The sequence below is a fragment of the Achromobacter sp. EB05 genome (assembly GCF_044232075.1).
Taxonomy (GTDB): domain Bacteria; phylum Pseudomonadota; class Gammaproteobacteria; order Burkholderiales; family Burkholderiaceae_B; genus Achromobacter; species Achromobacter dolens.
The window spans coordinates 5,255,786-5,311,760 of sequence record NZ_CP155917.1 but is presented as its reverse complement, the minus strand read 5'-3'; the positions used below and the strand labels follow the sequence as shown (position 1 = coordinate 5,311,760).

Below are 55,975 nucleotides of genomic sequence, written 5' to 3'. Positions count from 1 at the left end.
GCGAGTGCGCAGGGCCTGCTGCTCGGTGAAGGGAATGCCGCTGATCCAGCGCAGGAAGACGTACATCAGCGCGGGGCCCAGCCACGCCAGCCAGTTAAGGGGCGAGCCCCAGGCCAGCGCGACGTAGCCGAACCAATGGCACCATTCGAAGAAATAGTTGGGATGCCGTGAATAGCGCCACAGGCCGTCGCGGCAGGTCCGGCCGCGATGGGCCGGATCGTCGCGAAAGCGGTCGAGCTGGCGGTCGGCGATGACTTCACCGGCCAGCGCCGCCAGCCAGATCGCCAGGCCCAGCGCGACGGGCAGGCCGCGCGCGGGGCTCACGCCCACGGCCAGGAAGGGCAGGCTGAACAGCATCACCAGGCCGGCCTGGAACATGAACAGGCCGAAGAACTTGCCTTGATGGCCCGCCCAGTATTCGCGCAGCGCGCGGTAGCGTCCATCCTCGCCATGCCGGACCCTGCGCCACAGGTGCCAGGCCAGCCGCAGCGACCAGACGCCGGCCATCGCGGCCAGGCTGGCCCTGGGCGCCCAGTCGCCTTGGCCGGTGGCGGCGATCAGCAAGGCGCTGGCGCCCAGGCCCGCGGCCCAGACCACGTCGACGATGCCCGCGTTGGCGTGGCGGCGCTGCCAGCTCCAGGCCAACGTCATGGCGATGACCATGACGGCGGCGATGATCAGCCATTGCGACAGGGGATTCATGCGGCCTCCCGCGTCCAGCGTTGCGCGCAGCGTGTCAGCGCCGGCAGGATCAGCCCCCAGCCGAGTGCCAGCGCCGCGGTCGCGCGCCAGGCGGGCGCCTCGAACTGCACCGCCTGCCAGCCGCGCGCGGCGCCCCAGTAGGCGAGCGGCCCGCCGATGGCGCCGAAAGCAAAGGCCAGCCAGCGGCGCGGCCGCAAGTAGGCCAGTGAATGGTTCAGCGTCAGCGCGAAGGCCGCCCACAGCGCCAGGATCCAGCGTGGCGCGGGCCAGGCGTCGGCGGCGTAGACCGCCCAGCCCAGCGCGGACAGCGCGCCGTCGAGCAGGCAACCGCACAGCAACGCGGCGGCGGCCAGCTTCAGGTCGGCGCGCCACTCGGCCGAGCAGGCCAGTTGCGCGGCAATGAAGACCAGGGCCGAGACCACGCCCGGCCACGCCAGGCCGCGGCCCGCGCCGACGACGGCGCTGAACCAGACAAGCTGGTAGCCGAGCAGGTTGGCCCAGAAGCGCATCACACGCCCGCCTGGACCCAGCGCTCGCCGTCGCCGCGGGCGCCGGGAGGGGTCAGCAACAGGTGCGAGACGCCGATCGAGCGTTCGCGAAAGCCGCCTTCGCAGTAGGCCAGGTAAAACTCCCACAGGCGGCAGAAGCGGCTGTCGAAGCCCTGTTCCCGCACCTCGGGCAGGTGGGCCAGGAAGCGGTGGCGCCAGGCTTGCAGGGTGCGGGCGTACGACAGGCCGAAATCCTCCAGGTGTACGAGGGCGAGGTCGCAGGCGCGCGTCTTGGCCCGCAGCATCGCTTCGATCGAGGGGATGAAGCTGCCAGGAAAGATATGGCGCTTGATGAAATCCACCTCGCCCAGCGCCTGCTGGTAGCGATGGTCTTCGATGGTGATGGCCTGGATCAACGCGCGCCCGTGCGGCGCGAGCAGGTCGGCGACCTTGGCGAAATAGGTCTCGAGGTATTGCGCGCCGATCGCCTCGATCATCTCGATCGACACCAGCTTGTCGTAGCGGCCCTGCAGATCGCGGTAGTCCTGCAGCACCACGCTGACGCGATCGTCCAGGCCCACGGCGCGCACCCGCGCCAGCGCCAGCGCGTGCTGTTCGCGCGAGATGGTGGCGGTGGTGACGTGGCAGCCGTAGTGGCGCGCGGCGTGGATGGCGAATCCGCCCCAGCCGCTGCCGATTTCGACGACACGGTCGCCCGGGCCGAGTTCCAGCTTGCGGCAGATGGTGTCCAGCTTGCGCCGCGAGGCCTCTTCCAGCGTGTCGTCGGCGCCGGCCCACAGCGCCGACGAGTACATCAGGTCCGGCGACAGGAACAGCGAGAAGAAATCGTTGCCCAGGTCGTAGTGGGCGGCGATGTTGCGGCGGCTGCCTTCGTGGGTGTTGCGGTTGCCGGCATGCCAGCGCTTGAGCGCCCAGCCGGCCACGCGTGCCAGCCCCGACTCCATGCCGTCCAGCGTGTCGCGGTTGCGCACCAGCAGGCGCACCAGGGCGACCAGATCGTCGCAGGTCCACAGGCCGTCGCCGTACGCTTCGCCCGCGCCGACGCTGCCCTGGGTGGCCACCAGGCGGTAGAAGGCCATGTCGCGGATGGTCAGGCGCACCACCGGCTCGCCGTCGCCCAGCGTGACGCTGCCCAGGCTGTCCTCGATGGCCAGCCGGCCGCTGGTGAGCGTCGAGAGACGGGCGAACAGGCGTCTGCGCAGCAGGCGCTCCAGCGCTCCGGGCGGACGGGTCCCGGCGATGGCGGCATGTTCGGACGGCGTCATGGCTTTCATTGTGGTTCTCCGTTGGGCGTGCGGGGATGGTCGTGGATCGGGTTGCGTTTGAGCCAGAGGCGCAGGGCCTGCCAGTGGATGCCGCCGATGACCTGCAGGGTCATCAAGGGAAAGCGCCACAGCAGGCGCGCCAGCGCAGCGCCGTCGAGTTCGCGGCGTTGCAGGCGCAGGTTGGCGTCGAATTGCGGCTGGCCCTGGCGGTTGACGCGCATGTGCACCCGCAGATCCTCGCCCGGGGCGTTGAAGCGCCAGTCATAGATGCAGTCCATGGGCATGAAGGGGGAGACGTGAAAGCGTTTGTCGAAGCGCCAGGCCATGGCGTCGCCACGTCGCTCGGCCTGCGCGACCGGCAGGACGACGCAATGCCGTTGTTTCCATGGGGTGTTCGTGATCTCCGCCAGGATCGCGGCCAGGGTCACGCCGTCGGCTTCGTAGCAGTAGTAGAAGCTGACCGGGTTGAAGACATAGCCGGCGTAGCGCGGATGGGCCAGCAGTCGGATCGGCCCGGCGGGCGCCTCGCCCAGGCGCGCTCGCAGCCTGGCCCGCACCGCCTGCGCCAGCGGCTGCCCCGCCTCGCCATCCAGATAATCGCTGCGGCGCCATTCGGCCAGGTTGGGCCGGTCCACCGACCACAGCCAGCGGCGCTGGAACACCTGGTCGATTTCGTCCAGGTCCAGGTACAGTTGCGCCATGCGGTAGCTGAAACCATGCGCGTGCGGCACGTGGCGCCTGTGCGTCACGCGGCCTTCGTAGAGGGCGCTGTGGCCGCTCATGCCGCCACCGCGGATAAGGCCGCGGCCTGCGATTGGATGCCCCGGACCACGTCCAGCGCGCTGGCCACGCCGTCCTCGTGAAAGCCCCAGCCCCAATAGGCGCCCGCGTACCAGCAGCGGTGGTGGCCCGAGATCTCGTCGCGGCGCGCCTGGGCGGCCACGGACGCGAGGGTGTAAACGGGATGGTGGTAGCGCATGCGGGCCAGCACCTGCGTCGGATCGATGGCTTCGCTGCGATTGAGCGTGACGATGAAGGGGCGGCGCGATTGCAGGCCTTGCAAGAGGTTCATGCAGTAGCTGACCGAACACGGCGCCGACGGGTCGGCCGGCACGTAGGCATTCCACGCCGCCCAGGCCTTGGGGTGGCGTGGCAGCAGGCGCGCGTCGGTGTGCAGCACGACGTCATTGTGCTGATACGTGATCGCGCCGAGCACCTCGCGCTCGGCCGCGCTGGGCGCGGCCAGCAGCTTCAGGGCCTGGTCGCTGTGGCAGGCGAACACCACCTGGTCGTAGCGCGGCCGACCCTCGCACGAGGCCAGCGTGACGCCGTCCGCCTGGCGCGTGACCTGGTACACCGGGCAGTTCAGTCGCACCCGCACGTTCCAGCGTTCGCGCAGGGCGCGGATGTAGCTGCTGGACCCGCCCTGCACCACGCGCCATTGGGGGCGCGCATCGACTTGCAGCATCTGGTGGTTGGCCATGAACTGCACCAGATAACGCGCCGGGAATTCGAGGATGCGCGCGGCGGGCGATGACCACAGCGCCGACGCCATCGGGATCAGGTGGTCGGCCTGGAATGCCTGGCCGTAGCGGTGCCGCGCCAGGTACTCGCCCAGCGTCGGGCCGGGCTCGTCGCCGGCCAGCAGGGCCGGGGCTTCGCGGTAGAAGCGCAACAGGTCGCGCACCATGCCCAGAAAGCGCGGCGACAGCAGGTTGCGGCGCTGGCAGAACAGGGTGTCGAGCGAGGTCGCGTTGTATTCCAGGCGGCCGGCCTCCTGGTGCACCGAGAAGCTCATGGTGGTGGGCTGCGAGCGCACGCCCAGCTCCTCCAGCATCGCCGTGAAGTGCGGATAGTTGACCGGGTTGTGCACGATGAAGCCGCTGTCCACCGCGTAGCGGCGGCCGTCCTGCTCGACGTCGTGGGTGTGCGTGTGGCCGCCCAGGTAGTCGTTGGCCTCGTACAGGGTCACGTCATGGTCCTGGCCCAGCTTCCAGGCGCAGACCAGTCCCGCGATGCCCGAACCGATGATGGCGATGCGCATGGTCATTCCTTGGCGCGCGCCAGCACCCAGGCCGGCACGGGTTTCAGGTCCCAGATCAGGCCAGCGGCCGCCAGCAGGCGCAGGCCGTACCAGGTGAGGTCGATTTCCCGGGCGCGAAAGCCCTGGCGCGCCGAACCGGGATAGAAGTGGTGGTTGTTGTGCCAGCCTTCGCCGAAGGTCAATAGCGCCAGCCAGGCGTTGTTGCGGCTATCGTCGGCGGTGTCGTAGCGGCGCTTGCCGTAGCGGTGCGCCAGTGAATTGATGGTGACGGTCGCATGGAACAGCGCCACCGTCGAGATGAAGAAGCCCCACACCAGCATCTGCGGCCCGCTGGTGCCCAGGCCGGGCGCCAGGCGCTCGAGCGCGGCGCCCAGGGCATAGCTCAGCAGCGCCAGCGCGATGGGCACGGCGGCGTCGAAGCGGTCCAGCCAGCGCAGTTCGCGGTAGCGGCGCAGGTCCGGCACGCGCGCCAGGTCGGTGGCGAAGGCGCGCGGCGTCAGGAACCAGCCCATGTGGCTCCACCAGAAACCGTGGCGGGCCGGCGAGTGCAGATCCTGTTCGTCGTCGGCGTGGCGGTGATGGTGGCGGTGGTGCGCCGCCCACCACAACGGGCCGCGCTGGGCGCACGAAGCGCCGAGAATGGCGAAAACCAACTGCATGGCGCGCGAGGTGCGGAAGGTGCGGTGCGAGAAATAGCGGTGGTAGAAGCCGGTCAGGGCGAACATGCGCACGGCGTAGAGCGCCACCGCCACGGCCACCGCCACCGGCGAAACGCCGGTCCATGCGACGCCCAGGCAGCCAACGTGCAGCAGCGCGAAGGGCAGGGCGCGGGTCCAGTCGATGCGGTCGGGCGGGCCGGCGGGCGCGCCCGCCGCCTGGGTATCGACCCAACGGCGTATCGAAGTGGTCCAGTGAGAGGGTTCAGGGCGCATCATCGTGTCCTGTTCGAGGCTTGCGGGGATATACGGGCGGGGCGGGCGGACGGATGCATAAGTGAAAACCCTTAGTCGCACCGGCCCGTCAACGGCGTGGCCGCCGCGGCGTCCATGTCCTGCTGGGTGGGCGGGGCCAGTTCGGCGTCGGCGGGGAATTCGATGCGCACGGTCTGCGTGCCGCCGTTGCCGTCGCGCAGGTTGCTGGGGCCTTCGAAGCGGCGCAGGCGTCGGCTGTCGCGGTCGTAGGTCACGCGCAGCGGCGGCGCGGCGAAACCGTACCAGGCATCCAGCCGCAGCCGGAATACGCGCTCGCGCCGTTCGGGCACGTCGCGCGCCTGGACTTCCAGCGGCATCAGGGCCAATCGGCTGGGCACCAGGAACTGCAAGGGGCGGTCGGGTGAGTCCCAGTGCGCGCGCAGCCAGACGTCGAAGCCGGCGTCGATCACCGGGTCTTCGGCCTGCGGCAGCGCCTGGCTGCGCGTGGTCGCGCTGGCGCGCGCCTGCACGTAGGCGTGGCGCACGCCGCTGCGGCTGCTGACGCCTTCGCGGTAACCGTCGCGCTGGTCCAGCAGGGCGAAATCGGGCGCGGGATCATCCACCCCGCCGCGCACCCATTTGCGGGCGAAGGCGGCGCCGTCCGGACAGCGATACAGCACCAGCCGGGTCTGCCGCGCGCCGTCCCTGACGACCCAGTGCTCCTCACGGTAGCGCTCGGCGCCGCCGTGCTGGGCATAGGCGTAGCCCAGGTAGTGTTCGTTGGCCGCCTGGGCGCCAAGCGGCGCCAGCGGCAGGATCAGGGCGAGCAGCAGCGATGGGCGCATGTCATTCTCCCGGGGCGGAGCAGGGACGGGTCACGAACGCGGCCATGTCGTCCAGCACCGGCGCGCGCCAGCGCAAGGGCCGCGCCAGCGCGCCCACCAGCAGTTTGTGGCCGAGGTCGGGATACTCGACCAGGCGCGCGCAGGCGCCAGCGGCGCGCAGGGCGCGCGCCAGGCCGGCGCTGTTGCGCCGCGGGTCCACCGCGGTGTCGGCGCTGCCGGTCAGCAGCAGGCCCGGCGGGGCGTCGGCGCTGACGTGGCGGATCGGTTGCGAGTCGGCCGGCGTATCGGGAAACCGGAACACCGGCCGCACGTCACGGGCGACGATTGGCAGGAAGTCGTAGGGGCCCGCCAGGCCGATCCAGCCGGCCAGCGAGCCCGGCGCGGAGCCGGCATCGCGCAGCCAGCGCGGATCCAGGGCCAGCATGGCGGCGATGTAGCCGCCGGCGCTGTGGCCGGCCACGAACACCCGGCCCGGGTCGCCGCCATAGGCATCGATATGCCGTTGCGTCCACGTCACCGCCAGCGCCGCGTCCTGCAGGAACGCCGGGTAGGTAGCCTCCGGATAGAGGCGGTAGTCGGCGATGACGGCGATGATGCCGCGCGAGGCCAGCGCGTCGCCCGCGAAGCGGTAGTCGGCGCGTTCGCCGCTGCGCCAACTGCCGCCGTAGAAGAACACCACCACCGGCGCGCCGGCGGCGTCCAGCGGCGCATGGATGTCCAGGCGCTGGCGCGGCAGCGGGCCATAGGCCAGCCCGGACGTGGCGCGGCTGGCGCCGTCGGGCACGGCGCCGTTGAGCAAGGTCAGGGGCGAGCAGGCGGCCAGCAGGCCTAGCGCCAGGCTGGCCAGCAGCAGTATCTCGAGCAGGCCGCGCTGGCCCGGGCCGATCCAGGAAGACATGGGGTGCTCCGCAACGGGGACACCCCTCTATACGGGCACGGGCCCGCGTTGGATGCGGCTCAGATCTTCAGCACGTCGCCGCTCATGATGACCGGCCCGGTGGGCGCGCCGGTGGGCGAGCCGCCCGGCGGCTCCAGCGTGATGGCCAGTTGCTGGACGCCGGCCAGGCCCTGGGCGCGGCGCAGCGCGGTCAGGCCTTCGGGCGACACCAGCCCGACCGACTGCGGCGCCTGCCCGGGCGGAATGGCCCAGAGTTCCAGGGACTTGCCGCCGGCGCGCGTCGCCAGGTTCTGCAGCGCGTGGATGTGCAGGCCGCCGGCTTCGTCGGCGCGCACCACCAGCATGGCTTGCGCCTCGGGGCTTTGCAGCACGGCCATCAGTTGCGCCCGGGCGGCGCGGTCCACCTGCATGGGATAGATGACGACGCCGGCCACCAGCAAGGCGGCCAGCGCGCCGCTGGCGACGCGCCAGAACGCCAGGCCGCGCCACCAGGGCGCCGCGCCCGGGTGCAGGCGGGATTGGATCGCGCGCCAGACGCGGCGCGGGGGCGTCCTGCCGGGCAGCGACCAGAGCAGGGGGTAGATGTCGTCTTCCCAGCCCCGCACCTGTCGGCGCAGATTGGCGTCGGCGGCCATCAGGCCCTCGAAGCGGCGGCGGGCGCCGCCGCGCATGGCGCCCGAGACGTAGTCGGCCGCCAGCCGGGCGCGCAATTGCGGATCGCGGTAGTTCATGACAGGCACCTCTTGAGCCGTTCCATGCCGCGCCGCACCCAGCTCTTGATCGTGCCCAGCGGCGCCTGCAGGCGGCGGGCGATCTCGCCGTGGCTCAGGTCGTCGAAAAAGGACAGCGCGATGGCCGTGCGCTGCTGGCCTTCCAGTTGCTTGAGGCAGTCGGCCAGGCGCCGGGCATCCTGGTCGGACTGCAGTCGCTCGAAGGGGCCGGGCGCGTCATCCGCCCAGGCCAGCGTCAGTTCGCCGTCGGCGTCCGGGCGCTCCAGGTCGGGCCTGCGCAGCAGGTCGATACAGCGGTTGCGCACGATGCGGGTCATCCAGGTCATGACTTGGCTCTGTTCCGAAGAATAGCGGGCGGCGTTGCGCCAGATATTGATGAAGCTGTCCTGGAGGACTTCTTCCGCCCAGTCGCTTCGTCGCAATATACGGACAGCAAGGGCAAACAGATGCGGGGACGTTTGACGATAGAGTTCGGCCAGCGCGGATTCCTGGCCGCGCGCGCAGTCTTGTATCAGGGCCTTCAGACGTATGGGGTCGGGCATGACGGGTATCCGGGGTCACATGGGGTGCGGCCGCAGAATGCGCGGAATGGGCGCCACGGCGGGACGCGCCGCGGCACCATCCGACATACTACCGAAAACTCCGGCCTCGTTGCGCGGCCAGGCCCTTGCCGGTCACGTCATCCATTGCGTGAGGCCGCTCAGCCAGCAGCCGGCGCCATCGCCCCGCGCGCGTAGCTGGATTGCCGACGGGGAGCCCATGGCCACGCCCTGGCGCACCGTGCAGACCTGGCCGGCGGGGATGGCGCCGGTCTTGTCCAGATAGCCCCACAATGCCGCCGCCGCGATGCCGGTGGCGGCGTCCTCGGGATAGCCGGAAGCCTTCGGAAACTGCCGCGCGCTGGCGCCGTCGGCCGTCAATGCGTAGGGGTACAGGCCGGTCGAGCCGATGGCCTCGCACAAGCCGCGCATCGCATCGAAGTCGGGGGCCAGCGCGTCCAGCGCGGCCGCGTCGGGCAGCCGCACCAGGGTTTTGACGCGGCTGGTGCTGGCATTGACCATGTGCAGGCGCGGTAGCGCCGGATCGATGCGCAGCACGGCCGCGACGGCGCGGCACTGGTCTGGCGTCAGCGCGCGGGTGGTTGCGGCGGGTTGCGAGACCCAGGCCCGATCGCCGGCCTCGTCCCATTCGACGTCCACGCTGCCGCTCAGGGTCTGGACCCGCGTGGCGGGCGTGCGCCAGTGCCCCCATTGCCGCAGCGCCCAGAGCGTGCCGACGGTGGCGTGGCCGCACATCTCCATTTCATGGCCGGGCACGAAGAAGCGCAGCCGGCACAGGTGGCCATCGCGATCGGCCGGCGCCACGAAGGACGATTCGTGGCCGTGGCGCGCGGCCAGGGCCTGCATGTCGGCGGCCGTCATGCCGAGCGCGTCGAGCACCAGCGGCACGGGGTTGCCGCCGCGTCCGGCGTGGGCGGGATCGACGAAGACGCGCAGCAGGGCGGCCGAGCCGGCGGCCGGCGGGGCGGGCGCGCGGGGGGAGGGAAGGTCAGTCAAACTGGACTCCGAGGGTGGTGATGAGCTCGCCCCAGAAGGCGAGGTCGTGGGAGACGGTGTGGGCCAGCGCGTCGGCCGTGTCCGGGTGCACGTCGACGCCCTTGGCCGCCAGGTCCGCCGCGATGGCCGGATCCCGCAGCACCGTGTTCAGGGCAAGGTTCATCTTCTGCACGATGGCAGGCGGCGTGCCCTTCGGGAAAGCCAGGCCGTACCACAGCGATTGCGTGTAGGCGGGCATGCCTTGCGCGGCGAACGTCGGCACGTTCGGCAGGATCGGGGTGGCGGCGGTGGTGGCCACGGCGACCAGCTTGCCGCTCTGCACGAAGGGCGCCAGGCCCACGGGGTTGTCGAACATGATGTCGACCTGGCCGCCGATCAGGTCGGTGTAGGCGGGCGCCGCGCCGCGGTAGGGCACGTGGGTCAGGTCCAGGCGCTCGTCTTTCTTGAACATCTCGCCCAGCAGGTGCGACACGGTGCCGGCGCCCACCGAGGCATAGGTGACGCTGCGGCCCTTGAGTGCCGCGACCAGCGCGGGCAGGGTGGTGGCCTTCAGGGCCGGCTGCGCGGCCAGCACGTAGGGCGAGGTGCCGATGAAGCCGACGTAGTCGAAATCGTGGGCCGGCTTGTACGGCAGATTCCTGTACAGGCTGGCGCTGAGCGCGACCGTGCTGGTGGTGACCGCGACGGCGGTGTAGCCGTCGGGCCTGGCGCGCGCGGCCTGGCCGGTGCCCACCGTGCCGCCGGCGCCGCCGGCGTTCTGGATGATGACGGTCTGCTGCAATTGGCGCGTCAACGCCGGCTGCAGGGTGCGCACCACCAGGTCGGTGCCGCCGCCGGCCGGGAACGGCACGATCAGCGTGATTGGTTTGTCAGGCCAGGCCGGTTCGGCCGCCGCGGCGGCGAGCGGCAGGGCCAGGGGGGCGACGGACAACAGAGCGAGCGGCAATGCGCGGATCATGGACATCCCCTTGTATAGGTTGAACGCCCCGATCGTAGGGGGGCGGCCCGCGCGCGGGCGAACCATGGCGCGACAGGGGCCGATCCCGCACACGACAGCGGCCCGGCGGCGCGGACGCCGGGCTTGCGTGGACGCGGGCGCGCGTCGATACTGGGGCGACGTCCATTTCCGCCCGCGTTGGCCTGCCGCCGGCGCGGCATCCGCGCCGCCGACCCATCATGCGTTCCGTCCCGCTTTCGTCCAAACAGGACCTGATCGCCCAGACCGGCTTTGCCATTGCGGCCAGCCGCCAGCCGCACTACGCCTTTCACTGGCACGAGCACGACTGCGCCATGCTGCTCTGGCCGCGAGCCGGCGCGCTCGACAGCGCCTGGCAGGACGAAGAAGGCGCGCGCCGCCGCAGTCGCCTGGTTCGCGGCCAGGCCTTGCTGCTGCCCTCGCACGTTGAACACAGCACGCGCGCCGAAAGCGCCGCGCAGCAGCATGGGGAACTCTATCTGGCGCCCGAACTGCTGCGCGACTGCCAGGCCGGCGGAGTGCTGCAACTGGACGGCGCGGCCCAGGCCATGCTGGACGCGCTGTGGAAGCCGGCGCTGTCGGCCGCGGCCGTGCCGATGCTGGTCGCGGCGCTGATCGCGCAGCTCGACGCGCATCACCGGCTGCAGGCCCACGCCCGCGTGACGCAGGCGCCGCTGCCGTTGGCGCGGCAATGGCTGGCGCTGCTGCGCGGTCGATTGGAGGAAGGGCAGCCGCTGCCCGCCATCGCGGAGTCGGCCAGCGCGCTCGGCGCCACCACGCGCACGCTGCAGCGCGCCTGCCAGCAAGCCTACGGACTCTCCCCCATCGCCCTGCGCCGCCAGCTCCTGGCGCAAGCCGCGCGCCAGCGGCTTGCGCTGGGCGAACCCTTGGCGCGGGTCAGCGCAGAATTGGGGTTTTCCAGCAGTGGCCACCTGGGCCGGCTGCTGCGCGCGGTCGGGGCCGGGCAGGACCCGGACCTTGCCGGGCCGTTCTGACGCGACTCGATAGCGTCAGGTCGAGGCGGTCGACGCCTGCCGTGGCAGCGCCACGCGGAAGCGGGTGATGCCGTCGCGCGATTCGGCGCTGATGCGGCCGCCGTGGGATTGCGCCACCTGTTGCGCGATGAACAGTCCCAGCCCCAGGCCGCGATGGCCCCCGGCCGGCCGCGCGCCGCTGCGGAACGGGTTGAACAGTTGCGGCAGCAGTTCCGCGGGAATGCTGCCGCCGTTGCTGACCGTGACCACGACCCGGTCGGCAACGGAACCATCCACCTCGACCCGCACCGGCACGTCGCGGGCGCCGTGGTGCAAGGCGTTGCCGAGCAGATTGGCCAGCACCTGGGCGATGCGCTCGCCGTCCCATTCGCCGACCGGGTCGCCATGGCATTCGGCTTCGATCTGGCGGTCGGCGAAGCCGGCGCGCAATTCGTCCAGGGTGCGGTGGACCAGCGTGTCCATGCCGATGCGCGCCGGCGCCAGCGCCAGTCCGCCGGCCTGGCGGATGCGCGTCACGTCGAGCAGGTCTTCGATCAGGTGCTTCATGCGCTCGCTGCTCTGGAGCATGCGTTGCGCCACGCTGACCACGCGGGCGTCGCCGCCCTGGCGCGCCAGCATCGAGGCGCCCATGATGACCGCCTGCAATGGCGTGCGCAGGTCATGGCTGAGCACGGCCATGAACATGTCGTTGACCCGCAGCGCCTCGGTGCGCGCCTCCAGTTGCTGCGCCAGCGCGCGCCGGCGCTCGTGCAACTCGAAGAACACGTTCGCCTTGCTGCGCAGCATGTAAGGGTCGACCGGCTTGTACAGAAAGTCCACCGCGCCGCTCTCGTAGCCGCGGAACTGCCAGTTCTGTTCGCGCGAGCCGGCGGTGATGAAGATCAGCGGAATGTGGCGGGTGCGTTCGCTGCCGCGGATCAGCTCGGCCAGCTCGAAGCCGTTCATGTCGGGCATCTGCACGTCGAGCAGCGCCAGCGCCACGTCGGGATGATTCAGCAGCAGTTCCAGCGCCTGCGGGCCGGATTGCGCTTTCAGCACCTCGACTCGGTCGCTCGCCAGCAGCGCTTCCAGCGCCACCAGGTTTTCGGGCACGTCGTCGACCAGCAGGCACTTGATGCGGTCATCCGAGGGTTTGGCAGATGTCAATATCATGGTGTGGTGGAAGTGGGTGGGCAGGGCCGCGGCTGCGCGGGCAACTGCGACAGCAGCGCCGCGATGGCGGCGGGCGCCAGGACCAGGGGGGCATCGATGCGCGCCAGGGCGGCGTCGGGCATGGCGCGCATCGCGGCGGTGTCCGGCGCCTGGACCACGGCGCGGCCGCCCGCGGCGTGGATGGCGGCCAGGCCGGCGGCGCCGTCTTCGTTGGCGCCCGACAGCAGCACCCCCAGCAACCGCTCGCCATAGCCGTCGGCGGCGGACTGGAACAGCACGTCGATAGAAGGCCGCGAGAAATGCACCAACGGGCCGATCGACAGCGCCAGGCGCGGCCCACGGTCGACCAGCAGGTGGTAGTCGGGGGGCGCGAAATAGACGTGCCCCGGCTGGATGGGCTGCTGGTCTTCAGCCTCGCACAGCGGCAGCGCGCAGCGGTCGCGGAAGATGTCGACCAAGAGGCTGCGGCGGTCGCGCGGCAGGTGCAGCAGCACGATCACCGCGGCGCGCAGGCCGGCCGGCAGGGCGGGCATCAGCAGGTTCAGGACCTCGATGGCGCCCGACGAGCCGCCGATGACGATGGCGTCCCAGGCGCCCGCCGCCTCGCCGCGATCCGGCGTTGGGGCGCTCACAGGCCGGCCTTCTTGCGGTAGATGCGGTCTTCGAGCACGAAATCGTCGAAGCCGTCTGCCTGGGCGGAAAAGCGCACCGATTCGCGCGAGCCCAGGCCCATGAAGCCGCGATGCACCAGCGCGTCATGGAACAGGCGCAATGCGCGGTTCTGCAGGTCGCGCTCGAAATAGATAAGCACGTTGCGGCACGAGACCAGGTGCACCTCCGCGAACACGCTGTCGGTCGCCAGGCTGTGGTCCGAGAACACCATGTGCTCGCGCAACTGCTTGTCGAACACCACGCGCCCGTAGCGCGCGGTGTAGTAATCGGACAGCGAGCTGCGGCCGCCGGACTGGGTGTGGTTGCTGGTGAAGGCGGCCACCCGGTCCAGGTCGAACACGCCCTGTTCGGCCGCGCGCAGCGCATGCGGATTGATGTCGGTCGCGTAGATCAGGGCGCGGTCCAGCAGGCCTTCCTCATGCAGCAGGATGGCGAGCGAATAGACCTCCTCGCCGGTGCTGCAGCCGGCCACCCACACCTTGATCGAGGGGTAGGTGCGCAGGATGGGCACCACTTCGCGGCGCAGCGCCAGGAAATAGCTGGGGTCGCGAAACATGTCGCTGACCTGGACGGTCAGGAATTGCAGCAGGCTGGTGAACACCGGCGGCTCATGCAGCACGCGGTCCTGCAACTGCGACAGGGTCTTGCAGCCGAAGTGCGACAAGGCGCTGCGCAGGCGCCGCTTGAGCGAGGCCTGGGCATATTCGCGGAAGTCGTAGTGGTACTGGTGATAGATCGCGTCGAGCAGCAGCCGCTGCTCGATATCCTCGGTCTGCGCCTTGGGCGGAGGGGGCAGGGTCATGGTCGCCGGGTCCGGGGCCGCTGGTTACTTGCGCATCCAGACGCGCACCAGCGACAACAGCCGCTCCACGTCCAGCGGCTTGGCGATGTAGTCGTTGGCGCCGGCGGCCAGGCATTTCTCCTGGTCGTCCTTCATGGCCTTGGCGGTCAGCGCGATGATCGGCAAGCGGCGCCACTCCGGCCGCGTGCGGATCTCGCGCATCGCGGTGTAGCCGTCCATCTCGGGCATCATGATGTCCATCAGCACCAGGTCGATCGCCGGGTGGCCGTCCACGCCGACGCGGTCCAGCGCCTCGAGGGCCTCGCGGCCATTGCGCGCGATCTCCACCCGCAGGCCGGTCGGCTCCAGGATGCTCGACAGCGCGAACACGTTGCGCACATCGTCCTCGACCACCAGCACCGTGCGGCCTTCGAGCGCGCTGTCGCGGCTGCGGGCCAGCTCCAGCATCTGGCGCTGCTGCGGCGGCAGGTCGGCCTCGACCTGGTGCAGGAACAGCGTCACCTCGTCGAGCAGGCGTTCGGGCGAGCGCGCGTCCTTGATGATGATGGACTTGGAGAAGCGGCGCAGTTGCTGCTCCTCGTCGCGCGACAGCGCCCGGCCGGTGTACACGATCACGGGCGGGAACGACACGCTCTCCTGCTCGGCCATTTCGCGCAGCAATTCGTAGCCGCTGATGTCGGGAAGGTTCAGGTCCATGACCACGCAATCGAAGGTGGTCTCGCGCAGCAGCTTCAGGGCGGCGCCGGCGGTCGCGGCCGGCACGATCTCCACGTCGTCGCGCGCCAGGAGCTCCCGCACGCTTTCGCGCTGGCGGTCGTCGTCCTCCACCACCAGCACGCGCCGCACGTTCTGGGTGAACTTGGCCTCCAGGCGCAGCAGCGCCTGCGTCAGTTCCTCGCGCTTGACGGGCTTGAGCGCGTAGCCGATCGCGCCGCGGCCCATGGCCTCCTGGGCGTAGTCGGCCACCGACACGATGTGCACCGGGATGTGGCGCGTGTGGGGGTTGCGCTTGAGCTGGTCCAGCACGCCCAGCCCCGAGAAGTCGGGCAGGTTGATGTCGAGCACGATGGCGTCGGGCCGGCGCTGTGCCGCCAGCGCCAGGCCGTCGGTCGCGGTGTGCGCGGCCAGGCAGCCGAAGCCCATTTCGTGCGCCAGGTCGCCGAGAATGCCGGCGAAGCGTTCATCGTCCTCGATGACCAGGATGGTGCGGCCGGCCTCGCGGGCCGGTTCCGGGTCCGGCTGGACGGGCTCGGCCGCCGGCGCGGCGGCGGGCGCCGCCCAGGCGGGGATGGCGGGCGGCGTCGGGATCGGCGCGGGCAGGCTGGGGACGGGCGCCGCGGGCGCGGCCTCCAGGCGCATCGGCAGCAGCAGCGTGAACACGCTGCCTTGCCCCGGCGTGCTGACCAGCGACAGGGATCCGCCCAGCAGCTTGGCCAGGTCGCGCGAGATCGACAGCCCCAGACCGGTGCCGCCATGCTTGCGATGGCTGCTGCCATCGGCCTGGCGGAAGGCCTCGAAAATCAGTTCCTGCTGGTCGGCCGGCACGCCGATGCCGGTGTCCTGCACGGCGAACGACAGCATGTTGCGCGGCGCGCGCGACACCTTGAGCGCAACGCTGCCTTGCTCGGTGAACTTGAGGGCGTTCGACAGCAGGTTCTTCAGCACCTGGCCCAGCCGCTGCGGGTCGGTATGCAAAGACGCCGGCACGTCGGCGGCGATGTCCAGTTCCAGGGTCAGGCGCTTGTCCTGCGCGATCGGGCGCAGCGGATCCAGCAGCCGCTCGAGCGCCGGCGCGATGGCCACGGCCTCGACCTCCACGGTGGCCTGGCCGGCCTCGATCTTGGCCAGGTCCAGAATGTCGTTGATCAGCGCCAGCAGGTCGCTGCCCGCTTCGTAGATGGTCCGCGCATACTTGACCTGGTCGGCGCTCAGGTTGCCCGGCTTGTTCTCGGACAGCAGCTTGGACAGGATCAGCGTCGAATTCAACGGGGTGCGCAGTTCGTGGCTCATGTTGGCCAGGAACTCGCTCTTGTACTGGCTGGCCTGCGTCAGCAGCCGCGCCTTGTCGGTCAGCGCGCCCTGCACCCGCAACAATTGCTCGGTCTGCAGTTCCAGGCTGACGTTGGCCTGCTTGAGCTCGGTCTGCTGCACCTCCATGCGCGCCTGCGATTCCTGCAGGATGCGGCTCTGCTGTTCCAGCTCTTCATTGCTGACGCGCAATTCTTCCTGCTGGGTCTGCAGTTCTTCCGACTGGCGCTGGGTTTCCGCCAGCAGCGCCTCCAGCCGCGTGCGGTCCAGGCCGGCGCGGATCGCCGAGGCCAGCATCTCGGAGGCGCCCTCGAGCAGGCTGCGCTCGCTCTGGCCCACGGCGTGGGTGAAGCCCAGTTCGATCACGGCATAGACCCGATCGTTCTGCATGGCGGGCGCGAGGATCAGTTCGGCCGGATTGGACGTGCCCGTGGCCGACGAGACCGGGAGGTGGCCGGGCGGTACGTCGCGCAGGTGCAGCAGCTTGCGCGAGCTGGCCGCCTGCCCGACCAGCCCTTGCGCGGCGGGGATCTTCTGCGCCAGGCGCTCGGCCGGCAGGGCGTAGCCGCCGAAGAGTTCCAGCTCGTCGCCGCCGTGGTTGACGACGTAGCCGGCGCCGACGCTGGCGTGCAGGTAGTCCGCCAGGTAGTCCAGCGCGCGCTTGCCGATTTCGTCCAGGCGATGATCGCCCCGCAAGCGCAGGCTCAGGCCGGAGAGGCCGGTCGTGACCCAGGCCTGGCGCGCCTTGGCGCGGTACTCACGGATGGTCACGGCGGCCGACGCCAGGATCAGCGCCAGCAGCAACATCGACCCGCCCCATGAGTAATAGGTCGAGGTGGTCGAGGCCGCGGCCCAGGTTTCGCGTTGCTCCTCGACCTGGCCCAGTTGGCGCGTGTACAGGTCGGCGACCAGGTCGCGCAACCGGTCCATCGCTTCCTTGCCGGCATCGGTGCGCACCACGGCCATTGCGCCTTCCACGTCGCCGGCCTTGCGCATTTCGATGGTCTCGCGCAGTTCCGTCAGCTTCTGCTGGGTGATGCCCGCGATGTCGTTGACGATGCGGCGCTGCGCCGAATCCGCGGTGGCCGCTTCCTTGACCAGCGCCAGGCGCTGTTCGATCAACGGCACCGAGCGCAGATACGGTTGCAGGTATGCCGGGTCGCCCGTCAGCAGGTAGCCGCGCTGGCCGATCTCGGCATCCTTGAGCGCCGAGTTGAACAGGCTCAGTTGGCGCACGGTCTCGGTGGCGCGGTCCATGGCCCTGACCGCCTCCGTCCGGGTCTCGGCCGAGCGCACGTTGACGAAGGCGATGACCAGGGTGGCCAGCGCCGCCGTCACGAAACCGGCCATCAAGGTGCGCGGAAGGGTGTGGCGGCTGGCGGATTGTTGCGAATTCGGCATGGGAACGGTTGACGGCTCGGGGAAGAGGACGGCGCGCGGGGCGGGGGGCGGCGCCGACAATTATAGGGACGAGCCGCGATCCCGGCTGCCCGGCCAAACCCGCGAGACTATACAGGCGGATGGGCATTCGTTTCGTCCGGATACAATTACTTCACACATGAAGGGTCCGCATGTCCTAGGATTCGGCGTCTACCCGGTTCCACCTATCCGTCTGCCCGCCGGCGTCCCGCACGCGTGGCAGCGCACAACCATGACGAAAATCCTTTTGGTCGACGACCAGCCCGTGCTGGTCACCCTGATGAGCGAATTCCTGAGCGGCGAAGGCTATGACGTCACGACGCACACGGACGGCCTGACCGCGTTGCAGCAGATGCTCGAAGTGCGGCCGGATCTGGTCATCACCGATCTGTCCATGCCCGGCATGGATGGCGGCGCCTTGCTGACTGCCATGCGCGAGAACGCCTACCTCGGCGATACGCCGGTGCTGGTCCTGAGCGGCCGTCCGCAAGCCGAGATCGCCGCGGTCTGCGAAGGGCGCGCCACCCTGATGCGCAAGCCCGCCGAGCCGCAGGATGTGCTGGCGGCCGTGCGCCGCCTGGCGCCGGCGCCCGTGCGGCGGCCGCGCGCCGGCGCGCCGATCCTGGCGGCGGGCGAGACCCGCGAATTGGCCGCCCTGGCCGCGTAGCGCCGTTTCACCGCGCGCCGGGCTCGGCCCGCGCCTGCGCACGAACTCATATCGAAGACAGGGGCCGGCCGGCGCCGTCAGCGCGCCCCGGCGGCCAGCAGCAGCTGCGCCGTCGCCGCCTGCCTGCGCTGGCGCGCGTGCCACAGGGGGCTGCGGCCATCGCCGTCGCCCAGATTCACATCGGCCCCGCCCGCGATCAGCAGCGCGACCACGGCCTGGTGGTCCGGCCCGCCATCGCTCAGGATGATGGCCTCCAGCAACCCCGTCCAGCCCAGCCGGTTGACATGGTCCGGATCGACGCCGGCCGCCAGCAGCATGCGCACCGTTTCGACCAGGCCGCGTTCGCAGGCCGGGATCAGCGCGGTGCCGCCGTAGCGGTTGGTGCTGCGCAGGTCGGCGCCATGGCGCAGCGTCTGCGCCAGGATGCCGTTGTGACCGCGGGCGCCGGCGTACAGGTAGGCGCTGTCCTGCATGGCGTTCTTGGCGTTGACGTCGGCCCCGGCCTGGATGAGCGCCGAGGCGGCCGCCTCCGCGTTGATCAGCGTGGCGCGCAGCAGCGGCGTGTTGCCGTCGGCGTCGCGCGCTTCCAGCGGCGCGCCCCGGGCCAGCAGGGCCTGGACGCGGGCGGCGTCGCCGTCGCCGGCGGCCTGCAACAGGGCGGCGCCGGCCTCGGTCTCGCCGGCCGCGCCCGAACTGGCCGCGCTGCCCTCCGCGACCGCCAGCAGGGTGGCGGCCAGGAAGGCGCGCCAGGAGCGGATGATGGACATGCGTCGGGTCTCCTTGTCGTGGATACTGCCTCGATTATGCCGCCATGATCCGTCGCCGGCGCCCCGTTTGGCGAATACCGCCGATCGCTGCAGAATCCCGGGATTCCCTTCTCTCCGTTTCCGCCATGGACACCTTCAACTACATGCGCGCCTTCCGGCGCATCGTGGAACTGGGCAGCCTCGCCAAGGCGGCCGAGGACCTGGACATGTCGTCCGCCGGCCTCAGCAAGCAGTTGCGCGCGCTGGAAGCCCACCTGGGCGCGGTGCTGATCCAGCGCACCACGCGCAAGATGAGCCTGACCGACACCGGCGCCGCCTACTATGCCGAATGCTGCCGCCTGCTCGACGAACTGGATACCCTGGAAAAATCCATCAAGCAGCAGGCCGGGCGCGTGGTCGGGCGGCTGCGGGTGAATGCGCCGGTGTCGTTCGCGCTGAGCGTGCTGTCGCCCTTGCTGGCGCGCTTCCTGCGGCAGTACCCGGAGCTGCGGCTGGACCTGGCCATGGAGGACCGGCTGGTCGACGCCGTGGGGCTGGGCTTCGATGTGTCGATCCGCCTGCGGGCGCAACTGGATGATTCCTCGCTGATCGCCCGCCGGCTGGCGTCGCTGACGCAGGTGCTGTGCGCGGCGCCGTCGTATCTTGCCCAGCGCGGCCATCCCGGCAGCGTGGACGACTTGCGGGGACATGACTGCCTCAGCTATAGCCTGGCCGACAGCCCCGGCCCGGTGCCGGACGACGATGCCAGCCATCCCGCCGACCCGTTCGGCGTGCCGACGCGGGTCCAGGCCAACAACAGCCTGATGCTGCGCGACCTGCTGGAAGCCGGCCTGGGAATCGGCGCGCTGCCGTCCTTCCTGGCCGCGCCCGCCATCGCCGAAGGCCGGCTGGCGCGGGTGCTGCCCGATCTGCCCAGCGCGCCGCGCCAGGTCTACGCGGTGTATCCCACCAGCCGTCACCTCCAGCCCAAGGTCAAGGCCTTCGTGGACTTCCTGGCGCAACATCTGCCGGCCGCCATGGGCGGCGATTGTTGACGCCCAGCGAATAGAGTCCTGCCGGCGAACGCCTTACTCGCGCGCCGCCCCGTCCGTAAGCTGGCATCCATTGAAACCCGATGGATGCCCGCATGTTTTCGACCTCGCCCGCCACCCCCGCCGCGCCCGCCGGCAACCCCGCGCCCGCCGCGCCGCGGGTCGTGGACTTCTTCCACGACGTGGTTTGCGGCTGGTGCTACGTCATGTCCCCGCGCCTGCGTCAGGTGGCCGCCGAACTCGGCATCACGGTGCGCCAGCGCAGTTTCGTGCTGCAGGAATCGCCCGAGCAGATGCGTCGGGTGTTCGGCTCGATGGAGCGCGCCAAGCGCGTCATCCTGGGGCATTGGGACGCCTGCGCCCGCCACGATGACGAGGCGCGCATCGACGTCGAGGGCATGCGCGCCGAGACCTTCGACTATCCCAGCGGCCTGGCCGGCGCCCTGGCCTGCCAGGCGGCCCACCTGCTCGCGGGCGACGCGGCGCATTGGGACCTGTTCGACGCGATCCAGCGCGCCCACCTGAGCGAGCATCGCAACATCGGAGACGCCGCGGTCCTGCTGGACATTGCCGTGGCGCAAGGCTTCGACCGCGCCGAATTCGCCCGCATCATGCAGGGCGAGGACGCCTCGCGGCGCGTGCGCGACGACCGCGCCGCCGCCGCGCGGCTGGGCATCGATTCCATCCCCACGCTGGTCGCGGGGCCGCACCAGGCCCGCCTGCAGACCTTGCCGTTGGCCGAGCTGCGGCAGCGCCTGGCGGCGCTGATTCCCGCGCGCGGCTGACGCCGATCCGGCGTCGTCAGCGCTCGCCTTTCCTTTTCCTCAATCCCGCCCGTCCGCCGGACGAGGCTTTCCTGCTCAAGGTGTCTTATGCCGTCCCTTTACTCCCGCAAACTGCTCGGCCTCGCGCTGGGCGTCGTTCTTGCCAGCAACGTGTTCGCGCATGGCGCGCCGTCGCGCGCCCCGGCCTCCGGCCAGGAAGTGGGCGTCAGCCCCTGGGGGCCCGATGACGAGATCGGCCGCCTCAACCTGATCACGCCCGAATCGCGCGCCGCCGTCATGTCGCGCGTGGCCGGCGACAAGGTCTATGACCTGGCCACCGAATACTACGTGGGCATGCCCAGTTGGCAGGACGCCGGTGATCCGCGCTACCAGTTCTGGATGACGCACACGCCGCGCGGCACCGAGGTCGACGATCCGATGGGCGTGGGCAAGGACATGAACGCCACGCGCAGCTACACCGGCACCGCGTTCTCGATGTACAGCCACACCGGCACGCATATCGACGCGCTGAACCACTTCGGCATCCACGGCAAGATCTGGAACGGCTTTCGCGCCGACGAACACCTGGGCGACCGCGGCTGGAAACGCACCGGCATCGAGAAATTCCCGCCGCTGGTGGCGCGCGGCGTGCTGATCGACGTGGCCGCGCTCAAGGGCGTGGACATGCTGCCGGATTCGTACCGCATCACGCGCCAGGACCTGAAGGCCGCGCTGGCGCGCCAGAAGACCGAACTGCGCCAGGGCGACATCGTGCTGATCCGCACCGGCCGCATGAAGCTGTACCACGATCCGGCCGCCTACATGGCCCAGCCGCCCGGCATGGGCCTGGACGCGGCGCGCTATCTGGTGGAAGAGGGCGGCGCCATGATCCTGGGGGCGGACAACCTCAGCTTCGAGACCTTCCCTTCCGAGGTCGCCGACGACTACGTGCCGCTGCATACCTATCTGCTGGCGCAGCAGGGCGTGCCGATCATCGAGCTGGCCGCGCTGGACGAACTGTCGCGCGACAAGGTCTATGAGTTCGCCTTCATCGGCGGGCCGCTGAAGATCCGCGGCGGCGACGCCGCGCCGCTGCGTCCGGTGGCGATGCCCTTGCGCTGAGCGCCGCCGCCGCGCTGACGGCCGCGGGCCGGGCCCCGGCCGTCACCGCGGCGAGCCGTCCGCGCCCGGTCGGTCGAACGCCCGGATCGGCGGCAGCGCGCCGTCATGGCGTTCCACCTGCACCGCCGTCAACTGGCCGCTGCAGCCCTGCGCCAGCGACGAGGTGCCGACGTCGCGCGTCAGGATGTTGGGATTGCCGTGGCCGCACAGCGTCACCTCGCCGTCTTCGTCGCGCACCGGGTCGTACCAGGCGCCGGTGGGCAACTGCGCCACGCCGGGCATGATGGCCTCGCTCAACGTGGCGCTGGCCAGGCAGGCGCCGCGTTCGTTGAACAACCGCACGATGTCGCCCTCGGCGATGCCGCGGGCCGCGGCGTCGGCGGGATGCAGGGTGCAGACCTCGCGGCCCTGGCGCTTCTGCGCGGCGCTGTGAGCGCCGAAATCCAGTTGGCTGTGCAGGCGGGTGGCGGGCTGGTTGGCCACCAGGAACAGGGGATGCGCCGGGGTCGGCGCGTCTTGCGGCGCCAGCCACGCCGGATGGCCGGGGCAGTCGGCATAGCCGAAGCCGGCGATGGTCGGCGAGCTGATCTGCACTTTGCCGCTGGGCGTGGGCAGCGGCTTGCCGGCGGGATCGTCGCGGAAGGCGCGCAGGATGCCGCCGTCGTCGTCCTGTTGCGGCAGCGTCAATTCGCCGCGCTTCCAGAACTCATCGAAGTCCGGCGCGTCCAGGCCTTTTTCCTCGAGGGCCGCGCGGGTTCTTTCATACAGGTGGCGCAGCCATTCGGCGCTGCCGCGGCCTTCGGTGAAGGCCTCGCGCGCGCCCAGCCGTTCGGCCAGGTCGGTGAAGATGTCGTAGTCGTCGCGCGCCTGGCCGTTGGGCGCGGCAATGCGGTGCATGGCCACCAGCAGCGGGTCGGTGGGCGCGCCGCCGATGTCCTCGCGTTCCAGCGTCATCGTGCAGGGCAGCACGATGTCGGCGTGGCGCGCGGTGGCGGTCCAGCCGATCTCGTGCACCACGAAGGTGTCGAGCGTGGCGAAGGCGCGCGCGAGGCGCTTCAGGTCCTGGTGGTGGTGGAAGGGGTTGCCGCCCGCCCAATAGGCCAGCCGGATACGCGGATAATGCATGCGCTTGCCGTTGTAGTCGAACGGCTCGCCGGGATGCAGCAGCATGTCGGCGATGCGGGCCACGGGGATGAAGTCCTTGACGCCGTTCACCCCCTGGGGCAGCGAAGCCACCGGCACCGCGTTGCTGCGCTTGCCGTAATGCGCCAGCGTGCCCAGCGCGTAGGCGTAGCCCCCGCCCGGCAGCCCCAACTGTCCCAGCGCCGCGGCCAGCACCGCGCCCATCCAGACCGGCTGTTCGCCATGTTCGGCGCGTTGCAGCGAATGCGACACGGTAACCAGCACGCGCTTGCCCGGCAGCGACCGCGCGATCCGCGCGATGTCCGCGGCCGGCACGCCGCAGATCGGCGCGGCCCAGGCCGGATCCTTGGCCTGGCCGTCCGTGCGGCCCATCAGGTAATCCTCGAAGCCATCCCAGCCCTCGCAGAAGTCGCGCAGGAACGCCTGGTCATGCCAGCCATTGGCCACCAGCTCATGCACCAGCGCCAGCATCAGGGCCACGTCGGTGCCTGGCGCCGCGCGCACCCATTGCGCCGCCGCCTCCGCCGGCAGGTCGGAGGCGAGCGGACTGATGTTCAGGAAGCGGCAGCCGCGCTGCGCGGCCTGGCGCATCGAGTCGCGCTCGATGTGGCGGCTGATGCCGCCGCTGGCCACGCGCGAGTTCTTCAGCGCCATGCCGCCGAAGGCCAGCACCACGTCGGTGTGCGCGACGATCTGCTCCCAGGTGACGTTGCGGCGCGCCACGTCGTCCATGCTGCCCAGGATGTGCGGCAGGATGACCGCCGAGGCGCCGGCGCTGTAGCTGTTGACCGAACGCACGTAGCCGCCCAGCGCCGTGTTCAGGAAGCGGTGCACCTGGCTCTGCGCATGATGGAAGCGGCCGGCGCTGGACCAGCCATACGAACCGCCGAACACCGCCTGCGGGCCGTGCTGGTCGCGCACCCGGCGCAGTTCGGCGGCCAGCAGGTCCAGCACGTCGGGCCAACTGACCGCCACGTAGTCGTCGCGTCCCCGGCGCGGGTCCGGCCCCGGTCCGCGTTCGAGCCAGCCGCGCCGCACCATCGGCGTGGTCACGCGCGCGGGATGGTCAAGCGCATTGGTGAAGTTCTCTATCAGCGGATTCGGATCCGGATCGCCCGGATGCGGCCGCACGTCCAGCACGCCGTCCCGCCAGGCCGCGGAGAACACGCCCCAATGCGCACTGTGGGGCTTGCGGCCGTCGTCGGCGCGGGCGGGTTGGGAAGAGGCGTCGATCATGGGCGGGTCAGGGGTTGGCGCCCGTGGCGATGGGCGCGCCGGGCTGCGCGCTCCATTCGCTCCACGAGCCGGGGTAGAGGGCCGCGCCGGGCAGGCCGGCGACTTCCATGGCCAATAGATTGTGGCATGCGGTGACGCCCGAACCGCATTGGCACACCACCGCGTCCGGCGCGCGGCCTTCCAGGCGCGCCAGGAACGCTTCGCGCAGCGCGGCAGGCGGCAGGAACCGTCCGTCGGCGCCCAGGTTGTCGCGGAAGAAGCGGTTGCGCGCGCCGGGGATGTGGCCGCCGACCGCGTCCAGGGTTTCGTTTTCGCCCCGGTAGCGGTCGGGCGCGCGGGCATCGAGCACCAGGCGGTCGTGCCTGGCCAGCGCTGCGCGCAAGCCGGTGTAGTCCAGGGTTGGCTGGCGGCCGTCGCGCGCGACCAGCGCGCCTGCCGCGCGCGGGACAGGCGCATCGGTGGTCAGCGGCAGGCCCGCCGCCTGCCAGGCGCCGGCGCCGCCGTCCAGCACCGCCACGGCTTCGTGGCCGATCCAGCGCAGCAGCCACCACAGGCGCGCCGCGTACATGCCGCCGGCGTTGTCGTAGGCGACCACCTGGGTGTCCGGGTTCACGCCCAGCGCCGCCAGGGCCCGCGCCAGCGCGGCGCGGTCGGGCAGGGGGTGGCGGCCGTTGCGGCCGGTCTTGGGGCCGCTCAGCGTGTCTTCGAGGTGGACGTAGAAGGCGCCCGGCAGGTGGCCGGCGTCGTAGTGACGGCGGCCGGCCTGCGGGTCGGTCAATTCGAAGCCGCAGTCCAGCACCAGGATGCGTTCGCGGTGCGGGCCGTGCAAGGCCCGGGCCAGGTCCTGCGCGCAGATCAGCGTGGTGTGCATGCGTCGCTCCCCGCTCAGGCCTGGCCGGCGGCCAGCGCGTCCATCGCACGCAGCGAGTACACGCAGGCGGCGCCGGCCTTGCGGTTGTTGGCGAGGGTGTCGGTCCTGTTCTTCAACATGGGTGGGTATCCTGAAAGGGGGGAACGGGGTCACTGCCCGATCTGCTTGAGCAGGTCCGGCGTGGCGGCTTTGCGGTAGTTGGCGATGTCTTCGACGATGTACTGCTTGAACTGGTCCATCGGCAGGTCGCGCTCCATCGCGGCGTCCTTGCGGATGGTGTTCTGCACCGCGGGGTCCGCCAGCGCGCGCGACAGGTGCTCTGACAGTGTCTTGACCACCGCCGGCGGCGTGCCGGCGGGCGCGGCCAGGCCATACCACTGCGTCATGGTCATGTCGATGCCGAGTTCCTTGAAGGTCGGCACCTCGGGCAGGATCGGGCTGCGCTGGCGGCCGGTCAGCGCCAGCACGCGTAACTGGCCCTGCTGCACCTGCGGCACCAGCGGCGAGGCGGTGGCAAAGAACATGTCGATCTGTCCGCCCAGCATGTCGGTGATGGCGGGGCCGGAGCCCTTGTATGGCACGTGCAGCAGCTTCAGGTGACCCAGTTCCTTGATGGTCTCCATGCCGATGTGGGCGGCGCCGCCGGTGCCGGTCGAGGCAAAGGTCAGCTCCCGCTGCTTGGCGGCGTCGATCACTTCGCGCGCCGTCTTGAAGCGCGACGGCGTGGCCACGAACAGGCCGTGCGGCGCCTCCAGGATCAGGCCGATCGGCGCGAAGTCGTCCGGCACCTTGTACGGCAGGCTCTGCGGCTTGAGCGCCGGCGACACGGCCAGGTTGCCGCTCATCGCCAGCAGGATGGTGTAGCCGTCCGGGGCGGCCTTGGCGACCAGGCCGGCGGCGATGTTGCCGCCCGCGCCCGGCCGATTCTCGACGATCACGGTCTGCCCCAGCGTCTTGCCCATGGCGGTGGCGATCAGGCGGCCGTAGAGGTCGCCGCCGCCGCCCGGCGGAAAGCCCACCACCAGGGTGATGGGACGCTCGGGAAATGCCGCCTGCGCCTGGCCGCCGGCCAGCGCGGCCAGGCCCAGCGTCGCGGCGATGGCGGCGCGCCGCCCCAGCCGGCGCATGGCGCCGCTCGCGAAGGAAATGCCCATGGTGTTTGTCTCCTGTGTATTTTTTATCGGGGGGAACCGTCAGGCCCGCAGCCAGCCGGCTTGATGTCGCTGCACCACCCTGTCCACCGAGGCGGCGCACTGCCCCAGGTAACCCGCCGGATCGGTCAGGCGCAGGATCTCTTCCTCGCCCAGCAGGTTGGCCAGATCCTTGTGCTGGCGCAGCGCCTGGGCGAAATCGAGCTTGTGCGTGATGCCGTGCATCGAGGCCTCGTAGATCCATTCGTGCGCGGTCTGTTTGCCGACGCGCTCGGACAGGTTCAGCATCACGTGTTCGGACAGCAGGTAGCCGCGCATGCGGTCCAGGTTCAGCGCCATGGCGTCGGCGTCCACGCGCAATCCGGCCAGCAGGTTCCTGGCCTGGAACAGCATGGCGCCGGCGATCAGGCAGCATTCGGGCAGCGCCTTCCATTCGATCTTCCAGGCGATGCCGTCGCGCTCGCCTTCCTGCACCATGCCTTCGAGCATCAGCGCGGCGTTGGCGCGCAGCGGCCGGCACAGGCCGGCGAGGTTCTCGGCCGAGGTCGGGTTGCGCTTGTGCGGCATGGTCGACGATCCCAGCTTGCCCTCGGAGAAGGCTTCCTCGACTTCGGCGAATTCATTGCGCTGCATATTGAATAGTTCGTTGCCGATCTTCGACAGCGTGGCGCCGATCATGGCCAGCACCAGCGCGTATTCGGTGTAGCGGTCGCGCGCCGGCGCCCAACTGATGGGCGCCATCTCCAGGCCCAGCCTGGCCAGCGTGCGGCGCTCGACCTCGGCGGCCTGTTCGCCCAGCGAGGCCTGGCTGCCGACCGCGCCGACCACCATGCCGACCAGCACCCGTGTCTCGCATTCCTTCAGGCGCGCGTGATGGCGCGCCAGCTCGTCCAGCCATACCGCGCACTTGTGCCCGAACGTGATGGGCAACGCCTGCACGCCATGCGTGCGGCCGGCCATGGGCGTGTCGCGATGGCTGAGCGCCAGGCGCGCCAGCTCTCGCCCGACGGCGGCAAGGTCGCGCAGGAACACTGCGTGCGCCTGCTTGAGTTGCAGCGCCACGCCGGTGTCGACCACGTCCTGGGTGGTGGCGCCGTAATGCAGCCATTCGCCGTGGTCGGGGCCGCAGCGCGCCTGCAGTTGCTTGAGCGCCGGCACCAGCGAATGCTTGATGCGGCGTATCTCGGCCGACATCGCGGCGATATCGATGTTGGCGACCGAGGCCTGGGCGCGGATCTGCGCGGCGGCCGCGGCCGGGATGATGCCCAGCTCGGCCTGCGCCTCGGCCAGCGCGGCCTCGAACTCCAGCCATTGCTGGATGCGGTTCTCTTCCGAGAAGATGGCGCGCAATTCATCGGTGCTCCACAGGTGCTGGAGCGACTGCATGTCGAAGACGGAAACGGGCATGGTAAGGATCCTGGAGGCTTAGGCGTGATGGGCGGGGCGCGGCAGGAGCCGGCCGGGGTTGAAGGTGCCGCGCGGGTCGAGCGCGTGCTTGAGGCGTTGCATCACGTCGACCGAGACGGCGGGCTTGTATTGCAGGAAGGCGGGCTGCTTGAGGCGGCCGATGCCGTGCTCGGCCGAGATCGAGCCGCCCAGTTGCGCGGCGACCTCGTGCACGATGTCGTGCACGGCGTCTTCTCGCGCCCGGAAGGCGGCGTCGTCCATCGCCAGCGGCTTGCTCTGGTTGTAGTGCAGGTTGCCATCGCCGACGTGGCCGAAGCAGACGATGCGGATGCCTGGCACGAGGGCCCGCAGCCGTGCGTCGGCGAGCGCGATGAAATCCGGGATGCGCGACACCGCCACGGAAATGTCGTGCTTGATGGAGGGGCCGTCCAGCCGCTGCGCTTCAGGCACGTGCTCGCGCAGCGCCCACAGTTCGTGCGCCTGGCGGCCGGAGGCGGCGATCACCGCGTCGGTCACGCCGCCTTGTTCCATCGCGGCCTCGAGCACGCCTTCCACCGCCGGTTCGGGATCCATCCGCGCCGAGGTCTCCGAGACGTCGAACAGCACCGCCCAGGGCGAGGGCCTGGTCAGCGGATCGCGCATGCCGTCCAGCGGGTGCGCCAGCACCTGTTCCAGCGTCTGTCGGCCGATCAGTTCAAAGGCCGTGACGCGCTCGCCGACGGCGTCGGTCAGGCGCGCCAGCAGCTCCACCGCCGCCTGCGGCGTCGGCACCGCGGCCCATACGGTCACCACCTTGCGCGGCAGGGCGTAGAGCCGGAAGGCCGCCGCGGTGACCACGCCCAGGGTGCCCTCTGCGCCGATGAACAGTTGCTTCAGGTCATAGCCGGTGTTGTCTTTGCGCAGCGTGCCCAGGAGCGGCAGCACGCTGCCGTCGGCCAGCACCACTTCCAGCCCCAGCGTCAGCTCGCGGGTATTGCCATAGCGCAGCACCTGTTCGCCGCCGGCGTTGGTGGCGACCACGCCGCCAATGGTGGCGCTGCCTTCCGAGGCCAGTGACAGGGCGAACAGCCGGCCGGCGTCGGCGGCCGCCTGCTGGGCGGACAGCACGGTGCAGCCGGCTTCCAGGATGATGCTGTTGTCCAGCGCATCGACCCGGCGCACGGCGATCATGCGGTCCAGGCTCAGCACCACCTCGCGGCCCGAAGCGTCGGGCGTCGAGCCGCCCACCAGGCCGGTGTTGCCGCCTTGCGGCACCACCGCCACCCCTTGCGCGGCGCACAGCGCCACCACTCGCGAGACGTCCGCCGTATTGGCCGGACGCACCACCGCGCGTGCCACGCCGGGGAAATTGCGGCGCCAGTCCGCCGTGTAGCGGGCCGTGTCGGCCACGCCGGTCAGGACGTGGGACGGCCCGACGATGGCGCCCAGCGCGGCGGCGAATGCATCGATCTGATTCGGCATAATGCTACGGTGCGCGGCGGCGGGCGTAAGGCTCGCGGGTCGCGCCACGCTTGTCTCCTGGGTTGAAACCAGGACGGCATTTCCCTGGTCCGGTAGCCGTCTTTCGTTTCATTGATTAAAATACGTTTTATTGAACAAAACTATAGGAAGCATCCGAAACCGTGTCAAGCGAGAATTCCCCTAAGCCGCCCGCCGGCGTGCTCGAACGCGGTATCTCCGTGCTGGAGTGCTTTGGCGAAGACCATCTGCGCCTGTCGCTGCGCGACCTGGCCGACCGCACAGGCCTGGACAAGGCCACGCTGCTGCGCCTGCTGGGCGTGTTCATCAAGGCGCGCATGATCCATCGCTACGACAGCAGCACCTACGCGCTGGGCCCGGCGTTGCTGCACATGGGCATGCTGTATCGCGATACCTTCGACCTGGGTTCGCGCCTGCAGCCAGCGCTGCGCAACATCGTGGCGCAGACCGGCGAGACCGTGGCCGTGTACGTGCGCAGTGGCGACGACCGCATCTGCCTGTACCGTGAAAACACCACCAAGGAAGTGCGTCATCACGTCGAGGTCGGCACGCGCATCAGCCTGAAAGACGGCGGTTCGTCGGCGCACGTGCTGCGCGCCTTCACCGGCGGCACGACGCCGCTGGCGCGCGACATCCAGGAAAAGGGCTATGCCATGACCCGCTCGGAGCGTGTCGCCGAAATGGCGTCCGTGGCCGTGCCGGTTTTCGATGCCGACGACGCCTTCGTGGGCGCGCTGGTGGTGCTGGGACTGGCCTCGCGGCATAACGAGGCGGCCCAGCGCAAGGCGGTGGAGATTGCGCGCCACGAACTGGCGCAGCAGGGATTCCGCACCGCGCCGCCCGCATCCTGGACGCCGCCGACGCAGGAGTGAAGCGCCTGGCTGCCTTTCAGCCGCGCGGCGCGGCGCCGAACAGGGCGGGCGGCGGCAGGCAGATCCGTGAGTCCCGATCCGCGTCGGTGAAGCCCTCGCACCAGGCCGCGATGGCCCGGGCCGTTTCGTCATCCATGGCCGGCGCGAAGGCGCGCATGCGCGCCAGCAATGCCGGCCAGTCATACGGGTCTTCGGGATCGCCCCGGCGCAGTTGCCGCAACGCGCTGAGCGTGCGGCCGTCTTTCAGCGTCAGTGTCACGCGGCATGGCCGCAGGCGCGGGAAGTCGCGCTGGAACTGGTCGCTGGTGCGCACCGTGATGCGGCGCGCCAGCGCCAGCAGGGCGGGCGCGCGCAGATCGGGTGTCTCCATGTCCTCGATGCCCAAGCGGCCCGTGAGCAGCAGGCGCGCCACCACGTAGCGCAACGAGAAGCAGGTTTCCGCCGGCTTGGCCGGCCAATCGACGCCGGCGATCCTGAGCGCGTGGGTGAAGATCTCGACGTCGACCGATTCGATCGCGTCGGGCGCCGGCGCATGCCGGTCCAGCAATTCGCGGGTGGCGTCCAGCGGCGTGAACAGTTGCGCGCAGCACGGCCAGGCCTTGATGGTGGCGGTGTTCAACCGCTCGCTCGCCTCCAGGCCGCCGTCGAGCGCATCCAGCGGACCATCGCCCGCGAGCAAGGCATACAGTCCGCGCGCGCCGCTGGCGAAGCGCTGCGCGCCCGGCAGGCCGGCGCGCGCGGCGTAGGCCGCGGCCATGCCGTTGCGTACCGCGAAGGCGGGGTGCAGCGACTTGGCTTCGTGCGCGCCGTCGTCCACCAATTGCCACAGGCCGGCGGCCTGGGTGGCGCCGATGCCCAGCGCGTGATGCAGCCGCGCGGCATCCAGCCGCAGGGCCACGCCCGCCGCGGCCGCCGCGCCCACCGCGCCGGCCGTGGCCGTGGCGTGAAAGCCGGCCGCGTGGCGCGTCCCCAGCGCCTCGCCCAGCCGCAGCGAGACCTCGTAGCCGGCGATGACGGCGTCGGCCACCTGCCGTTGCGTCATGCCGCCTGCGCCCGCCAGCGCCAGGGCCGGCGTCACCGACACCACGCCGGGATGCAGCATCGCGGCCCGGTGCGCATCGTCGATCTCACGGACGTGGGCGATGGCGGCATTGGCGAACGCGGCGCCGTTGGCGTGCATCGGCAACCCTCCGAAAACCGGCGCCGTTCCGGGGGCCGGGTTGCAATCGCGGGCAACCTGGCGGTAGGTGTCCGCGGCGGGCGTGGCCGCCGCCGACCAGCCCGCGGTGAACCAGTCGAGCAGGGCTTGCGCCAGGCGGGCGCGGGTGACGGGCGGGATCGGGCGCCTTTGCAGGTCGGTCAGATGGGTGACCAGGGTGCTTTCGGAGGAGGTGGTCATGTTGTTTCATTGAATGGAATATATTTTATTCAACGAAACATTGTGCCGTTTGTCAATCCACCCGCGTGGCGCCAGCCGCGGCGCGCGGCCGTCGCGCGGCGGGCTAGCGGCGCTGCCGCGCCTCGGCACGGCGCCGGCCGCCGTGCATCAGCGCCATGCCCGAGATCGCGAGGGCGGCGCCGATGAACAGGTTCGCGGGCGTGGCCTCGTCCAGCCAGAGGCTAGAGAACAGCACGCCGAAGACAGGCACGAGCGTGATGTAGCCCGAGGCCGCGCCGGCGCCCAGCGCCTTCACGCCCTCGAAGTACCAGGCGTAGGCGATCGCGGTTGCGCCAAACGCCAACGCCAGCAGGCTGCCCCAGGCGCTCGCCGGCGCCTGCCCCAGCTTCTCCCAGGCGGGCACGCCTTCCACCATCAGGCTGGTCAGCAACAGCATCAGCGCGCCGATCACGGTCGTGACGGTGGTGGTGGTCAGGGCGTCCACGCCTTTGAGCACCAGCCGCCCGACCAGGGTGTAGGCCACCCAGCACGCCACGCAGCCGAGCAGCAGCAGTTCACCCAGGCCCACGCCGGCGCCCGTGGCGGCCTGCGGGCCACCGCCGCCGATGGCGATATACGCGCCGATGGCGGACATGATCATGCCGGCCAGGATGGCGGCATTGAGGTGCTCGCGAAACAGGATCGCCGCCAGCAACAGGGTCGCGCCGGGGTTCAGCGTCACCACGATCGCGGCCTTGCCAGCCGGCACCAGTTGCAGGCTCAGCATGAAGAAACTGGAGTAGCCGAACACACCGGCCAGCGCGGCGGCGGCCAGGCCAAGCCATTGATTGCGCGTCAACGACTTCAGGCCGCGCAGCGCCGAGGCGCGGTGCATCCACAGCACCAGCGCCACGCTGGCCAGCAGGAACCGCAGGCTGGCCGCTGCCAGCGGCGCCATCGATTGGGCCACGACCTTGCCCCAGGACCACGAGGCGCCCCACAGCGCCGCCATGCCGACCAGTCGCAGGTGCGTGGCCATCAATGTATTTTTCATGTCTCTTTCTAAGTCTGGCGGCAGGAGTCGCGCGCGGCGCCACAGGGGCAGGGGGAATACGTCGACTCGGCGGGGGGCCGGCCGATCGCAGGCGGGATTTTAGCTGGCAGCCCGCGGGCTGCTTGCGTGTCCGCCAGCCCCTGGCCGCCTGTCGCGCCGCCGCGCCCGCGCTGGCGCCTGCAGCAGGCCGGGTTGTTCCCGTAGCCCTGTACGCGTGGATGACAACGCTGCCGGTATCATTGGCGCCTTTGGCACTGTTCTGAAAAGCCCAGGAGTACCCATGATCCGTCCGCATGCGCCCAGCCGTTTCCTTTTTGCCCTGGCGGCCCTGCTGGCCGCCGCCGGCGCCCTGGCCGCCCAGGATCGGCCCGCCGTGCTCAAGGCGCTGGAGGCGCGCGGACTGCGCGTCGTGGAAGAGTTCAAGGTCGGCGGCGACCTGCGCGCGTTCGCCGGCGTGGCGGGCGACCAGCCGGTGGCGATCTACGTCACCCGCGATGGCAACGCCATTGTCGGCGCCCGCCTGGACGCCGAGGGCAAGCCGCTCGACGACGCCAAGCTGGAAGCGCTGGTCAGCAAGCCGATGGGCGAGCAGGCCTGGGCGCAGCTCGAGAAATCGACCTGGGTGCTGGACGGCAAGAAAGATGCGCCGCGCATCATCTATACCTTCAGCGACGCCAATTGCCCCTATTGCCACAAGTTCTGGGAGGCGGCGCGGCCATGGGTCGATTCAGGCAAGGTGCAATTGCGCCATGTGATGGTGGGCGTCATCCGCCAGGACAGCCCGGCCAAGGCCGCCGCCATCCTGGGCGCCGCCGATCCTACGGCCGCCTTGCTCGAGAACGAGCACAAGTTCAACGCGGGCGGCATCACCCCCGCCAAGAGCGTGCCCGAGAACATCGGCAAGATACTCGACGACAACCAGGCGTTGATGGTGTCGCTGGGCTTTCGCGGCACGCCCGGCATCGTCGTGCGCGACGACGCCGGGGCGCTCAAGAAGTACAACGGCATGCCGCAGGCCGGCAAGCTGGCAGAGGTGTTCGGCCCGCGCTGACGCGGGCCGGGCCTGTCTGGTTCAGCCCTTGCGGCCGGCGGCCTGCAGGATCAGGTCGGCGATCTCGTCGGGATGCGACAACAGCGACAGGTGGCCCGACGCCAGCTCGATGGTGTGGGCGTTCATGCGCTTGGCCAGAAAGCGTTCCAGCTCGGGCGAAGTGGTGCGGTCGTTGGTCGAGACCGCGTACCACGTCGGCTTGTGGCGCCAGGCGGCCTCGGTGGTGCGCGAGGCGAACAACGTGTCCGAGATGCGGCCCTGTTCGGCATACAGCACGCGTGCCTGGACCGGGTCGAGGTCGCCGGCGAAATCATGCAGGAAGGCTTGTTCGTTCAACTGCGCGTAGCCGCCCGACTTGACCAGCCCCGCGCTGGCGGGCGGAGTGGGGAACCGGGCGGCCAGCGCGCCGTAGTCCTCGCCGGCGTCGGGCGCGCGCGCCGCCACGTACACCAGCCCGGCCACCTTGGGATCATTGCCGGCCTGGCTGATCACCGTGCCGGCCCACGAGTGGCCCACCAGGATCGTCGGGCCGTCCTGCAGCGCCAGGGCGCGTTGCGTGGCGGCGGCATCGTCGGCCAGCGAGGTCAGCGGATTCTGCACCGCGGTCACGTGCAGGCCGGCCTTCTGCAGGCGCTCGATCACGGCCGACCAGCTCGAGCCGTCGGCGTAGGCGCCATGCACCAGCACGACGTTGCGGATGGGGGCGGCCTCGGCGGCGGACGCGGCGTGGGCGAGGCCGGCGCCGGCCAGGGCAAAGGCGGCGGCGATGAGGGAATGCTTGATCTTCATGGGATGTCCTTCGGTTCTCGGTCGACAAGGGGCATGCAGGCCTGGGGCGTCCGGCGCGATGTCGCCGACGTCTGCCTGTCCGCCGTAAGACGAACCGGCCTCGGGCTTATTCCCGGGACATGAAAAAGAAAAAGCCGCCCGGTTCGGGGCGGCGGGAGCGCGGGCCTGGCGCGGCGGCTTGGGTTGGCCGGCTCAGGCGTCCGGCGCGACCGCCTGCTGCACCGCGCGCGCGGCTGGCGTGTCGCTCGGGCTGACCACGCCGTAGAAGTAGCGCCCCTGTTTCCAGTACTGCGCCGTCAGGTCGCCGTCGCGCCGCTTGCCGTCGCCGAAATTGACCACGCCGCCGGGCGGACGCACGTAGTACAGCACCGACTCGCCGGCCGGGTTCTGGTAGAGCACCATCGCCGCCGGCCCACACTCCGAGGACATCAGGCGTGCGCCCACCGGCTGGAAGCCGAAGGCGTTGAAGTCGGGCAACGGCGCCGGCTGCACGAAGTGCCGGTTCAGCCAGGCCTGCAATTCGGCCGGCTGGCTGGAACGGAAGTCGACCATCGATGACGCCGCGTCCGAGGCGAACATGCGATAGGCCTGCACCGCGTCGGCCATCGGCAGGTAGCTGGCGCGGAGGGCGGCGTCGCGGATCTGCCAGCCGCCCACGCTGCCCAGCCCCAGCGTCAGCACCAGCGAGGCCGCCAGCGCCATGGCGCGGCGCCGGCGCGCCGCCTGGGCCAGGCGGATCCGCGCCGGGTCCAGCCGGGGCGGCGGCGCGAAGCGGCCCAGGTCGGCATGCTGGCGGCGTAGTTCGTCGGTCTGCCGCCGGATCGCGTCGACCTCGCGCGCGGCGTCCGGATGGTCGGCCAGATAGCGCTCGACCTCGCGGCGGCGCTCGGTATCGAGTTGGCCGTCGGCGTAGGCATGCAGTTCTTGATCGCTGGGAGTCGGCATGGTCATTTCATCAATCGCAGGGCGGGCTTGGCGGCCACATGGCCTTCCGTGATCTCGCGCAGCGCCTTGCGCGCCCGCGACAGCCGGGACATTACCGTACCGATGGGGATATCGAGCACGTCGGCGGCCTCCTGGTAGCCCATGCCCTCCACCGACACCAGCAGCAGCAGGCTCTGCTGGTCGGCCGACAGGCGCGCCAGGTCGCCCAGCGCGGCGCGGGCCAGGGCGACGTCCTCGGCGGACGGCGCCACCGGCTCGGGCGCGCCGCTGAAGAAGTCGAGGATGCGGGCGTAACGCTTGCCGCGCCGCTGGCCGTCCAGGAAACACCGGTACATGATCGAGAACAGCCAGGCCCGCAGGTCGCCGTCGGCGCGGCGGCCGGCGGCCCGCGACAGCGCGCGCTCCATGCACGACTGCACCAGGTCGTCGGCGTTGGCCACGTCGTGGGTCAGCGACAACGCGAAGCGGCGCAGCCGCGGCAGCGCCTCGCGCAGATCATCGTCGGTAAAGCCGCCAGTCATGGGGAAACAAGCCTTTCACGGTACAGGGTTGCCGTAAGACGACTGACGGTCGGGTTTATTCCCGGCCTTGGCGGGGATATTACATTTGCACCGCTCGTCGGGGGAACTCGTATTCCGCGCCCAGGGCCGTATCGCCTGCTGGCGCCGCGCGCCGGCCCCGCTGTGCAGTCGGGCAAGGACAGTTACGGCTACTCACGACTTTGCGCTCATTTTGCATCGTGCTGCGATACCATCGAAGCGTGCGGAACAGACTGCGGCGGCCGCCGCGCGGCGGCCTTCTCCTATTTCATGCGAGACTCCTTGCTACCCGACACGAGTTTGAATTTCCTGCCGGACCACGGCGAGGTCGCGCGGCATCTGGCGCGGCTGGATTGGCACTCGACCTCGATCGGACCGCCCGAGCACTGGCCGCAGAACCTGCGCACGGCGTTGAGCCTGTGTCTGAGTTCGCGTTTCCCCATTCTGTTGTGGTGGGGCGAAGACTTCAGCATTCTGTACAACGATGCCTATATTCCTTTCCTGGGCGCCAGCAAGCATCCTGGCGCGCTGGCGCGGCCGGGCCAGGAATGCTGGCGTGAAATCTGGCCTGAAATCGGGCCCATGCTGGCCGGGGTGTATCGCAGCGGCCAGGCAACGTGGTCCTATGACCAGGAATTCTATTTCGATCGCCACTTGCCGCGGGAAGAGGTCTACGTCACCTTCACCTACGGTCCGATCCTGGCGACCGATGGCGTGACCGTCCAGGGAATTTTCTGCCCCTGCACGGAGACCACCGAAAAGATTGTCAGCGCGCGGCGCCTGGAGATCCTGCGCGAACTGGGCGCGCAGCCGCCGACCGCGGGGCCGGCGGCCACCGCGCGCCGCATCTGCGACGTGTTGGCCCGCAATCCGCGCGACGTGCCGTTCTGCCTGATCTACCGTTGCGGCGATTCGGCCTTCGAGCTGCTGTCCGCCACCGGCGCGGACGGCCAGGCGCGCGCCGCCGCCCATTGGCCGCTGGAGCAGGTTGCCAGCACGGGCGAGCCGCAGACCGTCGAGCTGGCGTCCCGGGCGCTGGCCCTGCCTGGCGGCCCCTGGCCCGATCGGGCCGAATGGGCGCGCATTTTGCCGATCCGCTGGACGGCGGACGGCTCGGTCTCCGGCATCATGGTGCTCGGGGTCAGCGCGCGTCGGCCGCTGGACGGCGCGTACCGCGATTTTTTCGACCTCGTCGCCCGGCATTCGGCCAGCGCCATCGCCAGCGCCGTCGCCTATGAAGAGGAGGCCCGGCGCGCCGAGGCGCTGGCGGAGCTGGATCGGGCCAAGACGACCTTTTTCTCGAACGTCAGCCACGAATTCCGCACGCCACTCACGTTGATCCTGGGCCCGTTGGAACAGGCTTTGGCCGAGCCGCGGGCAAGCCTCGGCCACGAGACGCTCGAGTTGCTGTTCCGCAATGCGCTGCGGCTGCAGAAGCTGGTGAATTCGCTGCTGGACTTCTCGCGCATCGAAGGCGGGGGCATGGTCGCGCGCCTCGAGCCGACCGACCTGGCGCGCGCCACCCTCGATCACGCCAGCGCATTCCGATCCGCGATCGAGGGCGCCGGCCTCACACTGTCGGTGCAGTGCGACGCGCTGCCCGAGGTCTACGTCGACCGCGACTGGTACGAGCGGATCGTGTTGAACCTGCTGTCCAACGCGTTCAAGTACACCTTGCGGGGCGCGATTGACGTGACCTTGCGCGATGGCGGGAACGAGGTCGTGCTGTCCGTGCGCGATACCGGCGTCGGCATCGAGCAGGCCGATCTGGCCAGAATCTTCCAGCGCTTTCAGCGGGGGCACAGCTCCGCCGCCAGAAGCCATGAGGGGTCGGGCATCGGCCTGGCGCTGGTGCACGAATTGGTGAAGCTGCAGGGCGGGGTCATCACCGTCGAGAGCGAGCCCGGTGTCGGTAGCCGGTTCATCGTCACGCTGCCCAAGAGGCAGGCGCCGAGCGCGGCCGGCGAACGGTCGCATGAGCCGGGCGGGCCACATCAGCCAGGCGAGCCGCGGGAGCCACAAGGGCCGCGCCTGGGCCGCGCGGCCCTCCAGGCGCGTCAGGAGGCGTCGCGCTGGCTGGCCAACGCATCCCCGTTGTCCGTGTCCGTGGCAACGGGCGACCGCCCACGCATACTCTGCGTCGATGACAACGCCGATCTGCGCGAATACCTGCGCGGCCTGTTGGCGCAGGACTATGACCTGACGATCGCCGCCGACGGCCAGACGGCGTTGCGCGATGCGCGGCAGGTTCCGCCCGACCTGGTCATCACCGACATCATGATGCCGGGCATGGACGGCCTGACGCTGTTGCAGGCGTTGCGCAGCGATGCGCGAACGCGCACGGTGCCGGTGATCCTGTTATCGGCGCGCGCCGGCCAGGAAGCGCGTGTCGAGGGGATGGACGCCGGGGCCGACGACTACCTCGTCAAGCCGTTCTCGCCGGCCGAACTGCGAGCGCGCGTGGGCGCGCATTTGCGCTTGTCGTTGCTGCGGCAGGAAACCCAGGCGGCGCTGCGCGACGCCAACGAGCGCAAGGACGAATTCCTTGCCATGCTGGCCCATGAGTTGCGCAATCCGTTGGCGCCCCTGCACAACGGATTGCAACTGTTGCTGCGCGCGCGCGCCGGCGAAGCGGATGTCCGGCGCATCCATGAGATGCTGGCGCGCCAGGTCAGCCACATCGCAAGGCTGGTCGATGACCTGCTGGATATCGCCCGCATCAACAGCGGCAAGATACTGCTGCGAAAGGCTCCCGTGGACCTGGTGGCGCTGCTGCGCAATGCCCTGGAAGCGAGCCGCGGCGTGATCGACGCGGCCGGGCACGCGCTCAGCGTGACGCTGCCCGCCGAGCCGGTGATGGCCGAGGCCGATGCGGTGCGCCTGACGCAGGTGGTTTCCAATCTGCTCAACAACGCGGCCAAATATACCGACCGTGGCGGCCACATCACCCTGAGTGGGGCGTGCGATGGCCGGGGCAAGTTCGTCCTGTCGGTCCGCGATAATGGCCGCGGCATTCCCGTGGACATGCTGACGCGCGTCTTCGAACCGTTCGTCCAGGTCGATGGGCGTCGCGGATCCGGGGGGCTGGGCGTCGGCCTGACGCTGGTGGCGCGCTTGGTGGCCTTGCACGGCGGCAGCGTGCAGGCCCATAGCGCGGGGCCGGGAACGGGCAGCGAAATCGTGGTTCGCCTGCCCGTTCAGGGCGGCGCGTCGCAGGCGTTGCCGCAAACGGACGGCGCGGACACGCCAGGGCGTGCGCCGGGCCGGATCCTGGTGGTGGACGACAATCCCGATTCCGGGGATACGACGGCCATGGTGCTCGAGAGCTTTGGCGCGCAGGTCCGGATCGCGCGCAACGGGGCCGAAGCGCTCGCCATGCTGGTCGATTTTGCGCCGCACGTCATGCTGGTGGACATCGGCATGCCGGACATCGATGGCTATGAGGTGGCGCGGCGCGTGCGCGCAGGCCCGGCGGGGCAGGACATTGCGCTGATTGCCATGACGGGCTGGGGGCAGGACGAAGACCGGCGCCGTTCGCAGGAGGCGGGTTTCGATCACCACCTGGTCAAGCCGGTTGATTTTTCCGTCCTGGAGCGCATGCTGATTGCCTTGTCGCAACAGCGCGCACGGGCGGCGGAACCGGGCGACCGCGCGCGCTAGGCGGCATGCCGCGCGGGTTATTGACGCCCTGCGCGAGCGCTGGGCGGCCGCGCGGGCGGCCTGTCAGATCGACGATTGCCTCATTCGCGCCGACAGCGCCTGCGCGCTTTCCTTGCGCTCGCTATAGCGGTCCGTCAGGTACGGCGAGGCGTCGCGGGTGAGCAGCGTGAACTTCATCAGTTCTTCGACCACGTCGACGATGCGGTCATAGTACGGAGAAGGCTTCATGCGGCCAGCCTCGTCGAACTCCTGGTAGGCCTTGGCGACCGACGATTGGTTGGGGATGGTCAGCATGCGCATCCAGCGGCCCAGGATGCGCATCTGGTTCACCGCGTTGAAGGACTGCGAGCCGCCGGATACCTGCATGACGGCGAGCGTCTTGCCCTGGGTCGGCCGCACGGCGCCGACCGACAGCGGAATCCAGTCGATCTGCGTCTTCATCAGGCCGGTCATGGCGCCGTGGCGCTCGGGCGAGCACCAGACCATGCCCTCGGCCCACTGGACCAGCGCGTGCAGTTCCCGCACCTTGGGGTGGTCTTCGCTGCCGGCGTCATCGACCAGCGGCAGCCCGGAGGGGTCGAACAGGCGGGTCTCGCCGCCCAGCGCGCGCAGCAGCCGCGCGGCTTCCTCGGCCACCAGGCGGCTGTAGGAGCGCTCGCGCAAAGAGCCGTACAGCAGCAGGAATCGCGGCGCATGGGCGGCGCGTTCGGGCGTCAACAGGCGCGCCCGGTCCGGCGCCTCGAACCGCGCGGCGTCGAGGTTGGGAAGATCGGAGTGCGGCTTGGAATGCATGCAATGCCTCGTGATGCGTGGTGGAATCTCAGTGTGGGCGCCGCGGTGTGGGCAACGCCAGCCATGGCTCAGCGCCGTCGGGGGCCGGCGTCGTACCAGCCCTTGCTCTGGTTGACCACGCGCACCACCAGCAGCATTACCGGCACCTCGATCAGCACGCCCACCACCGTGGCCAGCGCCGCGCCGGACTGGAAGCCGAACAGGCTGATCGCGGCCGCCACGGCAAGCTCGAAGAAGTTGGACGCGCCGATCAGGGCCGACGGGCCGGCGATCTCGTGGCGTTCGCCGACGCGGCGGTTCAGCCAGTACGCCAGGCCCGAATTGAACAGCACCTGGATCAGGATCGGCACCGCCAGCATGGCGATCACCAGCGGCTGGGCCAGGATCGCGCCGCCCTGAAAGGCGAACAGCAGCACCAGCGTCAGCAGCAGCGCCGCCATGGAGAACGGCGCGATCCGGGCCAGGGCCGCGTCGAAGGCCGCCTGGCCGCGCCGTTGCAGCGCGCGGCGCCACAACTGCGCGAGGATGACCGGAATGACGATGTACAAGCCCACCGACACCAGCAGCGTGTCCCACGGCACGGTGATGGCCGACAGGCCCAGCAGCAGGCCGACCACGGGCGCGAAGGCGAACACCATGATGGCGTCGTTGAGCGCGACCTGCGACAGCGTGAACGTCGCGTCGCCGCCGGTCAGCCGGCTCCAGACGAACACCATGGCGGTGCAGGGGGCCGCGGCCAGCAGGATCAGGCCGGCGATGTAGCTGTCGAGCTGGTCGGCCGGCAGCCACGGCGCGAACACCTGGCGGATGAAGACCCAGCCCAGCAACGCCATCGAGAACGGCTTGACCGCCCAGTTGATGAACAGCGTCACGCCGATGCCGCGCCAGTGGCGGCCAACCTGGCGCATCGCGCCGAAGTCGACCTTGAGCAGCATCGGGATGATCATCACCCAGATCAGCAATCCCACCGGCAGATTGACCTGGGCGACCTCGAGCCGGCCGATGGCCTGGAACAGGGACGGCATGAGTTGCCCGAGCGCGATGCCCAGCACGATGCAGAGCACGACCCAGAGCGTGAGATAGCGCTCGAAAACACTCAGCCCCGCGGGCGGCCGCCGGACGGCCGCCTGCTGTCTGGAAAGCGACATGGCTTTACTCCCGCGAGGCGCCGATGCCGCGCAGCTCGGCCTGCAGCGACAGGGCGTCGAGCTTGTCCAGCGGCAGGGACAGGAACAGTTCGATGCGGCGCTTGAGCGTGCGCGCGGCGTCGTGGAAGGCCTTCAGGCGGCGCGCCTCGTCGCCGGTCTCGGCCGCGGGGTCGGGAACGCCCCAGTGCGCCGTGGCCGGACGGCCCGGCCAGATGGGGCAGGCTTCGCCGGCGGCGTTGTCGCAGACGGTGATGATGAAGTCCATCGTCGGCGCGCCGGGGCCCGCGAATTCATCCCAGGGCTTGCTGCGGTAGCCGTCGGCCGGCAGCGAATAGGCCTGGAGCGTGGCGAGCGCGAGCGGATGGACCTCGCCCTTGGGCGCGCTGCCCGCGGAGTAGGCGCGGAAGCGCTCCCCGCCCAGGCCTCTGAGCAGGCCTTCGGCCAGGATCGAGCGGGCGGAATTGCCGGTGCAGAGAAACAGCACGTTGAACGGAACGGATGACATGGGGATAACTCCTGGTCAGCAGGTAGTGCAGGCGCCGGGATCGGTGAGGTCGCAGGGGGCGCCCTGGCAGCAGTGTTCGGTGAGATAGCCGAGCAGGCCATTCATGCGCGAGTAGTCGGCGCGGTAGATCAGGTTGCGGCCCTGTTGTTCGACCGTGACCAGGCCGGCGTGCGCCAGCGCCTTCAGGTGGAACGAGAGCGCATTGCGGGCGATGCCCAATTGCTCCGCGAGCACGCTGGGGGTAAGGCCTGGCAGGCCGGCCACGACCAGCGCGCGGAAGGTGCGCAGGCGCTGGGCGTGGGCGAGGGCGCCGAGGGCGGAGATGGCTTGGTCTTCATTCATGATTCGATAATACAACGATTATTGAATCATTGTGGATTTTTTTTCCGGCGCGATGCGGCCGGTATCCGGCGCGCTTAGCGCGCCGCGCCGAACCACCGTCGCAGCCCGCGATTCAGAGGTGTGGAATAGCCGAGCGACACCAGCGCGCCCAGCAGGCACGAGCCGATGACGCACGCCAGCAGCAGGCCGAGCCTGGCATCCCCCGGATATTGCGCGGGCGGCAGCCAGGTGCGCAGCAGGCCCAGCACGAGCAGATGCAGCAGGTAGATCTCGTAGCAGTCGCGGCCGCAGCGCGCCAGCAGGCGTCGTGCCAGGCCGGGCGAAGGCGGGGGCGTCATGGGTCGGCCGAGCAGCAGCACGGCTGAGCCCAGCGCCATTGCGCTGGCGCCCAGGACGTTGCTCTGGCTGATCGGCCACGCGAGGTAGAGCGCGGCCATGGCGAAGCCGGCAAGCGGACGAACCCAGGGCTGCCGCAACGCCGGCATCGCCTGCCGTTGCCACAGCACCGCGGCGCAGCAGCCGATGGCGATGGCGTCGAAGCAGGCCAGATAGCCGTAGAGGTACGCCTCGCTCTCGCCCTGGTTGGCGAGGCGATAGAGCGGGCCTGCCACGATCAGCAGCGCGGCCAGCGTCCGCAACCCCGCGCCAGGCCGCAGCCACGCGCAGGCCAGCGGAAACAGCAGGTAGAAGGCCATCTCCACCGACAGCGACCACATCACGCCCAGCGCGTAGTTGATCCATCCTTCGCGGATGACCAGCACGTTCATCCAGGCGCCGAGGGCGGCGGCGTTGGCGGTCCAGAGCGACACCGCGCTGCCTGCGCGGTTGGCGAACAGTGGCAGGCCGGCCAGCGCCAGCGCATCGACGGCCAGCAGCGTCAGCGCCAGCGTGGGCACGATCCGCGCCAGTCGCAAGCGCCAGAACGAGGCAGGCCGGATGGCGTTCAAGCTGCCCCAGCGCTCGAGCGCATTGCGGGTGATCAGGAACCCCGAGATGACAAAGAAGATCGTCACCCCGTAGTTGCCATTGCGCGCGATGGCGTGCAGCAGCGGCCAGCCGATAACGCCGGCCAGCGCCGTGTCGCGCAGCGGATAGGCGATGTTGAAATGATGCAGCAGCACCAGCAGGATCGACAGGCCGCGCAGCATGTCGATGGCGTCATCGCGGGGGGCGGCGTTCATGCTCGGCGCCGGCCTACTGGCGGGGCGCGTCGGCCATGGCTGGCCACTCGCGCAACAGCTCGTCGCGGGCGCGCAGGCCGGCATTGGGCCGGGTCGCTTTCTCGTCCTGCAGCAGGCGGGCGAACACCAGTTGGCGGCCGTCCTTGCGCGCCCAGCCGACGAACCAGCCGTAGGCGTTGTCCGGCGTGTAGACGCCGTTGCTGCCCGGCGAGCCGGTGCCGGTCTTGCCATACAGGCGCCAGCCGCCGGCCTCGCCGGCGTCGAACAGCGTCTCGGCCAGATCGTAGGCCGCGGGCTTGAGCGGCAATTGGCGGTTGACCAGCTTGCGCAGGAACGCCAGTTGCTCCAGCGGCGAAATGCGCAGCGACGAGTTGATCCACGCGCCGTCCAGGCCGTTGTGCTTGCCGGGCTCGCCCGAGACGTCCTCGTTGCCGTACTGGAAGGCCGAGGCGTAGCGCTGGAAGCGCTCCTGCCCCAGCGCCCGGGCGGTCAGTTGTGAGTACCAGACCACCGAATACTTGATCCAGCGCGCCGGGTCCGTCGGCTGGCGCCAGGCGTCGCCGCCCCAGTCGGGGTAGCCCGGCTGGTAGTTCCAGACTGGCGCGTGCGCGCCTTGCAGGATGCCCGCGTCCGCGCCCATCAGCGCGATCGGCAGCTTGAAGGTCGAGGCGGGCGTGTAGCGCTCGGCGCAGGCCGCCTGCGTGCCTTGCTGGAACACGATGCGGCCGTCGGCCGCGTCGGCCACCACGGTGCACAAAACCGCCGCGCGGGCGGGGGCGCCGGCCAGCGCGAACAGGGACAGGGCCGCGCCCAGGGCGCGCAGAGGGAGTCGGAGGGGCATGATCGATGAAGCGTGGTGGGGAAAAACGGAAGGTGCGTTCAGGCGCGGTCGGCGCGGCCGTCGAGCAGGACCAGCGTCAGGTCGCGGTCGTCGATGTGGATCCGCATGGCCAGGCAGCGTCCGGCCTCGGTCGAGGCGCCGGTCTTGGACAGGCGGATGTCCCAGCCTTGCGCGCCGACCAGCGGATTGGTGTTGCGATAGCGCAGCGAGTCGCCGGCGGCGTGCACCGTCTCGGCGGGGGTGGTGGTGTCGCGCGCGATCTGCGGATACGCGGCGGCCGCGCTGACGATGCGGCCGACGTCGGCGGCGCTGGCGCGATTGGCGGGCGACAGGCCGGTCGGCTCTTCCAGCGTGGTGTGTTCCAGATGCAGCGCCGCGGTCTTGCGCCGCAGGGCCTGGGCGAAGGCCGCCTCGCCACCTGGATAGGTGCGGGCCAGGGCGTGGGCGGCGCGGTTGTCCGAGGCCATCAGCGCCAGCCTGAGCAGCGTGTCCAGCGTCACGCTGGCGCCCACCGGCAGCGGCGAGGCGGCGCCCGCGGCGGTGGCGCGCGCGTCGCGCTCATCGATGCGGATGGCGCGCGACAGGTCCGGCGCGGTGTCCAGCACCACCATGGCGGTCATCAGCTTGGTCAGCGAGGCGATCGGCACGGCCTCGTTCTCGGCGCGGCCGAGCAGGGTGGCGCCGGAGCGGGTGTCCTGCACCAGTACGTGGGAGGCGCCGCTGGCCGAGATCAGCGCCTGGACCGCGGGCAGCCGCGCCATGAGGCGTTGCGCCTCCTGCGCGGACAGCGGCTGCGCCGGCCCCGTCGTCAGCGCCGACCAGGCGCCAAACCCTGCCAACGCGCACGACATGGCCAGCACGGGCAGGGCCACCGCGCGGCGGGCGGCGAGCGTGTCGGGTCGGACCAGGCGGCGGATGCGGTCGAGCAGGTCGCCGTCGCGCGCGGCGGGCGCCACCGGCGCCGGCGCTTCGTTGGCGCGCTCCAGGGCGTGGAGGGCCCGCGCCAGCGGCATGGGACCGCCGATCAGCGCCGCGGCCATCTGGTCGGCGATGCGCTCGCGTTCGATCCGCAGGCGGCGCGACAGCCACCAGATCGACGGATGGAAGAACAACAGCACCTCGGCCGCGTGCTGCAGCAGGTTCACCAGGTAATCGTGGCGCCGCACGTGGGCCAGCTCATGCGCCAGCAGCGCGGCCAGCAGGTCCGCCGGCATGCCGGTGACGAGCGAGGCCGGCACCAGGATCACCGGCTTGAGCCAGCCGGCGGTGACCGGCGTGGACAGGTTGCGCGCCACGCGCAGGCCGACCGCCCGCGACAGCCGCAGGCGGCGCGCCATGTCCGCCACGCGCGCCTGCCAGGCGGGATCCTGCCAGGGCTGGCTGGCGCGCAGCACGCCGCGCAACCAGCCCAGTCCGAACAGCAGCCGCAGCGCCGCCAGCGCGCTGCCGGCCAGCCAGGCCAGCGCCAGCCATAGCGGCCAGGCCGTGGCGGTCGTTTCCGCCGTGGGCGCGGCCGCGGCGGGCAGCGGGGCCGGCGGGCCGCGCCAGGCGAGCGCCACGTCGGCCACGCCGATGCCCACGCCGGCGAACAGCGCCGCGCCCAGCAGCAGGTAGCGCAGCCGGGCATCGTGGGGGCGCGTCAGCGTCAGCAGCGCCAGCGTGGCGGCGTGCAGGCACAGGATTTTCCAGGCCAGCGCCGGCAGGCTGCCGCCGAGGGTCCAGGCCGTGGCGAGCAGGAAGTCGGTCACAGCTTGTCGTCGCGCAGCAGGGCTTCGATTTCCGCGCGTTCCTTTTTGCTGACGTGGCCTTCGCGCAGCGCGGCCAGCACCAGCGCCTTGCCGGAGCCGGCGAAGGCCTTGCCGATCAGGTCCTTGATGAGGCCGCCCTGGGTCGCCTTCTGGCTCTGGGCGGCGGCGTAGACGTGCGAGCGTTCGCTTTCGTCGCGCGTCAGCAGGCCCTTGCCGTGCATGATCTGCATCAGCCGCAGCACGTTGGCGTAGGTCAGGCCGTCGCGCCCGGCGGCCATCGCGGCGTGGACCTGCTTGACGGTGGCGGGACCGGTTTCCCAGAGCGCCTGCAACACGTCGAGTTCGGCGCTGGTGGGCTTGGCGGTGGCGGAAGGGGAGACGGTCATGAAGCGGGGAAGTCGACAAAAAGTCGATCTAGAATAAATGTTCTAGAAAAGTTTGTCTACTTCCGCTTCTTTCGCGGCTCCTTTCGCTCCTTTCGCTTCTTTAGCCACCGACCCGCCACCGATGCGCCGGGCCGGCAAGGCTTCAGCGCGACAGCCGGGGATTGAACGCGTCGTTCAATGCGTCGCCCAGCAGGTTCAGCGACAGCACCGTCAGGATGATGGACACGCCCGGCAGCGCCGCCAGGTACCAGGCCGTGCGCAGCATCTCGCGGGCGTCGCCGATCATGCTGCCCCACGACACCGCGTTGGGATCGCCCATGTTCATGAACGACAGCGCCGATTCCATCAGGATGGCGTTGGCCACCAGGACCGAGGTGGTCACGATCACCGGCGGCAGCGCATTGGGCAGGATTTCGAGCAGGGCGATGCGGGCGTGGCTGAAACCCAGGCTGCGCGCCGCCTGCACGAATTCGGATTCGCGCAGGGTGCGGAACTCGGCCCGCACCAGCCGCGCCACCACGGGCCAGGAGGCGACCCCGATGGACAGCGCGATCACCGTCACCGAGGGGCGGGCGATCGCCACGATCACCACCACCAGCAAAAAGGCGGGGATGGTCTGCAGCAGCTCGGTCACGCGCATCAGCGCCACGTCGACCCAGCCGCCGAAGTAGCCGGCCGCCGCGCCGATGGCGATGCCGATCACCAGGCTCAGCAGCGCCGCGGTGACGCCCACCGTGAGCGACACTCGCGCGCCATGCGCCAGGCCGGCGGCCACGTCGCGGCCCATGGTGTCGGTGCCGAGCCAGAATTCATGGTCCTGCCCGGGCCACAGAATGGGCGGCCCGACCATGTCGAGCGGATCGTGCGGAAAGATCCACGGCGCGGTGGCCGCGGCCAGCAGGATCAAGAGCAGCAGCAGCGCGCCGGCCACGGCGGCCGGGTTGGCCAGCAGGCGGCCCAGCGCGCCGCGGCGCAGGCGGGGCAGAGGAGCGCTGGGCGCCGGCGCGGAAGCGGATTGAGCGGTCATGGCGAGTCGGGAAATGAAGGAGTCAGCGCACGCGGATGCGCGGGTCGAGCAAGGTCTGCAGCAGGTCGACGAGGATGTTGGCCAGGATCACCAGCAGCGACGACAGCACCAGGATGCCCAGCAGCACCACGAAGTCGCGCGCCATCACGGACTCGTAGGCCAGGCGGCCCAGGCCGGGCCAACTGAACACCGTCTCCACCACCACGGCGCCGCCCAGCAGCGTGCCGACGTTCAGGCCGGCCACGGTGGTGACCGGGATGAGCGCGTTGCGCAGCACGTGACGCAGCGCTACCGCGCGCGGCGTCAGGCCCTTGGCGTGGGCGGTGCGGACGAAGTCCTGGCGGTTCACCTCGAGCATCGAGGCGCGCGTGAGACGGGCGAAGATGGCCACGTAGAAGCCGGTCAGCGCCAGTGTCGGCAGCACCAGGTGGCGCGCCACGTCCAGCGCGTGAGCCCAGCCCGTGGCGCCCGAGCCGATGGTGGATACGCCGCCGGGCGGCAGCCAGCCCAGCTTGACCGAGAGCAGGATGATGGCCATCAGCCCGAGCCAGAAGCCGGGCGTGGAATACAGCAGCAGCGCCGCCAGCGACAGCACGCGGTCGAGCCAGCGGCCGGCAAAGCTGGCCATGACCGCGCCCAATGCGATGCCGGCCGCCAGCGCGCACGCCAACGCGCTGCCCATCAGCAGCACGGTGTTGCCCAACCGGCTGAAGATCAGCTCCGACACCGGCAGGTTGTAGCGCGGCGACACGCCCAGGTTGAGCGTGGCCAGGTCCCGCAGATAGGCGCCCAGTTGTTGCAGCACCGGCTGGTCCAGCCCGAAGTGGCTGCGCAGCGCAGCCATGCTGGCCTCGGTGGCCGAACCGGACTCCGCCGCGATCACGTCGGCGGCATCGCCAGGCACCGCCTGCAGCAGGAAGAAACTGAGCAGCACGACGCCGATGACGGTCGGCACCGCTTGCAGCAGCGACCGTCCCAGGACCCGCAATGAACGATGCGCCGTCATGGCTGCAGATAGACGTCGGCCAGATTGGACTCGACGCCGTCGGCCGTCAGCGAGTGGTCATGCACGCGCTGGTTGGCGATGGTGATGAATTCCGGCTGGTACAGGTTCAGGTCGGGGACCTCGCGCGCCACGATCTGCTGGAACTCCTTGAAAAGCTGCACGCGGCGGGCCGGGTCGTTCTCGACCGCGGCGGCTTCCAGCAACTGGTCCACCTTCGGGTTCTGGTAATGCGTGCCATTGGAGAACGGCACTCCCTTGATGAAGTTCTTCGACCAGTACAGCCGCTGCACGCCGACGGTGGGGTCGAACAGGTTGCTGGCGCCGTTGGTGGTGAAGGCGAAGTCGCGGTCGGTGTAGACGCGCTTGATGAAGGCCGAGGCGTCCTGGGCCCGCACCGTCACCGCGATGCCGACGCGCGCCAGCGTGGTGCGCAGGTAGTCGGCCAGGCGCGGGCCGTCGGCGCCGATCGGGTTGTAGTCCAGCGTCACGCGAAAGCGCACGCCGTCGGCGCCCTTGGGATAGCCGGCCTCGTCCAGCAATGCGTTGGCGCGCTTGAGATCGAAGGGGTAGGGCGTGGGCGTCGGGTCGTTGTAGGTCTTCAGGCCGGGCGCGATGGGCGAATACGCCACCTGGCCGACGCCGTAGTTCACCACCTTCAGGATGACGTTGCGGTCGACGGCGTGGGCCACCGCCTGGCGCACCTTCTCATTCTTGAAGTGCGGATCGTCCAGATTGAATTCCAGGCGCGTCACGTTGTAGGAGTAGCTGTTGCCCTTGGTCTCGAAGCGCAGCGACGGCACGGCCTTCAGGCGCGCTAGGTCGGCCAGCGGCACGGGCGTGCGGTAGCCCAGGTCGGCCGTGCCGGTCTCGAAGGCGATGGCGGCCGCGGCCGGGTCGGCGACGATGCGCACGATCAGGCGGTCGATGTAGGGCTTGGGCTTGTCCCAGTAGTCCGGGTTGCGCTCGTAGACGATATGGCTGCCGCGCACCCATTCCTTGAACTTGTACGGGCCGGTGCCGATCGGCGCCGAGGTGGCCGGATTGGTCAGCGGATCGGTGCCTTCGTAGATGTGCTTGGGGATGATCGGCGTTTCGGTCGCGACGAAGGCGCGGATCAGGTAGGGCGCCGGCTTGGACAGGCGCAGCACCACGGTGTGGTCGTCCGGCGTCTCGATGGCGGTGACGTTGGCGAAGGTGTTGCGGCCGCGCGGGTGGATCTTCTTGAGCAGCTCGATGGAGAAAGCCACGTCCGCCGCCGTGAACGGCTTGCCGTCATGCCACTTGACGCCCTGGCGCAGCGTGAAGGTGTACACGGTGCCGTCGGGGCTGATGTTCCAGGCGGTGGCAAGCTGAGGTTCGGGAGTCAGGTCGTAGTCGTATTTGAGCAGGCCTTCGGTGACCTTGGCGCTGACGCTCAGGATCGGCGTGGCGACGTTGCCCACGGTGACGAGCGCGGTGGGTTCGGACGGCAGCAGCAGCGTCAGCGTGCCGCCGCGGGCGGGTTCTGCGTGGGTGTACGGGCTGGCGGCCAGCAGCAGGCCGGCAAGGGTCAGGCTGAGAAAGGAACGGCGGGTTGGCTTCATGATCGTCGGGCAGGGAAATGATGAGGGCCCCGGGGCGCGCCCGGGGCGGGATGGAAGGGACGTGCTCAGGTGCCGGTGTGCTGGTAGGCGCTGCCGGCCTGCTCCGCGCTGACCAGGCCGTAGCGCACGTCGCGTTCGACGCGCGCGGCGTCGCGGCGGGCCGGGTCGCCCAGGCCGCCGCCGCCCGGGGTGTGCACCACCAGGCGTTCGCCGGCCGGGACCAGTTGGCGGCCCTTGGCGCGCAGACTCGCGCCGCCGACCAGCCCCAGGGCGCCGCCGGCGCCGGCGTGCCCGCCAAGCGCGCCGCGGGCCGGATGCACCACGCGGTCGAAGGCGGCGGCGATGATCATGGCCGCCTGCGGATCCGCGTGGCGCACCACGATGGTCTGGCCGAGGCCGCCGCGCACCGTGCCCGGACCGCCGGAATCGGCGCGGTATTCCTTCTGTTCGAACACCAGCGGATTGGCGCTTTCCAGGATCTCCAGCGACACGTTGCGCACGCCGCTGGGATACGAAGTGACGGACAGCCCGTCCTTGCCGGGCCGGGCGCCGGTGCCGCCGGTGGAGAAACTGACCGCATTGAAGCGCGGACCCGCCAGCAACGCCCGCTGTTCATCCTGCGTGGCGCCGGCCAGCGGCTCGCCGCCGACCAGGTGCAGGTTCCACAGCGACGAGGCGCCCTCGGCCGGCACCTGGTCGGGCCGCGCCTGGCGCAGCGCGCCGAACACGGCGTCGGGCAGCAACTGGCCGATGATGTGGCGCGCCGTCACCGCGGCCGGGAAGCGGGCGTTCAGGATCGAGCCTTCGGGCGCGGCCACTTCCACCAGCGACAGCGAGCCGGCGTTGTTGGGCACGTCGGCGCCGATCAGGCAGCGGATGCCGAACGAGGTGTAGGCGTCGGTATAGGCCTTGACCACGTTGATGCCGCGCGCCACGCTGGGCGAAGTGCCGTCGAAGTCCACCAGGATCTTGCCATCCCGCACCGTCACGCTCGCCTGCAGCGTGATCGGCGCGTCGTAGCCATCGATCCCCAGCGTGTTGTGCCAGGTGCCCTGCGGCCATTGCGCGATGGCCTGGCGCATGGCTCGCGCCGATTGCTCGATGATGTAGCCGCCCAGCGATTCCAGGTCGCCCAACTGGAACTCGGTCAACAGCGACTTCAGGCGGCGCCCGCCGATGTCGTTGCAGGCCACCAGCGCGTACAGGTCGCCCTCGACCTGTTCCGGTTCGCGCACATTGGCGCGGATGATGGCCAGCACGCCCGGGTCGACCTGGTGCTGGTGGAAGAAGCGCAGGATCGGCAGGAACAGGCCTTCGTGGTAGACCTCCAGGCCGTCGGCGCTGCTGCCGATGCCGCCGATGTCGATCACGTGCAGGGTCGAGGCGAACAGCGCCACCAGGGCGCCGTCATGGAACACCGGCGACACCATGGTCATATCGAACAGGTGGCCGGTGCCCTTCCACGGATCGTTGGTCAGCAGCACGTCGCCGTCCTTCAGGGTCTCCGGCGGGAACACCTTGAGAAAGTGCTTGACCGATTCGGCCATGGCGTTGACGTGGCCGGGCGTGCCGGTGACGGCCTGGGCGATCATGCGGCCGTCGGGCAGGAACACGCCGGCCGACAGGTCGCCGGCTTCGCGCGTGGCGGTGCCGAAGGCCGAGCGGATCAGCACCTGGGCCTGTTCCTCCACTACCGACAGCAGGCGATTCCAGGCCAGTTGAAAGCGGATGCGTTGCTGGGGCGTGGGTTGCGCGGTGCTCATGCGGGGTCCTTTGCGGCGCGCGCGGCGGCCGCCTTGATATCGTCCAGCACCAGCGAGCCGAGCCGGCTGCGCCGCGCTTCGAAGCCCGCGGGCACGAAAGTGGTGGTCTCGTCTTCCACGACGAGGGCGGGGCCGGTCAGCTTCTGCTCGGCGTCCAGCGCCTGGCGTTCGTAGGTCGGCACCTCGATCCAGTCGTTGCGGTCGAAGTCGTAGAGCCGGCGCGTGCCGGCCTGGCGCGCCGCCGTGGCCGGGCCTCTGGCGATGTGGTCACGCGGCCGCGCGCGGCGCTCGCCGGCCTGGGCGGCGACCGACCAACTGACGGCCTCGGGCGCCACGTGCGGCAGGCTGCGGCCGTACAGTTGGGCATAGCGTTCGGCGAAGGCCGCGCCCAGCCGCGCGCTGGCGGCGGCGTCGAAGGGGCCGTCCGGCAGGTCCACGGCAATCTCGTGGCCCTGGCCGCTGTAGCGCATGAAGACCACCCGCTTGTGGCTCAGCGGCGCTTCGGGCGCGGCGCGCCGCACCACGGTGTCGACCCCGGCGGTCAGCTCGTCCAGCAGGCGCTGCACCGCGGCATGGTCGATGTCGGCCAGGCGCTGGTGGAAGCTGCGCACCGCCTGGTAGGCGATCGGCGCCCACAGGAAGCCCACGGCCGACCCCACGCCAGCCGATTCCGGGATGATGACGCGGCCGATGCCGAGCTTGCGCGCCAGGCCGGCGGCATGCAGCGGCGCGGCGCCGCCGAAGGCGATCAGGGTGTGTTCCTCGGCCGCCTTGCCCAGCTCGGAAGCATGCACGCGGGCGGCGTTGGCCATGTTCTCGCTGACCACCTCGATGATGGCCTGGGCGGCCTGCGGCGCTTCCAGCCCGGCGGGGCGCGCCAGGTGGGTCTCGATGGCATGGCGCGCGCGCTCGGGTTGCAGGCTGACCTTGCCGACGGCAAAGCGTTCCGGCGTGACGGTGCCGATCAGCGCGTGGGCATCGGTGACGGTGGGCAGTTCGCCGCCATTGCCATACGCGGCGGGGCCGGGCGACGAGCCGGCGCTGTCCGGGCCGACCTGCACCACGCCCAGGTGGTTGACGCGCGCGATCGAGCCGCCGCCGGCGCCGATCTCCACCATCTCGATCACCGGGATGCGGATCGGCAGGCCCGAGCCCTTCAGGTGACGGTGCACGCGGCCGAATTCGAAGCTGCGGCTGACCTGCGGCTCGAAGTCGTCGATGTAGCAGATCTTGGCCGTGGTGCCGCCCATGTCGAACGACAGCGCGCGCGCCGCGCCGGTCTGTTCGGCGATGTGTTGGGCCAGGATCGCGCCGCCCGCCGGTCCGGACTCCACCAGCCGCACCGGCTCGTCGATGCCGGTCTGCAAGGTGGCGATGGCGCCGCCCGAGGTCATCAGGAACGGCTCGTCGCGCAGTCCGCGTTGGCGCGCCGCGTCGTTCAGCCGGCGCAGGTAGCCGGACACCTGCGGCTGCACGTAGGCGTTGGCGCTGACGGTGGACAGGCGCGGATACTCGCGGATCTCGGCGCAGACGTCGGAAGACAGCGACACCCAAAGCTGCGGCGCGTGTTGCTTGAGCAGCGCGCGGATGCGGCGTTCGTGGCCGGGATGGGCGTAGCTGTGCAGCAGGCACACCGCCACGCTCTCGATGCCGGCGCGGGTCAGTTCCCCGGCCAGCGCGATCACCTGGGCCTCGTCCAGCGGCGTCAGCACCTGGCCGTGCGCATCGACGCGCTCGGTGACGCCGAAGCGCCAGGGCCGCGGCACCAGCGGTTCGGGCTTGTCCAGGAAGATGTCGTACTGCGCGAAGCGGTCTTCCAGGCCGATCTCGACCAGGTCGCGGAAACCCGCGGTCGTCAGCAGCGCGGTGCGGGCGCCCTTGCGCTCGATCAGCGCATTGGTGGCCAGCGTGGTGCCCAGGATCAGGAGGTCGACCCGCGGCCACGCCAGGCCGGCCTGGCCGAGCAGCTCTTCGATGCCTTGCAGCACCGCGGTTTCGGGCGCGTCGGGCGTGGTCAGCAGCTTGGCCGACCAGCGTTGTGGTTCCTGTTCGAGGACGATATCGGTGAACGTGCCGCCGACGTCGACGGCAACGCGCACCGGCGCCGTCGAGGCGGACTCAGAGGGGGAGTGGGACATGTGGGCAGGGGAGGAAAAAGCGCAGGGGTCTCGCGGAGCGCCGGCAGGCGGGCTTTGCAAAAGACCGATCCTAAGCAGTCAGGGCGGCTGCCAGAAGGACGTTTTTCGCATGTCGATATGCGGATTTCGTGCCAGCCGGCCTTGGCGCCGGGCAATCTGGCGATCGGCGATCTGCTGATCGCCGATCGGTCGGGCGGGCGTGTTATTCCGCGCCGTCGCGGTCCATCGACCGCAATGGTTGCGGAATCCGATAGCGCTGGCCGTCGAATTTCAGCGTGCGCGGCGTCTTGCCCTTGTCGACGACTTTTTCCTCGCAATCGCCGCGCACCACGGCCGCCCGGCTCGACTCGCGCGATTCACTCGTGGCGATGTCGCGGTATCCCTGCGTGACCGTGTCGGCCATGGACAGGGTCACGGCGCGGCTGGTGAATCTCCCCGCGCAGTTGGTGTCCCATTCGCCGCTCGAGCGCGCGACGGACAAGCCATCGAGCACCATCGCCAGGCCCTTGGGGCCGATGTCGAACAGGCGCAGGCTGGTTTCGTCGAAGGGGTTGGCGCGCGAGGCGCCGACGCGCGAGATGCGCAAGCCGAAGGCGCGGCGGCCGGGCGCGAGGTCGTAGCGGGCGGTGTCGAAGGACACGCTGGTCAGGCGTACCGCATCGTCCGACATCAGTCCTTGCAGCCGGATGTCATGACGGATTTCCAGGGAGGAGCTGTCCAGCACCAGGATCCGCAGGTCGCCGGTGTGGCCGTCGTCCTGGTTCGGCGTGTCCTGCATCAGCGGAATCGCCGCCAGCAGAAGGCCAGGCTGGGCCGGCCAGGTCTTGCACGTCACGGCGAAGGGTTCGCCGTCGTCGGCGTCGGCGATCCGGATGACGATATTGTCCCGCCCGAGGCGCAGGTTGCCTTCGCCGTCGGGGGCGGGCGCCTCGGGGTAGGCCATGCGCACGACAGCCGCGGCCTGCGGGCAGGCGCCACGGGCGGCCTGCGCGGCGCCGGGGACGAGCAGGGCGGCCAGCGCCAGCGGCGCGGCAAGGACCAGATGACGGATCATGAGGGGGATCTCTTGGTTTATTGCACGTGGGTGGGCGTGGCGGCGCGCGAGGCCTGCGTGGGCATCGCTTCTTGTGCCAGGGTGCCCGGTTCGGTGGCGGACGGCCGCAGCACGACCGTGTGCTGGGCGTCGTTGGCGCCCAGCTTGGGCAGGTCGGCGGGCCGCGCGGCCAGGGTCGCGAACGGTCCGCCGCCGGCGGCGGGCAGGCCGTCCAGCGTCAGGGTGGCCGCCCAGACGCCGCCGCGGCGCGACAGCACCTGGTAGCGCTGCGGGCCACCGGCCATGCGCGCCACCACGTACAAGGTGCCGTCGATGAGATGGATGGCCGGCGGCGAGGCGGCTTCGGCGTCGAGCCTGGCCGGCTTGCCGTGCTCCACCAGCCAGAGCGGTCCGTCGGCGCGTTCCAGGATCGCCACGATCACATTGCCCTGCGCATCGGCGTCGATGGCGGGCCGGCCGATGTAGGGCACGCCCAGGTCGGTCGGCGCGCTCCATTCCATGTCCAGGTCGGTGGTGTCGCCGGTTTCTTCCAGCCGCGTCAGGTGATTGTTGGCGCGCTGGCGGAAATAGAGTTCGACGCGGTGCTCGTGGTTGCGGATCGCGGCCAGCCCGCCGGCGGCCTGGGGGGCCTGCACGCGGCGCCAGGAATGCCACTCGGGGCGTTGGCCCTTGGGCGCCGGCAATTGGCGTGTGTAGAACAGTTGGCCGCCGCCAGCCGATGCGAACACGATGTAGCGGCCGTCATCGCCGCGCACGACCGCCGGCGCGCCGGTGGCGCCGTCCAGGGGCGGCAGGCTCTGCCACGGCGCCCAACTGCCGTCGATGCCGGACGGCGCGATCCAGTGCAGCAGGCCGTCGTAGCCGAGCGCCACCGCGGCGGCCTCGCCGCGCGGCGCCACGGCCGGGATCTGGCTGACGCGCACGCCGGCCAGGGCCTGCCAGCCCTGCCAGGTGCCGTCGTGGCGCTGTTTGTTGGCCCACACGCCGCCCAGCGGATCGCGCGCCATCAGGCCGGCGGTGCCGTCGGCAT

At 70.4% G+C, this 55,975-nt stretch carries 50 protein-coding genes (2 of these 50 cut by a window edge); 8 read left to right on the top strand and 42 right to left on the bottom strand.

The window, feature by feature from the left end; genetic code table 11:
• The 12 genes from AAID08_RS24305 to AAID08_RS24250 all read right to left on the bottom strand — a co-directional run.
• Nucleotides 1–702 carry the 5' portion of a DUF1295 domain-containing protein gene (locus AAID08_RS24305; protein ID WP_047991839.1) on the bottom strand. Its footprint begins 66 nt before the window's first position, so 702 of the gene's 768 nt are visible here — the first part of the coding sequence; its start codon is at nt 700–702; its stop codon lies beyond the left edge, outside the window.
• Nucleotides 699–1,211, bottom strand: a complete 513-nt coding sequence (locus tag AAID08_RS24300) for a DUF2878 domain-containing protein (RefSeq protein ID WP_336235166.1) — start codon at nt 1,209–1,211, stop codon at nt 699–701. The genes AAID08_RS24305 and AAID08_RS24300 overlap by 4 nt, the downstream gene beginning before the upstream one ends.
• The gene (locus AAID08_RS24295) at nt 1,211–2,485 is read right to left on the bottom strand and encodes a cyclopropane-fatty-acyl-phospholipid synthase family protein (protein WP_116793731.1); all 1,275 of its coding nucleotides are present in this window, start codon (nt 2,483–2,485) and stop codon (nt 1,211–1,213) included. Before AAID08_RS24295 ends, AAID08_RS24300 begins: the two co-directional genes overlap by 1 nt.
• Nucleotides 2,482–3,258: a DUF1365 domain-containing protein gene (locus AAID08_RS24290; RefSeq protein ID WP_054500751.1), complete on the bottom strand. Its 777-nt coding sequence runs from the start codon at nt 3,256–3,258 to the stop codon at nt 2,482–2,484. The genes AAID08_RS24295 and AAID08_RS24290 overlap by 4 nt, the downstream gene beginning before the upstream one ends.
• Entirely contained in the window at nt 3,255–4,520 is a 1,266-nt protein-coding gene (locus AAID08_RS24285; protein WP_054500752.1) for an NAD(P)/FAD-dependent oxidoreductase, read from the bottom strand. The genes AAID08_RS24290 and AAID08_RS24285 overlap by 4 nt, the downstream gene beginning before the upstream one ends.
• A gap of 2 nt (nt 4,521–4,522) precedes the next feature.
• The gene (locus AAID08_RS24280) at nt 4,523–5,452 is read right to left on the bottom strand and encodes an acyl-CoA desaturase (RefSeq protein ID WP_343718548.1); all 930 of its coding nucleotides are present in this window, start codon (nt 5,450–5,452) and stop codon (nt 4,523–4,525) included.
• A 71-nt stretch (nt 5,453–5,523) separates the two neighbouring features.
• A complete protein-coding gene (locus AAID08_RS24275; protein ID WP_343718549.1) occupies nt 5,524–6,276 on the bottom strand; it encodes a hypothetical protein in 753 nt (250 codons plus the stop codon).
• Nucleotide 6,277: 1 nt separating this feature from the next.
• Nucleotides 6,278–7,174, bottom strand: a complete 897-nt coding sequence (locus tag AAID08_RS24270; RefSeq protein WP_343718550.1) for an alpha/beta hydrolase — start codon at nt 7,172–7,174, stop codon at nt 6,278–6,280.
• A 59-nt stretch (nt 7,175–7,233) separates the two neighbouring features.
• Nucleotides 7,234–7,905 (bottom strand): anti-sigma factor domain-containing protein, encoded by a 672-nt coding sequence (locus tag AAID08_RS24265; protein ID WP_054500755.1) that lies wholly within the window; start codon nt 7,903–7,905, stop codon nt 7,234–7,236.
• Nucleotides 7,902–8,447 (bottom strand): RNA polymerase sigma factor, encoded by a 546-nt coding sequence (locus AAID08_RS24260; RefSeq protein ID WP_054500756.1) that lies wholly within the window; start codon nt 8,445–8,447, stop codon nt 7,902–7,904. The genes AAID08_RS24265 and AAID08_RS24260 overlap by 4 nt, the downstream gene beginning before the upstream one ends.
• A gap of 132 nt (nt 8,448–8,579) precedes the next feature.
• On the bottom strand, nt 8,580–9,461 hold the full coding sequence (locus AAID08_RS24255) for a PhzF family phenazine biosynthesis protein (protein WP_395756991.1): 882 nt from the start codon (nt 9,459–9,461) through the stop codon (nt 8,580–8,582).
• Complete coding sequence (locus AAID08_RS24250; protein WP_054500758.1) at nt 9,454–10,419, bottom strand: tripartite tricarboxylate transporter substrate binding protein; 966 nt, start codon at nt 10,417–10,419, stop codon at nt 9,454–9,456. Before AAID08_RS24250 ends, AAID08_RS24255 begins: the two co-directional genes overlap by 8 nt.
• Nucleotides 10,420–10,637: 218 nt before the next feature.
• Here AAID08_RS24250 and AAID08_RS24245 point away from each other — a divergent pair, with 218 nt between their 5' ends.
• A complete protein-coding gene (locus tag AAID08_RS24245) occupies nt 10,638–11,432 on the top strand; it encodes an AraC family transcriptional regulator (RefSeq protein ID WP_054500759.1) in 795 nt (264 codons plus the stop codon).
• 15 nt (nt 11,433–11,447) lie between these two features.
• Here the strand turns inward: AAID08_RS24245 and AAID08_RS24240 are convergent, their stop codons facing one another.
• Genes AAID08_RS24240 through AAID08_RS24225 form a run of 4 tightly spaced genes read right to left on the bottom strand, consistent with a single transcriptional unit; the run spans nt 11,448 to nt 17,487 of the window.
• Nucleotides 11,448–12,584 carry a hybrid sensor histidine kinase/response regulator gene (locus AAID08_RS24240; RefSeq protein WP_054484794.1) on the bottom strand — a complete coding sequence of 379 codons (1,137 nt, stop codon included), beginning with the start codon at nt 12,582–12,584 and terminating at the stop codon, nt 11,448–11,450.
• Nucleotides 12,581–13,216 (bottom strand): chemotaxis protein CheB, encoded by a 636-nt coding sequence (locus AAID08_RS24235; RefSeq protein ID WP_054500760.1) that lies wholly within the window; start codon nt 13,214–13,216, stop codon nt 12,581–12,583. Before AAID08_RS24235 ends, AAID08_RS24240 begins: the two co-directional genes overlap by 4 nt.
• Nucleotides 13,213–14,058 carry a CheR family methyltransferase gene (locus tag AAID08_RS24230; RefSeq protein ID WP_395756990.1) on the bottom strand — a complete coding sequence of 282 codons (846 nt, stop codon included), beginning with the start codon at nt 14,056–14,058 and terminating at the stop codon, nt 13,213–13,215. Before AAID08_RS24230 ends, AAID08_RS24235 begins: the two co-directional genes overlap by 4 nt.
• Before the next feature lie 24 nt (nt 14,059–14,082).
• Complete coding sequence (locus AAID08_RS24225; RefSeq protein ID WP_395756989.1) at nt 14,083–17,487, bottom strand: response regulator; 3,405 nt, start codon at nt 17,485–17,487, stop codon at nt 14,083–14,085.
• Between the two features lie 250 nt (nt 17,488–17,737).
• Between AAID08_RS24225 and AAID08_RS24220 the strand changes: the two genes are divergently transcribed.
• Complete coding sequence (locus tag AAID08_RS24220; RefSeq protein WP_231132852.1) at nt 17,738–18,172, top strand: response regulator; 435 nt, start codon at nt 17,738–17,740, stop codon at nt 18,170–18,172.
• 77 nt (nt 18,173–18,249) lie between these two features.
• On the opposite strand, the gene AAID08_RS24215 is transcribed toward AAID08_RS24220, so the two are convergent.
• Nucleotides 18,250–18,939, bottom strand: a complete 690-nt coding sequence (locus tag AAID08_RS24215) for an ankyrin repeat domain-containing protein (RefSeq protein WP_082401811.1) — start codon at nt 18,937–18,939, stop codon at nt 18,250–18,252.
• Between the two features lie 125 nt (nt 18,940–19,064).
• Between AAID08_RS24215 and AAID08_RS24210 the strand changes: the two genes are divergently transcribed.
• The 3 genes from AAID08_RS24210 to AAID08_RS24200 all read left to right on the top strand — a co-directional run bounded on the left by AAID08_RS24210 (nt 19,065) and on the right by AAID08_RS24200 (nt 21,856).
• A complete protein-coding gene (locus tag AAID08_RS24210) occupies nt 19,065–19,973 on the top strand; it encodes a LysR family transcriptional regulator (RefSeq protein ID WP_395756988.1) in 909 nt (302 codons plus the stop codon).
• 92 nt (nt 19,974–20,065) lie between these two features.
• Entirely contained in the window at nt 20,066–20,755 is a 690-nt protein-coding gene (locus AAID08_RS24205; protein WP_395756987.1) for a DsbA family protein, read from the top strand.
• A gap of 87 nt (nt 20,756–20,842) precedes the next feature.
• On the top strand, nt 20,843–21,856 hold the full coding sequence (locus AAID08_RS24200) for a cyclase family protein (RefSeq protein WP_064525829.1): 1,014 nt from the start codon (nt 20,843–20,845) through the stop codon (nt 21,854–21,856).
• A 42-nt stretch (nt 21,857–21,898) separates the two neighbouring features.
• On the opposite strand, the gene AAID08_RS24195 is transcribed toward AAID08_RS24200, so the two are convergent.
• From AAID08_RS24195 to AAID08_RS24175, 5 genes are all read right to left on the bottom strand, one after another.
• On the bottom strand, nt 21,899–24,235 hold the full coding sequence (locus AAID08_RS24195) for a molybdopterin guanine dinucleotide-containing S/N-oxide reductase (protein WP_395756986.1): 2,337 nt from the start codon (nt 24,233–24,235) through the stop codon (nt 21,899–21,901).
• A gap of 7 nt (nt 24,236–24,242) precedes the next feature.
• Complete coding sequence (locus AAID08_RS24190) at nt 24,243–25,106, bottom strand: sulfurtransferase (RefSeq protein WP_395756985.1); 864 nt, start codon at nt 25,104–25,106, stop codon at nt 24,243–24,245.
• A gap of 149 nt (nt 25,107–25,255) precedes the next feature.
• A complete protein-coding gene (locus tag AAID08_RS24185; RefSeq protein ID WP_054500769.1) occupies nt 25,256–26,260 on the bottom strand; it encodes a tripartite tricarboxylate transporter substrate binding protein in 1,005 nt (334 codons plus the stop codon).
• 39 nt (nt 26,261–26,299) lie between these two features.
• Nucleotides 26,300–27,664, bottom strand: a complete 1,365-nt coding sequence (gene purB, locus AAID08_RS24180) for an adenylosuccinate lyase (RefSeq protein WP_116793716.1) — start codon at nt 27,662–27,664, stop codon at nt 26,300–26,302.
• A gap of 18 nt (nt 27,665–27,682) precedes the next feature.
• Entirely contained in the window at nt 27,683–29,125 is a 1,443-nt protein-coding gene (locus AAID08_RS24175; RefSeq protein ID WP_395756984.1) for an FAD-binding oxidoreductase, read from the bottom strand.
• Nucleotides 29,126–29,322: 197 nt separating this feature from the next.
• On the opposite strand from AAID08_RS24175, the gene AAID08_RS24170 reads away from it, so the two are divergent.
• Nucleotides 29,323–30,015 carry an IclR family transcriptional regulator gene (locus AAID08_RS24170; RefSeq protein ID WP_054500772.1) on the top strand — a complete coding sequence of 231 codons (693 nt, stop codon included), beginning with the start codon at nt 29,323–29,325 and terminating at the stop codon, nt 30,013–30,015.
• 16 nt (nt 30,016–30,031) lie between these two features.
• Here AAID08_RS24170 and AAID08_RS24165 read toward each other — a convergent pair whose 3' ends face one another.
• Both AAID08_RS24165 and AAID08_RS24160 read right to left on the bottom strand, forming a co-directional pair.
• Nucleotides 30,032–31,414: an MmgE/PrpD family protein gene (locus tag AAID08_RS24165; RefSeq protein ID WP_395756983.1), complete on the bottom strand. Its 1,383-nt coding sequence runs from the start codon at nt 31,412–31,414 to the stop codon at nt 30,032–30,034.
• Nucleotides 31,415–31,517: 103 nt separating this feature from the next.
• Nucleotides 31,518–32,447, bottom strand: coding sequence for a DMT family transporter (locus tag AAID08_RS24160; RefSeq protein ID WP_064525841.1), 930 nt, complete (start codon nt 32,445–32,447; stop codon nt 31,518–31,520).
• Between the two features lie 280 nt (nt 32,448–32,727).
• On the opposite strand from AAID08_RS24160, the gene dsbG reads away from it, so the two are divergent.
• On the top strand, nt 32,728–33,498 hold the full coding sequence (dsbG, locus tag AAID08_RS24155; protein WP_054500775.1) for a thiol:disulfide interchange protein DsbG: 771 nt from the start codon (nt 32,728–32,730) through the stop codon (nt 33,496–33,498).
• 21 nt (nt 33,499–33,519) lie between these two features.
• Here the strand turns inward: dsbG and AAID08_RS24150 are convergent, their stop codons facing one another.
• The 3 genes from AAID08_RS24150 to AAID08_RS24140 all read right to left on the bottom strand — a co-directional run bounded on the left by AAID08_RS24150 (nt 33,520) and on the right by AAID08_RS24140 (nt 35,753).
• Entirely contained in the window at nt 33,520–34,287 is a 768-nt protein-coding gene (locus tag AAID08_RS24150) for an alpha/beta fold hydrolase (RefSeq protein ID WP_054500776.1), read from the bottom strand.
• A 192-nt stretch (nt 34,288–34,479) separates the two neighbouring features.
• A complete protein-coding gene (locus AAID08_RS24145) occupies nt 34,480–35,232 on the bottom strand; it encodes an anti-sigma factor family protein (RefSeq protein WP_395756982.1) in 753 nt (250 codons plus the stop codon).
• Between the two features lie 2 nt (nt 35,233–35,234).
• On the bottom strand, nt 35,235–35,753 hold the full coding sequence (locus AAID08_RS24140) for a sigma-70 family RNA polymerase sigma factor (protein ID WP_054500778.1): 519 nt from the start codon (nt 35,751–35,753) through the stop codon (nt 35,235–35,237).
• A 318-nt stretch (nt 35,754–36,071) separates the two neighbouring features.
• Between AAID08_RS24140 and AAID08_RS24135 the strand changes: the two genes are divergently transcribed.
• Nucleotides 36,072–39,431 carry an ATP-binding protein gene (locus AAID08_RS24135; protein WP_395756981.1) on the top strand — a complete coding sequence of 1,120 codons (3,360 nt, stop codon included), beginning with the start codon at nt 36,072–36,074 and terminating at the stop codon, nt 39,429–39,431.
• Nucleotides 39,432–39,494: 63 nt separating this feature from the next.
• Here the strand turns inward: AAID08_RS24135 and arsH are convergent, their stop codons facing one another.
• The 15 genes from arsH to AAID08_RS24060 form a co-directional block, all read right to left on the bottom strand.
• A complete protein-coding gene (gene arsH / locus AAID08_RS24130; RefSeq protein WP_175142656.1) occupies nt 39,495–40,223 on the bottom strand; it encodes an arsenical resistance protein ArsH in 729 nt (242 codons plus the stop codon).
• Between the two features lie 68 nt (nt 40,224–40,291).
• Nucleotides 40,292–41,371 (bottom strand): ACR3 family arsenite efflux transporter, encoded by a 1,080-nt coding sequence (gene arsB, locus AAID08_RS24125; protein ID WP_395756980.1) that lies wholly within the window; start codon nt 41,369–41,371, stop codon nt 40,292–40,294.
• Between the two features lie 4 nt (nt 41,372–41,375).
• Nucleotides 41,376–41,876 carry an arsenate reductase ArsC gene (locus AAID08_RS24120; protein WP_395756979.1) on the bottom strand — a complete coding sequence of 167 codons (501 nt, stop codon included), beginning with the start codon at nt 41,874–41,876 and terminating at the stop codon, nt 41,376–41,378.
• Between the two features lie 15 nt (nt 41,877–41,891).
• Nucleotides 41,892–42,218 (bottom strand): ArsR/SmtB family transcription factor, encoded by a 327-nt coding sequence (locus tag AAID08_RS24115; protein WP_395756978.1) that lies wholly within the window; start codon nt 42,216–42,218, stop codon nt 41,892–41,894.
• Nucleotides 42,219–42,292: 74 nt separating this feature from the next.
• Nucleotides 42,293–43,399 (bottom strand): acyltransferase family protein, encoded by a 1,107-nt coding sequence (locus AAID08_RS24110; protein WP_372414235.1) that lies wholly within the window; start codon nt 43,397–43,399, stop codon nt 42,293–42,295.
• Nucleotides 43,400–43,412: 13 nt separating this feature from the next.
• Nucleotides 43,413–44,240 (bottom strand): OXA-364 family class D beta-lactamase, encoded by an 828-nt coding sequence (gene blaOXA, locus AAID08_RS24105; RefSeq protein ID WP_175167125.1) that lies wholly within the window; start codon nt 44,238–44,240, stop codon nt 43,413–43,415.
• Nucleotides 44,241–44,278: 38 nt separating this feature from the next.
• Entirely contained in the window at nt 44,279–45,988 is a 1,710-nt protein-coding gene (locus AAID08_RS24100; protein WP_336234865.1) for a M56 family metallopeptidase, read from the bottom strand.
• Complete coding sequence (locus AAID08_RS24095) at nt 45,985–46,374, bottom strand: BlaI/MecI/CopY family transcriptional regulator (RefSeq protein WP_054500787.1); 390 nt, start codon at nt 46,372–46,374, stop codon at nt 45,985–45,987. The genes AAID08_RS24100 and AAID08_RS24095 overlap by 4 nt, the downstream gene beginning before the upstream one ends.
• Before the next feature lie 142 nt (nt 46,375–46,516).
• Nucleotides 46,517–47,401: an ABC transporter permease gene (locus tag AAID08_RS24090; protein ID WP_175167127.1), complete on the bottom strand. Its 885-nt coding sequence runs from the start codon at nt 47,399–47,401 to the stop codon at nt 46,517–46,519.
• 22 nt (nt 47,402–47,423) lie between these two features.
• Nucleotides 47,424–48,407: an ABC transporter permease gene (locus tag AAID08_RS24085; RefSeq protein WP_054500789.1), complete on the bottom strand. Its 984-nt coding sequence runs from the start codon at nt 48,405–48,407 to the stop codon at nt 47,424–47,426.
• On the bottom strand, nt 48,404–49,990 hold the full coding sequence (locus AAID08_RS24080; protein WP_054500790.1) for an ABC transporter substrate-binding protein: 1,587 nt from the start codon (nt 49,988–49,990) through the stop codon (nt 48,404–48,406). Before AAID08_RS24080 ends, AAID08_RS24085 begins: the two co-directional genes overlap by 4 nt.
• Before the next feature lie 65 nt (nt 49,991–50,055).
• On the bottom strand, nt 50,056–51,753 hold the full coding sequence (locus tag AAID08_RS24075) for a hydantoinase B/oxoprolinase family protein (protein WP_343718567.1): 1,698 nt from the start codon (nt 51,751–51,753) through the stop codon (nt 50,056–50,058).
• Nucleotides 51,750–53,891, bottom strand: coding sequence for a hydantoinase/oxoprolinase family protein (locus AAID08_RS24070; RefSeq protein WP_395756977.1), 2,142 nt, complete (start codon nt 53,889–53,891; stop codon nt 51,750–51,752). Before AAID08_RS24070 ends, AAID08_RS24075 begins: the two co-directional genes overlap by 4 nt.
• 202 nt (nt 53,892–54,093) lie before the next feature.
• Nucleotides 54,094–54,945, bottom strand: coding sequence for a hypothetical protein (locus AAID08_RS24065; RefSeq protein WP_054500793.1), 852 nt, complete (start codon nt 54,943–54,945; stop codon nt 54,094–54,096).
• A 17-nt stretch (nt 54,946–54,962) separates the two neighbouring features.
• On the bottom strand, nt 54,963–55,975 hold the 3' portion of the coding sequence (locus AAID08_RS24060) for a PIG-L family deacetylase (protein ID WP_240806434.1). The gene runs 1,045 nt beyond the window's last position; only the last 1,013 of its 2,058 coding nucleotides appear in the window; its start codon lies off the right edge, out of view — the gene reads right to left on this strand; it ends in the stop codon at nt 54,963–54,965.

Bases quoted from the DNA above. Each gene is read 5' to 3' on its own strand.
- AAID08_RS24300 (WP_336235166.1), bottom strand. From the start codon at position 1,211: ATGCGCTTCTGGGCCAACCTGCTCGGCTACCAGCTTGTCTGGTTCAGC.
- AAID08_RS24295 (WP_116793731.1), bottom strand. From the start codon at position 2,485: ATGAAAGCCATGACGCCGTCCGAACATGCCGCCATCGCCGGGACCCGT.
- AAID08_RS24290 (WP_054500751.1), bottom strand. From the start codon at position 3,258: ATGAGCGGCCACAGCGCCCTCTACGAAGGCCGCGTGACGCACAGGCGC.
- AAID08_RS24285 (WP_054500752.1), bottom strand. From the start codon at position 4,520: ATGCGCATCGCCATCATCGGTTCGGGCATCGCGGGACTGGTCTGCGCC.
- AAID08_RS24280 (WP_343718548.1), bottom strand. From the start codon at position 5,452: ATGCGCCCTGAACCCTCTCACTGGACCACTTCGATACGCCGTTGGGTC.
- AAID08_RS24275 (WP_343718549.1), bottom strand. From the start codon at position 6,276: ATGCGCCCATCGCTGCTGCTCGCCCTGATCCTGCCGCTGGCGCCGCTT.
- AAID08_RS24270 (WP_343718550.1), bottom strand. From the start codon at position 7,174: ATGTCTTCCTGGATCGGCCCGGGCCAGCGCGGCCTGCTCGAGATACTG.
- AAID08_RS24265 (WP_054500755.1), bottom strand. From the start codon at position 7,905: ATGAACTACCGCGATCCGCAATTGCGCGCCCGGCTGGCGGCCGACTAC.
- AAID08_RS24260 (WP_054500756.1), bottom strand. From the start codon at position 8,447: ATGCCCGACCCCATACGTCTGAAGGCCCTGATACAAGACTGCGCGCGC.
- AAID08_RS24250 (WP_054500758.1), bottom strand. From the start codon at position 10,419: ATGATCCGCGCATTGCCGCTCGCTCTGTTGTCCGTCGCCCCCCTGGCC.
- AAID08_RS24245 (WP_054500759.1), top strand. From the start codon at position 10,638: ATGCGTTCCGTCCCGCTTTCGTCCAAACAGGACCTGATCGCCCAGACC.
- AAID08_RS24240 (WP_054484794.1), bottom strand. From the start codon at position 12,584: ATGATATTGACATCTGCCAAACCCTCGGATGACCGCATCAAGTGCCTG.
- AAID08_RS24230 (WP_395756990.1), bottom strand. From the start codon at position 14,058: ATGACCCTGCCCCCTCCGCCCAAGGCGCAGACCGAGGATATCGAGCAG.
- AAID08_RS24225 (WP_395756989.1), bottom strand. From the start codon at position 17,487: ATGCCGAATTCGCAACAATCCGCCAGCCGCCACACCCTTCCGCGCACC.
- AAID08_RS24220 (WP_231132852.1), top strand. From the start codon at position 17,738: ATGACGAAAATCCTTTTGGTCGACGACCAGCCCGTGCTGGTCACCCTG.
- AAID08_RS24215 (WP_082401811.1), bottom strand. From the start codon at position 18,939: ATGTCCATCATCCGCTCCTGGCGCGCCTTCCTGGCCGCCACCCTGCTG.
- AAID08_RS24210 (WP_395756988.1), top strand. From the start codon at position 19,065: ATGGACACCTTCAACTACATGCGCGCCTTCCGGCGCATCGTGGAACTG.
- AAID08_RS24205 (WP_395756987.1), top strand. From the start codon at position 20,066: ATGTTTTCGACCTCGCCCGCCACCCCCGCCGCGCCCGCCGGCAACCCC.
- AAID08_RS24200 (WP_064525829.1), top strand. From the start codon at position 20,843: ATGCCGTCCCTTTACTCCCGCAAACTGCTCGGCCTCGCGCTGGGCGTC.
- AAID08_RS24195 (WP_395756986.1), bottom strand. From the start codon at position 24,235: ATGATCGACGCCTCTTCCCAACCCGCCCGCGCCGACGACGGCCGCAAG.
- AAID08_RS24190 (WP_395756985.1), bottom strand. From the start codon at position 25,106: ATGCACACCACGCTGATCTGCGCGCAGGACCTGGCCCGGGCCTTGCAC.
- AAID08_RS24185 (WP_054500769.1), bottom strand. From the start codon at position 26,260: ATGGGCATTTCCTTCGCGAGCGGCGCCATGCGCCGGCTGGGGCGGCGC.
- purB (WP_116793716.1), bottom strand. From the start codon at position 27,664: ATGCCCGTTTCCGTCTTCGACATGCAGTCGCTCCAGCACCTGTGGAGC.
- AAID08_RS24175 (WP_395756984.1), bottom strand. From the start codon at position 29,125: ATGCCGAATCAGATCGATGCATTCGCCGCCGCGCTGGGCGCCATCGTC.
- AAID08_RS24165 (WP_395756983.1), bottom strand. From the start codon at position 31,414: ATGACCACCTCCTCCGAAAGCACCCTGGTCACCCATCTGACCGACCTG.
- AAID08_RS24160 (WP_064525841.1), bottom strand. From the start codon at position 32,447: ATGAAAAATACATTGATGGCCACGCACCTGCGACTGGTCGGCATGGCG.
- dsbG (WP_054500775.1), top strand. From the start codon at position 32,728: ATGATCCGTCCGCATGCGCCCAGCCGTTTCCTTTTTGCCCTGGCGGCC.
- AAID08_RS24150 (WP_054500776.1), bottom strand. From the start codon at position 34,287: ATGAAGATCAAGCATTCCCTCATCGCCGCCGCCTTTGCCCTGGCCGGC.
- AAID08_RS24145 (WP_395756982.1), bottom strand. From the start codon at position 35,232: ATGCCGACTCCCAGCGATCAAGAACTGCATGCCTACGCCGACGGCCAA.
- AAID08_RS24140 (WP_054500778.1), bottom strand. From the start codon at position 35,753: ATGACTGGCGGCTTTACCGACGATGATCTGCGCGAGGCGCTGCCGCGG.
- arsH (WP_175142656.1), bottom strand. From the start codon at position 40,223: ATGCATTCCAAGCCGCACTCCGATCTTCCCAACCTCGACGCCGCGCGG.
- arsB (WP_395756980.1), bottom strand. From the start codon at position 41,371: ATGTCGCTTTCCAGACAGCAGGCGGCCGTCCGGCGGCCGCCCGCGGGG.
- AAID08_RS24120 (WP_395756979.1), bottom strand. From the start codon at position 41,876: ATGTCATCCGTTCCGTTCAACGTGCTGTTTCTCTGCACCGGCAATTCC.
- AAID08_RS24115 (WP_395756978.1), bottom strand. From the start codon at position 42,218: ATGAATGAAGACCAAGCCATCTCCGCCCTCGGCGCCCTCGCCCACGCC.
- AAID08_RS24110 (WP_372414235.1), bottom strand. From the start codon at position 43,399: ATGAACGCCGCCCCCCGCGATGACGCCATCGACATGCTGCGCGGCCTG.
- blaOXA (WP_175167125.1), bottom strand. From the start codon at position 44,240: ATGCCCCTCCGACTCCCTCTGCGCGCCCTGGGCGCGGCCCTGTCCCTG.
- AAID08_RS24095 (WP_054500787.1), bottom strand. From the start codon at position 46,374: ATGACCGTCTCCCCTTCCGCCACCGCCAAGCCCACCAGCGCCGAACTC.
- AAID08_RS24090 (WP_175167127.1), bottom strand. From the start codon at position 47,401: ATGACCGCTCAATCCGCTTCCGCGCCGGCGCCCAGCGCTCCTCTGCCC.
- AAID08_RS24085 (WP_054500789.1), bottom strand. From the start codon at position 48,407: ATGACGGCGCATCGTTCATTGCGGGTCCTGGGACGGTCGCTGCTGCAA.
- AAID08_RS24080 (WP_054500790.1), bottom strand. From the start codon at position 49,990: ATGAAGCCAACCCGCCGTTCCTTTCTCAGCCTGACCCTTGCCGGCCTG.
- AAID08_RS24075 (WP_343718567.1), bottom strand. From the start codon at position 51,753: ATGAGCACCGCGCAACCCACGCCCCAGCAACGCATCCGCTTTCAACTG.
- AAID08_RS24070 (WP_395756977.1), bottom strand. From the start codon at position 53,891: ATGTCCCACTCCCCCTCTGAGTCCGCCTCGACGGCGCCGGTGCGCGTT.
- AAID08_RS24065 (WP_054500793.1), bottom strand. From the start codon at position 54,945: ATGATCCGTCATCTGGTCCTTGCCGCGCCGCTGGCGCTGGCCGCCCTG.